Origin of the sequence: Sanguibacter biliveldensis, assembly GCF_033798665.1 — a bacterium.
Classification (GTDB): Bacteria; Actinomycetota; Actinomycetes; order Actinomycetales; family Cellulomonadaceae; genus Sanguibacter; species Sanguibacter inulinus.
Genome location: NZ_CP138359.1, coordinates 2,751,716 through 2,809,386, shown reverse-complemented (window position 1 = coordinate 2,809,386; position 57,671 = coordinate 2,751,716). Strand labels below are relative to the sequence as shown.

At 71.4% G+C, this 57,671-nt stretch carries 47 protein-coding genes and 4 tRNA genes (2 of these 51 running past the window's edge); 32 read left to right on the top strand and 19 right to left on the bottom strand.

The genetic code is table 11. The annotated features are described in order from the left end of the window. Positions 1 to 1,307, bottom strand: the start of a protein-coding gene (locus tag SANBI_RS12300) for a S8 family serine peptidase (protein WP_319155409.1). It extends 2,332 nt beyond the left edge of the window; only the first 1,307 of its 3,639 coding nucleotides appear in the window; it begins with the start codon at positions 1,305 to 1,307; the stop codon falls past the left edge of the window. Between the two features lie 509 nt (positions 1,308 to 1,816). Here SANBI_RS12300 and SANBI_RS12295 point away from each other — a divergent pair. Both SANBI_RS12295 and SANBI_RS12290 read left to right on the top strand, forming a co-directional pair. Continuing rightward, positions 1,817 to 2,134: a DUF3039 domain-containing protein gene (locus SANBI_RS12295; protein ID WP_056130788.1), complete on the top strand. Its 318-nt coding sequence runs from the start codon at positions 1,817 to 1,819 to the stop codon at positions 2,132 to 2,134. Positions 2,135 to 2,256: 122 nt separating this feature from the next. Then, entirely contained in the window at positions 2,257 to 4,077 is a 1,821-nt protein-coding gene (locus SANBI_RS12290) for a DEAD/DEAH box helicase (protein ID WP_319161301.1), read from the top strand. 114 nt (positions 4,078 to 4,191) lie between these two features. On the opposite strand, the gene SANBI_RS12285 is transcribed toward SANBI_RS12290, so the two are convergent. Next, positions 4,192 to 5,514: a nicotinate phosphoribosyltransferase gene (locus tag SANBI_RS12285; protein WP_319155408.1), complete on the bottom strand. Its 1,323-nt coding sequence runs from the start codon at positions 5,512 to 5,514 to the stop codon at positions 4,192 to 4,194. Between the two features lie 73 nt (positions 5,515 to 5,587). Here SANBI_RS12285 and clpS point away from each other — a divergent pair, with 73 nt between their 5' ends. From clpS to rdgB, 5 genes are all read left to right on the top strand, one after another. Beyond that, on the top strand, positions 5,588 to 5,881 hold the full coding sequence (gene clpS / locus SANBI_RS12280; protein WP_056129637.1) for an ATP-dependent Clp protease adapter ClpS: 294 nt from the start codon (positions 5,588 to 5,590) through the stop codon (positions 5,879 to 5,881). Between the two features lie 2 nt (positions 5,882 to 5,883). Then, positions 5,884 to 6,825 (top strand): DUF2017 family protein, encoded by a 942-nt coding sequence (locus SANBI_RS12275; protein WP_319155405.1) that lies wholly within the window; start codon positions 5,884 to 5,886, stop codon positions 6,823 to 6,825. 17 nt (positions 6,826 to 6,842) lie between these two features. Beyond that, entirely contained in the window at positions 6,843 to 7,649 is an 807-nt protein-coding gene (gene murI, locus SANBI_RS12270; RefSeq protein WP_056129646.1) for a glutamate racemase, read from the top strand. Beyond that, entirely contained in the window at positions 7,646 to 8,449 is an 804-nt protein-coding gene (locus SANBI_RS12265; protein WP_319155402.1) for an MBL fold metallo-hydrolase, read from the top strand. The genes murI and SANBI_RS12265 overlap by 4 nt, the downstream gene beginning before the upstream one ends. A 202-nt stretch (positions 8,450 to 8,651) precedes the next feature. Beyond that, the gene (rdgB, locus tag SANBI_RS12260) at positions 8,652 to 9,275 is read left to right on the top strand and encodes an RdgB/HAM1 family non-canonical purine NTP pyrophosphatase (RefSeq protein WP_319155400.1); all 624 of its coding nucleotides are present in this window, start codon (positions 8,652 to 8,654) and stop codon (positions 9,273 to 9,275) included. Here the strand turns inward: rdgB and SANBI_RS12255 are convergent. Then, complete coding sequence (locus SANBI_RS12255; protein ID WP_319155398.1) at positions 9,232 to 9,663, bottom strand: DUF3054 domain-containing protein; 432 nt, start codon at positions 9,661 to 9,663, stop codon at positions 9,232 to 9,234. The genes rdgB and SANBI_RS12255 overlap by 44 nt on opposite strands. Positions 9,664 to 9,747: 84 nt before the next feature. Between SANBI_RS12255 and SANBI_RS12250 the strand changes: the two genes are divergently transcribed. Continuing rightward, positions 9,748 to 11,394 carry an ABC-F family ATP-binding cassette domain-containing protein gene (locus SANBI_RS12250; protein WP_319155396.1) on the top strand — a complete coding sequence of 549 codons (1,647 nt, stop codon included), beginning with the start codon at positions 9,748 to 9,750 and terminating at the stop codon, positions 11,392 to 11,394. Positions 11,395 to 11,469: 75 nt separating this feature from the next. On the opposite strand, the gene SANBI_RS12245 is transcribed toward SANBI_RS12250, so the two are convergent. Next, a complete protein-coding gene (locus tag SANBI_RS12245; RefSeq protein ID WP_056129678.1) occupies positions 11,470 to 12,039 on the bottom strand; it encodes an NUDIX hydrolase family protein in 570 nt (189 codons plus the stop codon). Between the two features lie 179 nt (positions 12,040 to 12,218). On the opposite strand from SANBI_RS12245, the gene trxA reads away from it, so the two are divergent. After that, positions 12,219 to 12,599, top strand: coding sequence for a thioredoxin (trxA, locus tag SANBI_RS12240; RefSeq protein WP_056129681.1), 381 nt, complete (start codon positions 12,219 to 12,221; stop codon positions 12,597 to 12,599). Positions 12,600 to 12,829: 230 nt separating this feature from the next. On the opposite strand, the gene trmB is transcribed toward trxA, so the two are convergent. From trmB to bcp, 3 genes are all read right to left on the bottom strand, one after another. Beyond that, positions 12,830 to 13,537, bottom strand: a complete 708-nt coding sequence (trmB, locus tag SANBI_RS12235; RefSeq protein ID WP_408669762.1) for a tRNA (guanosine(46)-N7)-methyltransferase TrmB — start codon at positions 13,535 to 13,537, stop codon at positions 12,830 to 12,832. A gap of 193 nt (positions 13,538 to 13,730) precedes the next feature. After that, positions 13,731 to 13,812, bottom strand: a tRNA-Leu gene (locus SANBI_RS12230). Positions 13,813 to 13,915: 103 nt separating this feature from the next. Continuing rightward, positions 13,916 to 14,392, bottom strand: a complete 477-nt coding sequence (bcp, locus tag SANBI_RS12225) for a thioredoxin-dependent thiol peroxidase (protein ID WP_319155391.1) — start codon at positions 14,390 to 14,392, stop codon at positions 13,916 to 13,918. A 371-nt stretch (positions 14,393 to 14,763) separates the two neighbouring features. Between bcp and SANBI_RS12220 the strand changes: the two genes are divergently transcribed. The 3 genes from SANBI_RS12220 (at position 14,764) to SANBI_RS12210 (ending at position 16,406) form a co-directional block, all read left to right on the top strand. Continuing rightward, on the top strand, positions 14,764 to 15,111 hold the full coding sequence (locus SANBI_RS12220; RefSeq protein WP_319155389.1) for a hypothetical protein: 348 nt from the start codon (positions 14,764 to 14,766) through the stop codon (positions 15,109 to 15,111). A gap of 124 nt (positions 15,112 to 15,235) precedes the next feature. After that, a tRNA-Lys gene (locus tag SANBI_RS12215) sits at positions 15,236 to 15,311 on the top strand. A 183-nt stretch (positions 15,312 to 15,494) separates the two neighbouring features. Beyond that, positions 15,495 to 16,406, top strand: a complete 912-nt coding sequence (locus tag SANBI_RS12210; protein WP_319155386.1) for an ATP-grasp domain-containing protein — start codon at positions 15,495 to 15,497, stop codon at positions 16,404 to 16,406. Positions 16,407 to 16,545: 139 nt separating this feature from the next. Here SANBI_RS12210 and SANBI_RS12205 read toward each other — a convergent pair. After that, positions 16,546 to 16,621, bottom strand: a tRNA-His gene (locus SANBI_RS12205). Positions 16,622 to 16,915: 294 nt separating this feature from the next. Further along, positions 16,916 to 17,584, bottom strand: coding sequence for an oligoribonuclease (orn, locus tag SANBI_RS12200; protein WP_156382676.1), 669 nt, complete (start codon positions 17,582 to 17,584; stop codon positions 16,916 to 16,918). Between the two features lie 444 nt (positions 17,585 to 18,028). Here orn and SANBI_RS12195 point away from each other — a divergent pair, with 444 nt between their 5' ends. Continuing rightward, positions 18,029 to 18,847 carry a phosphatase PAP2 family protein gene (locus SANBI_RS12195; protein ID WP_319155383.1) on the top strand — a complete coding sequence of 273 codons (819 nt, stop codon included), beginning with the start codon at positions 18,029 to 18,031 and terminating at the stop codon, positions 18,845 to 18,847. 142 nt (positions 18,848 to 18,989) lie between these two features. Here the strand turns inward: SANBI_RS12195 and map are convergent, their stop codons facing one another. Next, positions 18,990 to 19,757, bottom strand: coding sequence for a type I methionyl aminopeptidase (gene map / locus SANBI_RS12190; protein ID WP_056129693.1), 768 nt, complete (start codon positions 19,755 to 19,757; stop codon positions 18,990 to 18,992). Between the two features lie 36 nt (positions 19,758 to 19,793). Then, a complete protein-coding gene (gene rnhA, locus SANBI_RS12185; protein WP_319155381.1) occupies positions 19,794 to 20,282 on the bottom strand; it encodes a ribonuclease HI in 489 nt (162 codons plus the stop codon). Positions 20,283 to 20,425: 143 nt separating this feature from the next. Here rnhA and SANBI_RS12180 point away from each other — a divergent pair. From SANBI_RS12180 to SANBI_RS12130, 11 genes are all read left to right on the top strand, one after another. Further along, a tRNA-Arg gene (locus tag SANBI_RS12180) sits at positions 20,426 to 20,501 on the top strand. 385 nt (positions 20,502 to 20,886) lie between these two features. Then, a complete protein-coding gene (locus tag SANBI_RS12175) occupies positions 20,887 to 21,345 on the top strand; it encodes an ATP-binding protein (protein WP_319155378.1) in 459 nt (152 codons plus the stop codon). A gap of 498 nt (positions 21,346 to 21,843) precedes the next feature. Beyond that, a complete protein-coding gene (locus tag SANBI_RS12170; protein WP_319155374.1) occupies positions 21,844 to 26,385 on the top strand; it encodes a DUF7927 domain-containing protein in 4,542 nt (1,513 codons plus the stop codon). 231 nt (positions 26,386 to 26,616) lie between these two features. Continuing rightward, complete coding sequence (locus tag SANBI_RS12165; RefSeq protein ID WP_319155370.1) at positions 26,617 to 27,534, top strand: tyrosine-protein phosphatase; 918 nt, start codon at positions 26,617 to 26,619, stop codon at positions 27,532 to 27,534. 64 nt (positions 27,535 to 27,598) lie between these two features. After that, a complete protein-coding gene (locus SANBI_RS12160; protein ID WP_319155368.1) occupies positions 27,599 to 29,254 on the top strand; it encodes a GTPase domain-containing protein in 1,656 nt (551 codons plus the stop codon). Position 29,255: 1 nt separating this feature from the next. Then, on the top strand, positions 29,256 to 30,845 hold the full coding sequence (locus tag SANBI_RS12155; RefSeq protein ID WP_319155365.1) for a GTP-binding protein: 1,590 nt from the start codon (positions 29,256 to 29,258) through the stop codon (positions 30,843 to 30,845). A gap of 233 nt (positions 30,846 to 31,078) precedes the next feature. Next, on the top strand, positions 31,079 to 31,666 hold the full coding sequence (locus SANBI_RS12150; RefSeq protein WP_319155363.1) for a single-stranded DNA-binding protein: 588 nt from the start codon (positions 31,079 to 31,081) through the stop codon (positions 31,664 to 31,666). A 177-nt stretch (positions 31,667 to 31,843) separates the two neighbouring features. After that, complete coding sequence (gene ettA, locus SANBI_RS12145; protein ID WP_056129736.1) at positions 31,844 to 33,526, top strand: energy-dependent translational throttle protein EttA; 1,683 nt, start codon at positions 31,844 to 31,846, stop codon at positions 33,524 to 33,526. A gap of 49 nt (positions 33,527 to 33,575) precedes the next feature. Continuing rightward, positions 33,576 to 36,014, top strand: coding sequence for a dynamin family protein (locus SANBI_RS12140; protein WP_319155361.1), 2,439 nt, complete (start codon positions 33,576 to 33,578; stop codon positions 36,012 to 36,014). Further along, on the top strand, positions 36,014 to 37,633 hold the full coding sequence (locus SANBI_RS12135) for a GTPase (RefSeq protein WP_319155359.1): 1,620 nt from the start codon (positions 36,014 to 36,016) through the stop codon (positions 37,631 to 37,633). Before SANBI_RS12140 ends, SANBI_RS12135 begins: the two co-directional genes overlap by 1 nt. Positions 37,634 to 37,713: 80 nt before the next feature. Further along, positions 37,714 to 38,232 (top strand): acyl-CoA thioesterase, encoded by a 519-nt coding sequence (locus tag SANBI_RS12130; protein WP_319155357.1) that lies wholly within the window; start codon positions 37,714 to 37,716, stop codon positions 38,230 to 38,232. On the opposite strand, the gene SANBI_RS12125 is transcribed toward SANBI_RS12130, so the two are convergent. From SANBI_RS12125 to SANBI_RS12115, 3 genes are all read right to left on the bottom strand, one after another. Continuing rightward, positions 38,207 to 39,202, bottom strand: coding sequence for a DNA topoisomerase IB (locus SANBI_RS12125; protein ID WP_319155355.1), 996 nt, complete (start codon positions 39,200 to 39,202; stop codon positions 38,207 to 38,209). The genes SANBI_RS12130 and SANBI_RS12125 overlap by 26 nt on opposite strands. Before the next feature lie 285 nt (positions 39,203 to 39,487). Further along, complete coding sequence (locus tag SANBI_RS12120) at positions 39,488 to 40,402, bottom strand: acyl-CoA thioesterase (RefSeq protein WP_319155352.1); 915 nt, start codon at positions 40,400 to 40,402, stop codon at positions 39,488 to 39,490. Positions 40,403 to 40,411: 9 nt separating this feature from the next. Further along, entirely contained in the window at positions 40,412 to 40,813 is a 402-nt protein-coding gene (locus SANBI_RS12115; RefSeq protein WP_319155350.1) for a globin, read from the bottom strand. 194 nt (positions 40,814 to 41,007) lie between these two features. Here SANBI_RS12115 and SANBI_RS12110 point away from each other — a divergent pair, with 194 nt between their 5' ends. Further along, on the top strand, positions 41,008 to 42,684 hold the full coding sequence (locus SANBI_RS12110) for an MFS transporter (protein ID WP_319155348.1): 1,677 nt from the start codon (positions 41,008 to 41,010) through the stop codon (positions 42,682 to 42,684). A 26-nt stretch (positions 42,685 to 42,710) separates the two neighbouring features. Here the strand turns inward: SANBI_RS12110 and SANBI_RS12105 are convergent, their stop codons facing one another. Then, a complete protein-coding gene (locus SANBI_RS12105; RefSeq protein WP_319155346.1) occupies positions 42,711 to 43,274 on the bottom strand; it encodes a GNAT family N-acetyltransferase in 564 nt (187 codons plus the stop codon). Positions 43,275 to 43,434: 160 nt separating this feature from the next. Beyond that, positions 43,435 to 45,138 (bottom strand): phosphoenolpyruvate--protein phosphotransferase, encoded by a 1,704-nt coding sequence (gene ptsP, locus SANBI_RS12100; protein WP_319155343.1) that lies wholly within the window; start codon positions 45,136 to 45,138, stop codon positions 43,435 to 43,437. 132 nt (positions 45,139 to 45,270) lie between these two features. Between ptsP and SANBI_RS12095 the strand changes: the two genes are divergently transcribed. Continuing rightward, complete coding sequence (locus tag SANBI_RS12095) at positions 45,271 to 45,501, top strand: glucose PTS transporter subunit EIIB (RefSeq protein WP_056129765.1); 231 nt, start codon at positions 45,271 to 45,273, stop codon at positions 45,499 to 45,501. Between the two features lie 14 nt (positions 45,502 to 45,515). After that, positions 45,516 to 46,028 carry a PTS sugar transporter subunit IIA gene (locus SANBI_RS12090; protein ID WP_082543827.1) on the top strand — a complete coding sequence of 171 codons (513 nt, stop codon included), beginning with the start codon at positions 45,516 to 45,518 and terminating at the stop codon, positions 46,026 to 46,028. A gap of 110 nt (positions 46,029 to 46,138) precedes the next feature. Here SANBI_RS12090 and SANBI_RS12085 read toward each other — a convergent pair whose 3' ends face one another. Continuing rightward, a complete protein-coding gene (locus SANBI_RS12085) occupies positions 46,139 to 47,089 on the bottom strand; it encodes a mechanosensitive ion channel family protein (protein ID WP_319155342.1) in 951 nt (316 codons plus the stop codon). 141 nt (positions 47,090 to 47,230) lie between these two features. Between SANBI_RS12085 and malQ the strand changes: the two genes are divergently transcribed. Continuing rightward, entirely contained in the window at positions 47,231 to 49,408 is a 2,178-nt protein-coding gene (malQ, locus tag SANBI_RS12080; protein WP_319155339.1) for a 4-alpha-glucanotransferase, read from the top strand. A gap of 165 nt (positions 49,409 to 49,573) precedes the next feature. Here the strand turns inward: malQ and pepN are convergent, their stop codons facing one another. After that, complete coding sequence (gene pepN / locus SANBI_RS12075) at positions 49,574 to 52,126, bottom strand: aminopeptidase N (protein ID WP_319155337.1); 2,553 nt, start codon at positions 52,124 to 52,126, stop codon at positions 49,574 to 49,576. Between the two features lie 399 nt (positions 52,127 to 52,525). On the opposite strand from pepN, the gene SANBI_RS12070 reads away from it, so the two are divergent. The 4 genes from SANBI_RS12070 (at position 52,526) to SANBI_RS12055 (ending at position 55,804) form a co-directional block, all read left to right on the top strand. Further along, positions 52,526 to 53,143: a mycothiol-dependent nitroreductase Rv2466c family protein gene (locus SANBI_RS12070; protein WP_319155335.1), complete on the top strand. Its 618-nt coding sequence runs from the start codon at positions 52,526 to 52,528 to the stop codon at positions 53,141 to 53,143. Beyond that, positions 53,140 to 53,724, top strand: coding sequence for a hypothetical protein (locus tag SANBI_RS12065; protein ID WP_319155331.1), 585 nt, complete (start codon positions 53,140 to 53,142; stop codon positions 53,722 to 53,724). Before SANBI_RS12070 ends, SANBI_RS12065 begins: the two co-directional genes overlap by 4 nt. Beyond that, positions 53,721 to 55,058, top strand: a complete 1,338-nt coding sequence (locus tag SANBI_RS12060; RefSeq protein ID WP_319155328.1) for an alpha-amylase family protein — start codon at positions 53,721 to 53,723, stop codon at positions 55,056 to 55,058. Before SANBI_RS12065 ends, SANBI_RS12060 begins: the two co-directional genes overlap by 4 nt. A 137-nt stretch (positions 55,059 to 55,195) precedes the next feature. Continuing rightward, the gene (locus SANBI_RS12055) at positions 55,196 to 55,804 is read left to right on the top strand and encodes a hypothetical protein (protein WP_319155326.1); all 609 of its coding nucleotides are present in this window, start codon (positions 55,196 to 55,198) and stop codon (positions 55,802 to 55,804) included. Positions 55,805 to 56,004: 200 nt separating this feature from the next. On the opposite strand, the gene SANBI_RS12050 is transcribed toward SANBI_RS12055, so the two are convergent. Continuing rightward, positions 56,005 to 57,671: the 3' portion of a M13 family metallopeptidase gene (locus SANBI_RS12050; RefSeq protein WP_056129782.1), read on the bottom strand. It continues 355 nt past the right edge of the window; 1,667 of the gene's 2,022 nt are visible here — the last part of the coding sequence; its start codon lies off the right edge, out of view — the gene reads right to left on this strand; it ends in the stop codon at positions 56,005 to 56,007.

Genomic DNA, 57,671 nt, shown 5'->3' with positions numbered 1-57,671 from the left:
GTCGCGTCGGTGACCGAGTCTTGGAGACCGCGCCCCGAGGCCGAGGCGGCCACGGCGAGCGTGCGGGCCGTGTTGCTCGGGGTCCCGGCGATGTCCGTGACGTCACCGGCGTTGCCCGAGGCGACGACGGGCAGGACGCCCTGGTCCATGAGGGCCGCGAGCATCGCGTTCTCGGGGTCGTCAGCGGCTCCGAAGTCGCTGCCGAGGGAGAGGTTGACGACGTCGATCTGCTGGCCGTCGGCGATCGCCGCGCCCACCCAGTCGATCGCCGCACCGGTGAGGTCGGTGCTGCCGCCGGCGTCACCGAAGACCTTGAGGGAGTAGAGACCTGCGTCGGGCGCGGAGCCCGGGCCGATCTCGAAGTCCGTCGACTCGTCGACGGCGGCGTAGGCGTCGGGGAGGCGGGTGCCGTCCGGCGCCTCGCCGAAGGTGAGGCCGTCACCGCCGACGCCGTAGCCTCCGGCCGTGCCTGCCACGTGCGTGCCGTGGCTGCCGCCGAGCCCGTCGATCGGGTTCTCGTCGGGAGCGGGGACCGGCTGGTAGGTGGCCGGGTCGGTCGGGTCGGCGTTGTAGGTCGGGCCCGCGAAGTCGGCGCCGCCGAGGTACTTGGTCGCGTCGTACCAGGCGGGGTCCGGTGCCGCGGTCGAGGCGAGGGCCGTCGCGTACGCGTCGGTGGTCCCTGGTCCGCCGAAGGCCGCGTGCGTGTAGTCGATCCCGGTGTCGACGACGGCGATGTTGACACCTGCGCCTGTCGTCCCGCCACCGCTCCACGCCTCGAAGGCGCTGACGAGGGCGTCGGAGTTCACGTTGGTCGGGTCGGACACCGTCGGCAGGTCCACGGTCTGCGAGCGGATCGCCGAGATCTTGACGACGTCCTCCATGGCAGCGATCGTGTCGATGCCCGAGGCGTCGAGGTTCAGTGCGACACCCGGCACCGTGTACCGGGTGACGTAGAGGACCTCGGAGTCGGCGTCGACCGCCGTGGCCTGCGCCTCGACCGTGGCGGCTGTCGCGTCGATCTCGTCGACACGCTGCTGGACCGAGCCCGCCGAGCGTGAGGTGCTCTGCACGTCGAGGGCCCCGGCTCCGGACGTCTGGACGAACACGGAGACGCGTCCGTCGCGCCCCGAGAGCGACGGAGAGACGACTGCCGGGTCGAGACCGGAGGTGTCGTCCGGTGCGGTGCCGGTGAGGGGGGTGGTGGGATCTGCGCTGGCGGCCGGGGCGACGAGCCCTGCCGCGAGGGCCAGCCCGACGGCGGCTGCGCCGAGGCTTCTGGCACCCGACGTGTGTCGGTGAACGGTCACGAATTCTCCTTGGAGGTGGGAGCTCTGTCGTCGACGACGACTGTGGCGCGCGCAGCCTCGTGGGCCGTCCGTCGGGTGACGGGCAGCAGGAGGCCGGGTGAACCGGGGGGTGAACTCGAGCGACGTTACCAACGGGTAGCAGCCGAATGTAAGAGTCTTGTGCAGAAGTTACGAGGCGTTAACACGGCAGTGTCTGCGCAGGTCAGAGGGTATTTTTGAAGGGGATCTCGCTCGTCTCGGTGATGGGGAGTTCTCCCCATTCCGTGCAGCGGGGCTTCGAGCGGTCTGGTCTTCGCGACCATTCGTCCCACGTCTGTTCAGATTCTTGTGCTATCGCTCCGACGGTGGATCGGGACGGGGAGAAGGGCTGGTCAGGGGTCGACGTGGCCGGCCGTGACGCACGACGCGCCGAGGACGCTCGTCGGCTGTCAGGGCTCCCACGTAGACTCGCCCCCATGAGCGAGCAGCCGTCGACGAGCACAGGTCCTGAGCGGATCCAGCCGGTCCAGATGTCCCAGGACCCCTTCAACGCGCCCACGGCCCCCGGTGGGCCTGGAGGCGGGACGTCGACGAGCGTCCTCGAGCACACCGAGACGCGCGAGGAGGTCGAGCCCGGCGACCACGAGCGCTTCGCGCACTACGTGCGCAAGGAGAAGATCCTCGACTCCGCGCTCAGCGGGAAGTCCGTGATCGCGCTCTGCGGCAAGGTGTGGATCCCCGGTCGCGACCCGAAGAAGTTCCCGGTGTGCCCCATCTGCAAAGAGATCTACGAGGGTCTGCGCGACCCGCAGGACGGCGACTCAGGCTCGGGTGACTCCGGCAAGTGAGTGCTGCGTCCTTCGAGCACACGAGCGAACCCTTCGACCTCAGCGCACTGAGCGCACCTGAGCCTGAGGCTGCCACGGGCGGCGAGGCGCAGGACCACGACAGCGGTCATGCCCACACCAGCCTGCCGGCGGGTGCGCCGCTCCCGCTGCCGGCGACCCCGGTCCCGCAGGCAGCGTCGTCGGCTGCGGCCTCGCACCTGTCGCCGAGCTTCCCGCGCCGCGCCCCCTGGGGCACGGCGTCGAAGCTGCGTGCCTGGCAGGCCGAGGCCCTCGAGACCTACCGTGCCCGCAGCCCGCGCGACTTCCTCGCTGTCGCGACCCCGGGCGCAGGCAAGACGACCTTCGCGCTGCGCATCGCGACCGAGCTGCTCGAGCAGGGCACGGTCCGGCGCATCACGGTGGTCGCCCCGACCGAGCACCTCAAGCACCAGTGGGCCGACGCCGCCGCCCGCGTGGGTGTCCGTCTCGACCCCAACTTCAAGAACAGCCAGGGCCGTCACGGCGCGCAGTACGACGGCGTCGCGCTCACCTACGCCCAGGTGGCGGCCAACCCCGCGCTGCACATGGCGCGCACCGAGGCGGCGCGCACGCTCGTGATCCTCGACGAGGTCCACCACGGCGGCGACGCGCTCTCGTGGGGCGAGGCCATCCGGGAGGCCTTCGAGGGCGCCACCCGCCGTCTCGCCCTCACCGGGACGCCCTTCCGCTCGGACACCGCGCCCATCCCCTTCGTGGTCTACGACCGCGGCATGGACGGCATCCGGCGCTCCTCGGCCGACTACACCTACGGCTACGGCGACGCGCTGCGCGACGGCGTCGTGCGCCCGGTCATCTTCCTCACCTACTCAGGGCAGATGCGCTGGCGGACCAAGGCCGGGGACGAGGTCAGCGCCCGTCTCGGCGAGGCGATGACCAAGGACATGACGGCCCAGGCCTGGCGCAGCGCCCTCGACCCCAACGGCGAGTGGGTGCCCTCGGTCCTCGCTGCCGCCGACAAGCGGCTCAGCGAGGTCCGTCGGGCCGTCCCCGATGCCGGTGGTCTGGTCATCGCGACCGACCAGACGGACGCACGGGCGTACGCGGGGCACCTCGCGCGGATCACCGGTCAGTCTCCCGTCGTCGTGCTCTCCGACGACGACGGCGCCAGCAAGCGCATCGACGAGTTCTCCGACGGAGACGACCGCTGGATGGTCGCAGTCCGCATGGTCTCCGAAGGCGTGGACGTGCCACGCCTGGCCGTCGGTGTCTACGCGACGTCCACGTCGACCCCGCTGTTCTTCGCCCAGGCCGTCGGCCGTTTTGTGCGAGCCCGGCGCCGCGGTGAGACGGCGTCGGTGTTCTTGCCGAGCGTCGGCCCGCTGCTCGACCTCGCGAACACCCTCGAGCTCGAGCGGGACCACGCCCTCGACAGGCCCCTCACGTCTGAGGAGCAGGGCGACATGTACAACCCGGAGGACGCCCTCATGGCGGCCGCCAACCGGGAGGAGAAGGCCTCCGACGGTCTTGCGGACCAGGGGTCCTTCGAGATGCTCGAGTCTCAGGCCTCCTTCGACAGGGTGCTCTTCGACGGCGGCGAGTTCGGCACCGGGGGAGACGTCGGCTCCGACGAGGAGCTCGACTTCCTCGGGCTGCCCGGTCTGCTCGACGCCGACCAGGTGACGACGCTGCTCAAGCAGCGTCAGGCGAGCCAGCTGAGCGGCAAGGGCAAGGCGGCGCAGCAGGCCGCCGAGCGCAGCGAGCTCGAGCACCGCCGTGCCGCAGACCTGCGCAAAGAGCTCTCACAGCTGGTGTCCGCCTGGGCCCGGCGCTCGGGCCAGCCGCACGGCTCGGTCCACAACGAGCTCAGGCGTCGCAGCGGCGGCCCCGAGGTGCCGCTCGCCTCGATCGACCAGCTGACCCAGCGGGTCGAGGTCGTGCGGGGCTGGTTCGTCGGGAAGAAGTAGCCCGGCGGTCGGCCTGCTGGAGGCGTGGCAGGCTGCGGCGCGCTGCTCGCCCCGGGCGTCGAGGCGCGACGTGCGGGAGGCGCGGGCCGCCCGGGCGCGACCCCGGCGCTCCTCTCAGTCGAGCACGAGCGAGGTCGTCGGCACGGCGACCTCGCCCGTCGACAGCCTGCGGGCTCCGCGCGGCAGCTCGTCGCGCGAGGCCTCGTGCCGTGCTGCGGCGGTGACGACACCCTCGGCGCCGGTCCACCCGGGCAGGACCTCGCCTCCCGTCACGAGGTCGACGAGCAGCGGGCGCATCGTCTCGCTCGCCGGTGCCCACGCGGCCACGGCCTCGTCCCGGCCGGTGACGACCACCTCGGCGATCGCCCGTCCGTCCTCGTCGAGCTGACGCGCGGCGGTCTTGCGGCCACCCACGCTCGTCTTCGACGTCGAGGCCTTGGCGACGGGTGCGAGGGTCCCTGAGGAGTCTTCGCGGGCGACCAGCTTGTAGACCATGCCGCAGGTCGGTGCACCGGACCCGACGACCAGCTTGGTCCCCACGCCGTAGGAGTCGACGGGGACTGCGGCGAGCGAGGCGATCGCGTACTCGTCGAGGTCCGAGGTCACGGTGATCGACGTGCCCGTGGCGCCCAGCGCGTCGAGCTGCTTGCGCACCTCGACGGCCTGCACACCGAGGTCGCCCGAGTCGAGACGGACCCCGCCGAGCCCGGTACCCGCGACCTTGACGGCGAGCTCGACGCCGCGGGTCACGTCGTAGGTGTCGACGAGCAGCGTGGTCCCGGTGCCCGACGACGCGATCTGTGCCCGGAACGCCTCTTCTTCGTCGTCGTGCAGCAGGGTGAAGGCGTGCGCCGCCGTGCCGATGGTCTTCACGCCGTAGCGGCGACCCGCCTCGAGGTTCGACGTCCCGGCGAAGCCTGCGACGACGGCTGCGCGGGCTGCTGCGACGGCGGCCTCTTCGTGCGCGCGGCGTGAGCCCATCTCGAGGCACGGACGACCGACGGCCGCACTCGTCATGCGCGAGGCTGCCGACGCGACGGCCGAGTCGTAGTTGAGGATCGACAAGATGACGGTCTCGAGCAGCACAGCCTCGGCGAAGCTGCCCTCGACGACCATCACCGGGCTCGACGGGAAGAACACCTCGCCCTCGGCGTAGCCGCGCACGTCTCCGGTGAACCTGTACGTCGAGAGGAAGTCCAGGGTGCGGGCGTCGACGACAGACTCCCGCTCGAGCCACGCGAGCTCGTCCTCGTCGAAGCGGAACTTCTCGATCGCGTCGAGCACGCGTCCTGTGCCGGCCAGCACGCCGTAGCGGCGCCAGGACGGCAGGCGCCGGGTGAAGACCTCGAAGACGCAGCGACGGTCGGCGGTCCCGTCGGCGAGCGCCCCCTGCAGCATCGTGAGCTCGTATCGGTCGGTGAGCAGCGCGGTTCCCATGGCACAACCGTAGGTCACCTGGGCGGACGCGCACCTGAGCGCGACGGTCGGGACCTGCACCTAGAGTTGACCCGTGAACGTCAAGACCATCCCCGGCCAGGAAGTGCGCCAGGACACAGGTGCCTCGGTCGGTGAGCCCTGGGTCACCCTCGTCTGGAACGACCCGGTGACCACCATGAACTACGTCGTCTACGTCTTCGAGAGCTATTTCGGCTTCTCCGAGCGCAAGGCGCACCGTCTGATGATGCAGGTGCACTCGGAGGGCAAGGCCGTCGTGTCGACGGGCGGCCGGGAGAAGGTCGAGATGGACGTCCAGGCCATGCACTCCTTCGGCCTCTGGGCCACCATGCAGCGGAGCGGGGAGTAGTCGTGCGGCCTTTTGAGATCTCGGACGAGGGCACGGCGTACGTCGCCGCGCTGTCGACCCCTGAACGCCTCGTGCTGGCCCAGGTGACCGGCGACGTGGTCGAGCTCCTCGGCGGCGAGGACACCGACGTCGACCTCGACGATGCCGACGGCGAGGCCGACGTCGACCGTGAGGACCCTGAGGACGGCGCGGAGACCGGCGCCACCCCGTTGGACCAGGGTGCCCCGGACGCTGAGAGCGACGCCGCCCCTCTCGACGTCGCCGCCCCTCTCGATGGCGCTGCGCCTCATGACGCGCCGGACGACGCGGGTGCCTCGGCTCGCACCCCGGCGACAGCCGACGACAGCCTCGGAGCCGGAGCCGGAGCCGGAGCCGGAGCCCAGGACGCCGACCCCGACGACCACCTCCGCCAGATCCTCGACGGCATCGACGCCGACGTCGTCGTCGCCCCGGCGGACCCTGCGGTGCGCAGGCTGCTGCCCGACGCCTCGGACGACCCTGAGGTCGCGCACGAGTTCCGCCGCCTGACCGACGACGACCTGCGTCAGCGCAAGGTCGACCGGCTGCTGCTCTTCGCGGACCTGCTGCTCGAGGCCTCACCGTCGGCTGACGAGGACGAGCAGCTGCCCCTGGTCGTCGGTCGGGAGGAGGGCGCCGAGATCGCCGGTGCGCTCGGCGACGTCCGCCAGGTGATCGGCTCGAGGCTCGGGCTGCAGACCGACGCCGACACCGACGCGCTGTACAGGTCCGTCTCGGCGACCTGGGACGAGGACGAGGACGACGGGCTCGAGACCGGGCAGGAGTCTGCGCGAGGCCACGCGGGTGAGGCGCTCAGCGGCCCCGAGCTGTTCCTCGGGTCGGTGTTCTTGCTGACCGGCTACCTGCAGGAGTCGTTGACCGACTGCCTGCTCGAGCACCACCGCCGGGCAGGCCGGGCGTCCTGACGGACTATCCTCGAGGGGTGAACAACGCCCCGATCGGGATCTTCGACTCCGGTGTGGGGGGCTTGACGGTCGCCCGCTCCATCCTGGACCAGCTGCCCCACGAGTCCATCCACTACATCGGCGACACCCGGAACTCGCCCTACGGGCCCAAGCCTCTCGCGACGGTCCGGGCGCTCGCCCTCGACGTCATGGACAGCCTCGTCGACGAGGGCGTGAAGATGCTGGTCATCGCGTGCAACTCGGCCTCGGCCGCGGTCTTGCGGGACGCGCGCGAGCGCTACACGGTGCGGCACGGCATCCCGGTGGTCGAGGTGATCCTGCCCGCGGCGCGACGCGCCGTCGCAGCGACCCGCACGGGTCGGGTCGGGGTGATCGGCACGCGCGCGACGATCGAGTCGCGGGCCTACGAAGACGCACTCGCCGTCGCGACAGGGATCACGGTCACCCCGCAGGCCTGCCCCGACTTCGTGTCTCTCGTCGAGTCCGGGGTGACCTCGGGCCCGGCGGTCCTCGAGGTCTCCCACAGGTACCTCGACCCGGTCCGCGAGGCCGGGGTCGACACCCTGATCCTGGGGTGCACGCACTACCCGCTGCTCACCGGCGCGATCTCCTACGTCATGGGCGACGACGTGACGTTGGTCTCAAGTGCCGAGGAGACGGCCAAGGACGTCTACCGCACGCTGGTCGCCCACGACCTCGCCAGGGACGAGAACGCGGGGCCCCCGACCCACAGGTTCCAGTCGACGGGGGACACCACGTCGTTCTCGGTCCTCGCCCGACGATTCCTCGGTCCTGAGGTAGTCATGGTGGAATCGGTCGCATGAAGCTGACGATCCTCGGGATGGCAGGTTCCTTCCCGTCGCCGGAGTCCCCGGCGTCCTCGTACCTGGTGCAGACCACGGACGCGGACGGCCGCACGTGGTCCTTGCTCATGGACCTCGGCAGCGGTGCCCTCGGTGCCCTCCAGCGTGAGGTCAACCCCTTCGAGGTGGACGCCGTCGCGATCTCGCACCTCCACCCCGACCACTTCGCAGACCTCTGCGGCTTCTACGTGTACCTCAAGTACCACCCGGTGTGCGGTTCGGAGCGGGGGACCGGGCGTCCTGCGACCCCCGTCTACGCGCCGGCCGTGGCTGAGCAGCGGCTCGCCGAGGCCTACGGTCTCGAGGCGCACGAGTCCATGAGCGGTCAGCTCGACTTCCACGCGTGGGAGCCGGGCACCACGACGACGGTCGGCCCCTTCGAGATCGAGCCCGTCGCGGTCGACCACCCGATCCCGGCCTACGGCGTGCGGGTGACCGGACCGAGCTCGATGCGCCCGGGGGAGCGTGCCACCCTCGCCTACACGGGAGACACCGACTCGTGCGACGGTCTCGTCGAGCTGGCGCGGTCGGTCGACCTGCTGCTCGCCGAGGCGGCCTTCGTCGAGGGACGCGACAGCGTCCGCGGCGTCCACCTCACCGGGCTCCGAGCCGGCGAGGCCGCCACCCAGGCCGGCGCCGCACGCCTCCTGCTCACCCACATCCCCTCGTGGAACGACCCCGAGGTCACGGTCGCCGAGGCGAGGTCCAGCTTCAGCGGACCCGTCGAGGTCGTCACACCCGGGGCGAGCTACCTGGTCTGAGCGCCTGAGCGCCTGAGCGCCTGAGCGCCTGAGCGCCTGGGCGCTCGGGCGTCTTGCGGCCAGCGCCGGAGCTCCACGTCCCCGCGCACAGCCCGCTCGACCGCCGGACCGCCCGAGCTCGTCGGCCGAGCAGGAGCCCCGTCGACCTGCACACCAACCCGCAGCCCGTCCCGCCTCACCCTCGTCCCCAGGGAGCACCGCCGTGTCCGACCCACGTCTCGTCCTCGCCACGCACAACGACCACAAGGTCGGTGAGCTGCGCGCGATCCTGCTCGCCGCCGGGACTGTGCCCGGTCTGCTGCCCGACGAGGTCGTCGGGGCGGCCCGCTTCACGGACGTCCAGCCTGTCGAAGACGGTGTGACCTTCGAGGCCAACGCGCTCATCAAGGCCCGTGCCCTCGCCGCCGAGTCGGGGCTGCCCTCCGTCGCCGACGACTCGGGCCTCGCTGTCGACGTCCTCGGCGGTGCCCCCGGCATCTTCTCGGCGCGCTGGGCCGGCCGTCATGGTGACGACCGTGCCAACCTCGACCTGCTGCTCGCCCAGCTGGGAGACATCGCTCCCGAGCACAGGCGCGCACGGTTCGTCTGCGCGGCAGCGCTCGTGACGCCCGAGGGTGTCGAGCACGTGGTCCGCGGCGAGCTGGTCGGGACGCTGCTCACGGTCCCGCGTGGTGACGGTGGTTTTGGCTACGACCCGATCCTGCAGCCCGAGGGCTACGACAGGTCCTGCGCCGAGCTCAGCCCCGAGGAGAAGAACGCCATCAGCCACCGCGGCCAGGCGTTCAGGGCCTTGGCGCCGACGATCGCCGACGTGCTGCGCGGCTGACGAGCGCCACCACGCCGCGCCACCCGAGCAGGGTGACAGCCAGGAATCCGAGAGCGACCAGCGGGAAGGCTCCCGAGACGCCCTGACCTGTCGCGAGGCGCAGCAGCATGCCGCCTGCCCATGCGGCTCCTGCGACGACGAGGCCCGCCGGGGCGAGGTCCGAGACACCCGCGAGCCGGGCGCTCGCCGAACCCTGCGCTGTGCCTCGTCCTGACAGCGCCGGCACGAGCGCGACGAGCGCCCAGCCGAGCGCCGCCCCGGCGAGGAAGGGCCAGGCCGTCGTGAGCAGGCCGACAAGACCGCCCTGCTCGTCGTGCGAGGAGCGGCCACCTGCGGCGAAGACCACGACGCACAGCACGTCGGCCGCCGCAGCGACCGCGAGGGGCACGCGAGCCCCTCGCGTGGGACGGGTCACGGGGCCGTTCTCGGAATTGAGCACAGAGGAACGGTACCCGCGACGTATCGTGGCCGGGTGCATCTCGTCTCCGACAACCTCTCGTTCGGCTATCCCGGCAGACCTGTCCTCTCTGACGTCTCCCTGCGGGTGAGCGCGCGGCAGCGACTCGCGGTGGTGGGTGAGAACGGCTCGGGCAAGACGACCCTGCTCAGGCTGCTCGCAGGCGAGTTCGACCCGAGCGGCGGCGAGGTCCGGCGCGTCGGGACCGTCGCTGTCGTGGCGCAGGAGCTCGTCGTCCTCCCGGGGCAGACCGTCGGTGACCTCGTGGACGAGGCGCTCGCCGACGTCCGTCGCACGGCCGACGAGCTCGACCGAGCGAGCGCCGAGTTCGACCACGAGGGTGCCCAGCTCGGCGAGCTCGCCGAGATCATGGCCCGCGTCGAGCACCTGGCGGCGTGGGACGCCGAACGTCGAGCCGACGTCGCGCTCACCCGTCTGGGTGCCTGCCGCGACCTGACCAGACCTCTCGAGACCCTGTCGGTCGGCGAGCGCTTCAGGGTTCGGCTGGCCTGCCGGCTCGCGGGACGTGCCGACCTGCTGCTGCTCGACGAGCCGACCAACCACCTCGACCGGGAGGGCATCGCCTTCCTCACCCGCGAGCTCGTCGAGTGGGGTGGCGGGGTCGTCATCGTGACCCACGACAGGCAGCTGCTCGACGACGTCGCGACAGCGATCCTCGACCTCGACCCGTCGATCGACGGTCGCCCGGTCCTCTACGGTCAGCCCGGGTACCTGTCGTACAGGTTCGCCAAGAACCAGGCGCTGCACAGGTGGCGCCAGCGCTACAGGGCCGAGCGCAAGCGCGCCGCGCAGCTCGCCGAGCGCCTGGACCAGTCCTACGAGGGTCTCTCCGACGAGTGGCGCCCGCCCAAGGGCTCGAACAAGCACCGGCGGGGCACCCGGGCACGGATCCACGTCAAGGCCGCCGACAGGCTGGTCGAGAAGCTCGAGGCCGAGGCCGTCGAGATCCCGCCGCCCCCGCCGACCCTGCACTTCCCCGACCTGCCCTCGATGGAGCCCACCTGGGGTGCGGGCGACCCCGTCGTCGAGGTGCGCAACCCACGGGTCGACGGCGGCGACGGCAGGCCGCCGCGTCTTGACCTGCCTGGGCAGCGGGTCGTCGTCCCCGCCGCCGGGCGCCTGCTGGTGACGGGGGCGAACGGTGCCGGCAAGTCCACGCTGCTCGGAGCGCTCGCCGGGACGGTCCCGCTCGACCGCGGCTACCGCACGGCACTGTCGAGGGCACGACTCGGGATCGTCTCGCAGGAGGGTGTTCACCGCACCGGCTCACCGACCGAGGACGGTCACGTGCCGACGGGCTTCGACGAGTACGCGGCCCTCGCCCTCGACCTGCTCGCGACGGGCGCGCTCGACCCCAGCTACGTCGTCCCTGTCGCGATGCTCGGCGTGCTGTCGGAGGAGGACCTGGACCGGCCCGTCTCCGAGCTGTCCGTCGGCCAGCGCCGCCGCTTCGACCTGGCGTGTGCGCTGCTCGCCGCACCGCACGTGCTGCTCCTCGACGAGCCGACCAACCACCTGTCGATCGACCTCGTCGACGACCTCACCCAGGCGCTGCGCAGCACCTCGGCGGCCGTGGTCGTCGCGACCCACGACCGCCGCATGCAGGACGACCTGCACGACTGGCCCCGCCTCGACCTATGACGGCGCCGGTGGCGCTGTCCCTGACGTCGTAGCCCGCAGAGGACCGTGTGCCGATCAGGGTCTGCGGGGTGAGTCCTAGGAGAGGCGTCCGACGTGCGCCATGGCCTGCTTGAGCAGGACGCCCTGGCCGCCGTACATCTCGGCCTGGACCTCTTCGCTGCACGCCTGCTCCGGGGTGAGCCAGGCGAGGTCGAGGGCGTGCTGCTGAGGCTGGCAGTCGCCGTTGACCGGGACGACGTAGGCCATCGACACGGCGTGCTGACGGGCGTCGTAGTACGCGGTCACGCCGGGGGTCGGGAAGTACTCGGCGACGGTGAAGGGCTGCGGCGACGGAGGGATCTGCGGGAGGGCGACGGGGCCGAGGTCTTTCTCGATGTGCCGCAGCAGGGCGTCGCGGAGCCGCTCGTGGTAGAGCACGCGGCCCGAGACGAGCGCGCGGGTCATCGCACCGGTGCGGGACACGCGGAGCAGCAGCCCCACGGCGACCACGTCGCCGGAGTCGTCGACACGCACGGGGACGGCGTCGACGTAGACCAGGGGCAGGTGCGCGCGGGCGCCCGTCAGGTCCTGCTCGCTCAGCCATCCGGCCGGCGTCGAGTCCTCGGGTTCGAACGGGTCGTGGGGGAAGTCCGCGGTGTCAGTCACCCAGCAGTTGTACCCCGCGACCTCGGCCCAGAGCCAGCGGGCGCACGGCTCCGAGTCCACGATCGTCTGAGGGCGAACAGCGGTCCCAGGTGCTCGGTGGTGGGCTCTCGACGCGCGCGGGGAATAGATCGCCCCCCACTATTGTCCTAAGAGGCATACCGACCGGTGGAAGGAACCCCATGGCAACCCAGGAACTCACGCAGGAATCGTTCGAGCAGACCATCAAGGACAACGACATCGTCCTGGTGGACTTCTGGGCATCCTGGTGCGGCCCGTGCCGCCAGTTCGCCCCAGTCTTCGAGGCCTCCTCCGAGACCAACACGGACATCGTGCACGGCAAGATCGACACCGAGGCTCAGCAGAGCCTCGCGGCCGCTGCGAACATCACGTCGATCCCGACGCTGATGGCCTTCCGTGAGGGCGTCCTCGTCTTCTCGCAGCCCGGAGCGCTCCCCGCGCCGGCTCTCGCGCAGGTCGTCGACGCCGTGAAGGCGCTCGACATGGACGAGGTCCGCTCGCAGATCGCCGCGCAGGGCGCAGGCGGCGGCACCGCAGTCTGAGCACACGGGTCTGACGACCTCAGCACGACCCGACCCACCGCTGTGCGCGGTGAGCCGGCAGACCACGACCGGTCCAGGAGATCCTGGGCCGGTCGTCGTGCGTCTGGACGAGGTCGCACCGGCCCGCGCCGCTGGCCTCAGGGGGCTGCCGAGGTGCGCGAGGCCAGGGAAGCCAGCGAGGCCAGCGAGGCCAGGGAGGCCAGGGAGGCCAGCGGGGTGAAGCCGTGGGCTCAGCCTCGGCGGACCGCGGTGATGTCGACGATCTCCCGGCCCTTCTCGGTGCCCTTGCGCTCGAAGCTCGTCACCGGACGCCCTGCGAAGCGGGGAGCGTCGAGGTCGACGTCGAAGTGCTCGGACGCTCCCAGCACCTCACGCATCTGCCGGGCGTAGTCCGCCCAGTCTGTCGCGAGGCGCCAGACGCCACCCGGGCGCAGCGCGCGAGCCACGAGGTCGGCGAAGCCTGGGGTGACCAGACGGCGCTTGGTGTGCTTGGCCTTGTGCCAGGGGTCGGGGAAGAACAGCCAGAGCTCGTCGACGCTCCCCGGGGCGATCGTCGACCCGAGCAGCACGGCCGCGTCGACCTGCATGAGGCGGACGTTCGTCGAACCCGTGGTCCGCAGTCGCTGGAGGGTCTGCGCGACGCCGGGCCTGTACACCTCGACCGCGAGAAAGCTGGTCTCGGGGGACTCGACGGCGGCGTGCGCGACAGCCTCGCCCTGCCCAGACCCGACCTCGACGACGAGCCGGCCCGTGCGCCCGAAGACGGCCTCGGGGTCGAGCACGAATCCGGGGTCGACAGACGTCCGTCCGACGGCGCGGGGCGGCTCGACCACGAAGCGCGGTGCGAGCTCGTCCCAGGTCCGCTGCTGGCGGTCTTTGAGGCGACCGCTGCGCTGGACGAAGGACACCGTGCGAGCCCTGTACCGGCCGCTCGGCATCTGGTGCTCGGGGTCGACCTCGGTCTCGCCGACGTGCTCGGAGGAGGCCGCAGCGGACCGGGGAGCCCTTTCAGGCGCAGAGGTCCCGGCGACGTCAGGGACGTCCGCCCCGGGGCTCAGAGCCGCGTCGTCGTGCGCAGCGGCTGCGTCGTCTGCCAGAGGTCGGGGGGAGGTCATGCGAAAAGTCTGCCAGTGCGCGAGAGGGGACTCGAACCCCTACGTCCGAAGACACCAGGACCTAAACCTGGCGCGGCTGCCAATTACGCCACTCGCGCTCGCCGTGCAGTCTACGCGGCTGCTGGTCGGTGACCGTGCCGCAGACCGTCGTGCTCGGCCGACGGCGTGGCTGGTCGGCAGACCAGCCACGCCGGACGGAGGTCAGGCCGCGTCGATGCCGAGGTCGCGGCGCAGCTTGGCGACGTGGCCGGTCGCGCGCACGTTGTACTGCGCCAGCTCGATGCGCCCCTCGGCGTCGATGACGAAGGTCGACCGGATGATGCCGGTGACGACCTTGCCGTAGAGCTTCTTCTCGCCGTAGGCGCCGAAGGCCGTCGCGACAGACTTGTCCTCGTCGGAGGCCAGCGGGAAGGTCAGGTGCTCCGACGTCACGAAGCTCTCCAGCTTGGCGACAGGGTCGGGGGAGATCCCGACGACTGTGAACCCGGCACCCTGGAGCGAGGCGAGAGAGTCGCGGAAGTCGCAGGCCTGGGTGGTGCATCCCGGGGTGCTCGCAGCGGGGTAGAAGTAGACGATCGCCCGCTTGCCGGCGAGGTCGGCCGACGAGATCGTGCCGCCGCCCGCGACGGGCAGCGAGAACTCGGGGGCGAGGTCCGTGGGGGAGAGGCGGGTCGTCATGGGGCTCCTCGTGTCTGTGGGAGACGGTGCTGTGGTGAAGGCTGGTGAGAGCTGGTGTGCAGGAGGTGCTGGGCGGCTCGTGCACCCAGGTCGCTGCTCGCACTGCCCGTGCGAGAGCGCACCGTGCCGCGCCGCCCGCGGCTCAGACTACGCGTCGCGACCGACCTCGACCGTGAGGCGAGGAGGTGTGCTGCGCGGCACGTCGGGTGCACGCGAGTCGTCCAGGCGAGATCCAGGAAGGGCGTGGATGATGGAGGGGGCCGCACCTGTGCGGCCCCCTCACCACATGGGCACATCTCTCCATTGTGGTCCGGCTCACTCCTGGTGTTGAGTGGGCTGATGGGGAACTCCACGTGGGGAAGGTGGCTGTGATGCTGACGAGCCGTTCTCGATCGACCGAGGTGGACTCCGGCCAGGGTGCAGCGCTCCCGCGTCGTGTCCCGGGTGCCAGCCAGCGCGAGACCGAGGCTGTCGCGCCCGTCGTCGCCTCGGCGGTCTCTCCCGACCTGCGCGAGCGCCCCGCGGCAGACCTCGACGTCGACGACCCTGCGTCGCCCGAGCTCGACCTCTCAGGGCTCCCCGGCCTCCCGGACGTCAGCAGCCTCCTCGCGCGTCTCGTCGACGAGCGGATCCCCATGGCCCTGCTCATCGACCTCGTGAACCCGGCCGCCCCGGTGGTCGACGACGAGGTGGACAGAGCACCTTCTGACGTGGGGTAGAGTTATCACCGAAGTCGAGCGGTGAACATCAACCAAGGGCTCTGGTCCTTGGTTTTTCACTGCGCAGACATCAAGCAGATCCGATTGGCGCTCCGGCGTCAGAGGCTGCTAAAGTTTTCACCGCGCGCCATTAGCTCAATTGGCAGAGCAGCTGACTCTTAATCAGCGGGTTCCTGGTTCGAGTCCAGGATGGCGCACCACAGAAGGCCCGGGATCATCACGATCCCGGGCCTTCGTCGTTCTCGGAGGTCGCCCCGAGGAGGAGTGACGGGTCGTCGCCGGAGACGAGAGGCCCGACCTCAGGTCCGGGCTCTCGCTGTGAGTCGCGACTCTTCTGCACGCGCCCCTGCGCCCTCGTGCGCCGCGCTCGCTATCCTGGGCTGGTGCCGACAACCCGTGTAGCTCTCGCGACCTGTTCCGTCCTCCCTGACCTTGACCCTGACGACACCCCGCTGCTGGGTGCGCTCGCGGAGCGCGGCATCGACGCCGTCGCCGCGGTCTGGGACGATGCCGAGGTCGACTGGGACTCCTTCGACCTCGTCGTGGTCCGCTCCACCTGGGACTACTCCCAGCGCCAGGACGAGTTCATCGAGTGGGCTCGCAAGGTCCCGCGCCTGGCTAACGACGCCGAGGTGCTCGCCTGGAACACCGACAAGTACTACCTCAAGACCATGGGCGAGATGGGCATCCCGATCGTCCGCACGCTGTGGCTCGACCCCGACCGTCACCTGACCTCCCAGGCGATCCACACCCGCCTGCCCGCGCACGGTGACTACGTCATCAAGCCGACCGTCAGCGCTGGAGCCCGCGACACCGCGCGCTACCAGGAGAACACCGCCGAGGCACGCGGCCAGGCGATCCTGCACGCCCGCGAGCTGCTCCGCTCGGGTCGTCACGTCATGGTCCAGCCGTACCAGAACCAGGTCGACGTCGCGGGGGAGACCGGTCTGATCTTCGTGGGCGGGGAGTTCTCGCACGCCGTCCGCAAGAACGCGATGCTCTCGCGGGGTCACCGCCCGACCCAGGGGCTGTACCAGGAAGAGATCATGCGTGCGACGGAGGCCACCGAGCCTCAGCTCGCGCTCGCCCACCGTGCCCTCGAGGCCGCCCGTGAGGTGCTCGGGGACGCTGCGGCAGACATGCTCTACGCCCGCATCGACATGCTGCCCGGAGACGACGGCGAGCCGGTCCTGCTCGAGCTCGAGTTCACCGAGCCGTCGCTGTTCCTCGCGAAGTCGCCCGGAGCCCTCGAGCGCTTCGCCGACGCGATCGCGGCGCGCGCGACGAGGTCCTGACGCAGGAGCCTCCTCCGCGGACGCAGGACGCGCCGGCAGCCCTCTCAAGGGGTGCCGGCGCGTTCGTCGTCTCCGGGGAGCGTAGGGCGCTCTCCTGGAGACGACGAAGGCCCCCCGCTTCCGCGAGGGGCCTTCTGCATGGGGTGAGTAACGGGACTTGAACCCGCGACCCCCTGGACCACAACCAGGTGCTCTGCCAGCTGAGCTATACCCACCATGCGACTGCATCCGGTCCGTCTCCGGGCCGAACGAGATCACGTGGTCCGGCGTACCGAACCGTTGAGAATCCTACCTGGTGTTTCAGGTGCTCGGCGACACGGTGTCGGCCCGGACGACGAGCAGGGCTGCTGCACCCCCGGACAGGGCATCCGGAACCGCGAGATCTTGCGGTTCTGCCTGGGGGCATGTGACGCAGGTCAAACTCCCGCCAGCCCGTCGGGACCTTTCAGGGCCTCTCGGTGCAGGTCGGCGGCAGGTCGGCGGCATCCGGGCGACGGGCCACCCGCAGGTCAGCGGCCTCCGGCGGTGCCGAAGGCCTCGGGGACGGAGAGAGTGCCCGAGACGGAGTCCTGGGCGATGCTCGTGGCGAGCGCACGGGCGGTGGCCGTGTCCGGGCCGGGCTGGGGGACGAAGAGTGCCGACCTGTAGTAGCGCAGCTCGTCGATGCTCTCCAGGATGTCCGCGAGGGCGCGGTGCCCGCCGTTCTTGGTGGGCGAGGCGAAGTACACGCGCGGGTACCAGCGTCGGGCGAGCTCTTTGATCGAGGAGACGTCGATGATCCTGTAGTGCAGGTGGGCGACGAGGTCCTGCATGTCGCGGTCGAGGAACATCTTGTCGGTCCCGACCGAGTTGCCGGCCAGGGGAGCCTTGCCGGGCTCCGGGACGAAGCCGCGCAGATAGTCCAGCACCTGCGCCTCGGCGTCGGCCAGGGTGGTGCCGCCCGCGAGCTCGTCGATGAGCCCGGAGCTCGTGTGCATGTCGCGCACGAAGTCGTTCATCTGCTCGAGCGCCTCGTCGGGCGGCCGGACGATGACGTCGATCCCGTCACCCAGGACGTTCAGCTCGGAGTCGGTGACCACTGCGGCGACCTCGACGAGGGCGTCGGCGCCCAGGTCCAGGCCTGTCATCTCGCAGTCGATCCAGACGATGCGGTCGTTCTTGCTCTGTGTTCGTGCCACGGGCTCAGCCTACGGCGTGCACGAGAGAGCCCCGTCGCCGGGAGGGTGCTGACCCCGGCGACGGGGCTCGGTGGCGGCGCTCACGCGTCGCGGTGGAGGAGGTGTGCGATCCGAGCCCAGAACCGGGCTGCGAGAGACCGGGTGTGCGGGGCTCGGCGGGCTCGTGCGATCTCTTGCACGAGCCGGTGGCGTTCGAGCTCGAAGAGCGCGAGGTCGCCGTGAGGGTTGAGGGGGTGCATGGTGTGGTGCTCCGTGACTGTCAGGTGTGCGGGCTCAGGTGTCGACTCCTGAGGTCCCATGACGTCACCGCGGTGTGGCACGAGCCAACCACCTGGCTGCTCTGCCGCGCACCCTTATTTCCGCTGCAGACCTCCCGCAGACACCTCGCGTACCGCCCGCACACCTCCCGCTGCCGAGCCGTCGGGGCGAGGGTAGTGTCGGCTGATGCCCTCACGAGAGACCGCCCGTCGCGTCCCAGCGCTCCTGCCCGGGCTGCTGCTCGTGATCCTCGGCGCGTCGGGCTTCGCGGTCCTGCTCGACGCCGTCCTCGAGCGTGACGACCTGGCAGGCCTCGACCAGCCCGCGCTCGAGTGGCTGGCGGACCACAGGACAGGCTGGCTCACCACGGTGTTCACGACGATCACCACGGTCTTCGGCCCCTACGTCCTGCCGGTGGTCGTCGCCGTCGGCTGCGCGATCTGGGGCTGGCGGACGCACCGCTGGCGCGACCCGGTGATGCTCGTCGGCGCGATGGTCCTCTCGACGATCGTCTCGACCGTGGTCAAGGCGCTCGTGGCTCGTCCTCGGCCCGCGGGAGAGCTCCAGACCGTGCCGGGCGTGGAGTCCTCCTTCTCCTTCCCGTCCGGCCACACGACCGGCGCGGCGACCCTCGTCCTCGTCGGCGGGTACCTGCTGTGGCGCGAGGCGCGCACCCGGAGCGCCTTCGTCGAGTGGACCGTCGTGAGCGTCGTGGTGGTGCTGGTGGTCGCGGCGAGCCGGCTGTACCTCGGCTACCACTTCATCACCGACGTGCTCGCGGGGGTGTGCCTGGCGGTCGTCACCCTCGGGGTGGTCGTCGGGATCGACCGCTGGCGCGGTGCGTCGGTCGGCGCGACCCACGGCGAGGAGATCACGCTCGCGGCGCGTGAGGAGGACGCCAGGCTCGGTCCCGGAGCCGCTGGTCCCACCGCGGCGAGCCCCACCCCTCCCGCCAGGCAGGTGCCGCAGAACCCCAGGACAGCAGACGACCCCTCCGACCGCTGACGGTCGGAGGGGTCGAGAGGTGCAGAGCGCTGACAGCGCGACGAGGCTCCCGGACGTCCCTCGGCGGGCCGAGGAGCGACAGCGCCTGAGGGCTGACAGCGCAGCACCTCAGGGTTCGAAGACTCGGGGCGTGTCTCTCTCCTCAGAGAGCAGTGAGGATCATCGGCCCGTCGTCGGTGATCGCGATGGTGTGCTCCCAGTGGGCGGCGCGTGCGCCGCGCGGCGAGCGCAGCGTCCAGCCGTCGTCGTCCTGCACGTAGTCCCCGTGACCGTCGGCGATGAACATCGGCTCGATCGCGATGACGAGCCCGGGCGTCAGCTTGAGCCCCTTGCCGCGACGACCCTCGTTGGGGACGAAGGGGTCCATGTGCATCTCGGTGCCGATGCCGTGCCCGCCGTGGTCCTCGAGGTTTCCGAAGCGTGCCTTGCGGGCGACCCTGGACACGGCGTGACCGATGTCACCGATCGTGCTGCCCACCTGTGCTGCGGCGATGCCGGCGTCGAGCGCGGCCTTGGTGACGTCGACGAGACGCTGGTCCTCGGCGCGTGGCGTCCCGACGATGAAGCTGCGGGCTGAGTCGCCGCACCAGCCGTCCAGGACGGCCCCGAAGTCGATGCTCACGAGGTCGCCGTCTTGGAGGGCGTAGTCCGTCGGGATGCCGTGCACGATCGCGTCGTTGACGGATGCGCAGATGACCCCGGGGAAGGGGACGGGGGCCCAGTCGGGGTGGTAGTCGAGGAAGGGCGAGGTCGCGCCGGCGTCGGCGAGGACGCGCGCGGCGACGCTGTCGATCTCCTTGAGCGTCACGCCGACCGCTGCGGCGTCCTGCATGGCCTGGAGTGCGCGGGCGACCACGCGGCCGGCCTCACGCATCTTGACGATCTGGGCGGGGGTCTTCATCTCGATCACGTCCCGAGCCTACTGCCCGGGGGTGGTGCGAGGGCGTCAGCCGCGGGCGCGGACCTCGTCGACGCCGCGGTTCGCGAGCTCGTCGGCCTTCTCGTTGCCGACGTCGCCCGAGTGCCCCTTGACCCACGTCCACGTGATGGTGTGCCGTGCGACCTGCTCGTCTAGGGCCTGCCAGAGGTCGACGTTCTTGACGGGCTTCTTGTCACCGGTGCGCCAGCCGTTGCGCTTCCAGCCTGCGATCCACTTCGACATGCCGTTCATCACGTAGGTCGAGTCGACGTGCAGGTTGACCACGCACGGCCTCTTGAGAGCACGGAGCGCCTCGATGACGGCCGTCAGCTCCATCCGGTTGTTGGTGGTGACGGCCTCGCCGCCGAAGAGCTCGCGCTCGTGCCCGCCGGCCTTGAGCCACGCGCCCCAGCCGCCGACGCCCGGGTTGCCCTTGCACGCGCCGTCGGTCCAGATCTCGACGGTGTCGTCCTGCTCGGCGGGCGGGTCGGTCGGTGCGGGGGAGAGCTGCGTCATGCACACATCCTCTCAGGGCGGGGGTGTGGTCGAGGCCCCGGCCGGGGCCGTCCACCTGTCCTGAGCGGACCTGTCGGCGTCGTGCAGCGACCGCGCGCGCTCGCCACGTGCTCGACGCCGCAGGTCTCGCATAGGATCGACGTGCCTCCGTAGCTCAGTGGATAGAGCAAGAGCCTTCTAATCTCTAGGTCGCAGGTTCGAGTCCTGTCGGGGGCACCAGGTCGTCGGGTGGGTCAGGTTCGGCCGTCCGTCGCCAGCCGTGCGTGAGCTCGACTCCCCGGCTGTGCACAGGTACCCGGCGTGCGCGGGTGACGATCTCGTCGGACGATGTCTCCAGGTGACCGACCGCGGAGGTCGCCTAGCTCACGAGGACGGACGCGCAGACCCCGCCGACGACGGCGGGGCGAGCGCGAGGCGATCTCGGCGAGAGCCGAGGTCTTCGTGCGCGGTGCCACGCCTCGTGCCGACGAGACACCGCCAGCCGACCCGCTCGGGCCCTCGAGCGGGTTCCGCCCTCGGCCCACGTCCACGCCTGCGCGCCGCCCCGAGGTCCTGTCCGGGGGCTCCACGCGACGCGCAGGGTTCGTCAGACCCTGGAGAGTGCATGCCGTCGATCCCGCTCGCCCCGCTGCCGCAGCACCTGGAGACCGTCCAGACCTGGACGCTCGACTCGGTCTCAGAGCTCGGCAGGCTCCGGCGAGAGCTGTCGGAGGCGCTCCTCGAGTCCCACCCTGAGCACGCGGCCGCGCACGGCGAGCTGACGGAGGGCATGGTCCTGGTCTGCAGCGAGCTCGCGACGAACGCGATCAAGCACGGTCGTCCGCCGACGGTCGTCAGGCTGCTGAGCGACGGCGTCTACGTCCTCGACGTGATGGACCACGACCCTGTCAGCATCCCGGCCATCGCTCGCGGGCGAGGTGCTGGGGAGGGGGGCTTCGGGCTGGTCCTCACCGACATGCTCGCGGCCCGGGTCGGCTGGTACGCAGGGGACGAGACCAAGCACATCTGGGCGTCGTTCCCGCTCGACGAGCGGCCCGACGGCGGCTCCGACGTGGACTCCTGACGGGCCGGAATCCGCTCCGAGAGGCAGTCGCTCTCACCCTCTCGTCGCCCTCGCCCTCGCCCTCGCCCTCGCCCTCGTCTGAGACCGCAAGACCGCAAGACCGCAAGACCGCAAGACGCCCACGACCGCGGCCTGCGTGGCAGGGACGGTCGCCGACTCGACGCGGCCTCCCGCACGCTCTGTGACGCTCCGCGGACGTCCGGGTGACCCCAGACCTTCGCGTGACCCCGACCGGGGTGAGCCACGGGTGGTCCTGGGGTGAGTCTTGATCGGGACGCGGGTGGTTCGTCCGGCGAGCGGGGTGAGGCCAGCGGCCTGCAGCGGGTGACGACCGGGGTGGTCGACGGGCGAGCGCCAGGTCACGGGCCGGACCGAGCGGGTGCAATCCGGGTGAGGGGCGGGGTGGTTGAGCGATCTCCCCGCTGGTCGACGGTCTCCCGGGCCTAGCGTCGGCGACAGGCAAGACGTCTCGGAGTCACTGTCGCTGGAAGGTCGATCATGAAGAGAAGAGCAGGAAGTCTGGCCGGGGGAGGACTACGGTCCCTCGCCGGCAGAGCACGCTTCGCCGTCGTCGTGGTCCCGTCGCTCGTGCTCGGGGGTGTGGTGAGCGGCGCTGCTCTCCCCCCGGCACCTGCGGCGGCGTCCGAAGAGCTCGTCGAGACCGCTCGCACCGCCGCGAGCGCTCCGAGCCCTGACGACCTCGCATCGGTCGACCCCGCGCAGACGACGGTGCCTGACCCGGCTCCTGTCGTCGAGCCGGAGCCTGTGCCGCCGGTCGTGGAGGAACCCGCACCTCCAGACCCCGTCGACCCCGCACCGCCGGCTGTCGAGCCCGCACCGGTCGACCCGGTGCCTGTCGGACCGGCAGCCCCCGGACCTACCACGCCTGAGCCGACGGTCCCCGACCCGGCGACCGACGAGCCCGCGACACCGACGTCCCCGGCTCCTGCGCCACAGTCCCGCTCGGCTGCCCCGCAGCCCGGCGTCACAGACGCCGCGGCAGCGGCCGACGACGAGGTCGTCCCTGCCGTGGTGCCCGACCCCGCGACCACCCAGTCGGTCGTGACCGTCAAGGTCGGCGGCATCCGCACGACCCTGACCCAGGTGTCCCCGCTCGCCGGCGTGACGCTCCAGCTCTTCGACGGTGGGACCGCTGGGGCGACGACCCCGAGGCTCGAGCCGTGGGCGACCTGCGTCTCTGACGCGACCGGCGACTGCAGCTTTGTCGTCCCCGAGACCGGTGACGGCGGCGTGAACCGCGACGCCAGGTTCTGGGTCAAGCAGGCCGGCGCCGCACCGAGCGGCTACTTCGCGAACGCGACACTGGCTGTCGGCGGCGACACGACGTCGCAGACCTACCAGTTCCGCACAGGCCTCCAGCTCCGCGGCGGCACCACCTACACCTCGACCACCGACTTCATGGTGAGCTCGGGACGCGGGTTCACGGCCTCGGGCGGCATCTGGCAGAGCTCGCTCGCCGACCCGGGCCTCCCGGCCCAGTGCGGGCTGCGTGTCGCGCTGGTCGTCGACCTCTCCGGGTCCGTCGGCCGGTACATCACCGAGATGCGCGGCGCAGCCTCGACCTTCGTCGACTCGCTCACGGGGACGCCGAGCTCGGTCGCCCTCTTCACCTTCGCCGACAACGCCCCGGCGGCGACAGGCGCGAACCTCGGGCTGACCCCGGTCTCGACCCCGGCCGGTGCGCAGACCGTCAAGAACCGCATCGCGAGCTACACCGCAGGTTTTGACACCAACTGGGACCGTGGCCTCTACCAGGTGGCGGCCTCGTCGACGGCCTTCGACGTCGCGGTGGTCCTCACCGACGGGAACCCCACGGTCTACGCAGCCCACGAGGGCCCGGGTGACCTCACCCGCTTCCGCGAGGTCGAGAACGGCATCTTCTCCGCCAACGCCGTCAAGGCCGAGGGCACCCGGGTCATCGCCGTCGGTGTCGGCGACGGGCTCGGCGGCGCCCCCGACAACCTGCGCGCGATCTCCGGTCCTGCCGCCGGGTCGGACTACTACCAGACCGACGACTACGCCGAGGCGGGCGAGGCCCTGCGCGACCTCGCGCTCGGCACGTGCAACGGGTCGGTGAGCGTCGTCAAGCAGGTCGTCCCGTCCTCCACCACGGGCGAGACCGTCACCGGGGCCACCCCCTCGGGCGGCTGGACCTTCGAGGCGAGCACCTCGAGCCCCGGCGTCACACCGTCCGAGCAGTCGGGCACCACGGTCTCCGGGACGGGCGCCGTGAACTTCCCGCTCCAGTACGCGGGTGGGTCGTCGACCGCGACTGTCTCCGTGACCGAGCAGCAGAAGGACGGCTTCACCCTCGTCACCCAGGCCTCGAAGCGGGCCGTGTGCACGGACATCGCCACGGGCGACCCTGTCGAGGTCACCAACCACCCCGACGACGCACTCGGCTTCAGCGTCGACGCACCGGCGACGGCCGCGATCACCTGCACCGTCTACAACAGGGCACCGCAGCCGCAGGCGAGCCTGACCGTCGACAAGGAGTGGGTGGTCAACGGGACCACCTACACCGAGGGCAACCAGCCGATCGGCCTCGCCGCCCAGCTCACGGTCGCCCAGACCCCGCAGCCCTGGTCCTCCCCGCGCGACGGCTTCGTCGAGGGGGCGCAGGTCGAGGTCGCCGAGACCACCGCGATCACCGGTCGCGACCTCTGCGAGGTCACCGGCTCGCGGATCACCGAGCGGGACGGCCAGACGGTCGACCTCCCCGTCCCGTCGACGATCACCCTCGAGGCCGGAGACGGCAACCGCCTCACGGTCACCAACACCGTCACCTGCGAGGCCGAGCTCACGCTCGTCAAGCAGGTGGCCGGCGGACCGGCCCAGCCCACCGACTGGGCCCTAGACGCCGTCGCACCGGACGGGTCCCTCCCCGGCCCGTCCGGTGCGACGGGAACCCCCGGCGCGACAGCCCTGGTCACCCCGGGCGTGCGCTACCCGCTCGTGGAGTCCGGAGACGGACGCTACGTGCAGACGATCCGGCCCGGCGCCGTGCTCGTCCCACCCTCGACAGGGTCGTGGCAGTGCGAGCAGGTGACCGCAGACGGCACAGTGGTCCCAGGCTTCAACGACGGGATCAACGGCGGTGTCACCGTCCCGCTCGGGTTCCGGGTCCGGTGCACCTCGGTGAACCAGTCGGCGACGCTCACCCTGGTCAAGGAGGTCGTCAACGACGACACCGGGACCGCCGAGCCCGCCGACTGGACGCTCACAGCGACCCCCACGGGCGACGTCCCGGAGGACGTCGTGGCTGAGAGCGTCACCGGCTCGACCGAAGGCGTGACGGTCCAGGTCCGACCCGGGACCGTCTACGACCTCACCGAGTCCGGACCCGAGGGGTACGCGCTCGCCTCCCTCGAGTGCAGCACAGGCCCCGGGGCCACCTTCGTCCCCGCGACCTCGGTCAGCCTGGCCGCGCTCGACTCGGTGACCTGCGTCTTCGTCAACGACGACGTCCCCCCGCCGCCCTCGTGGCTGCTGTCCAAGACGAGCGACCCCGCCGACGGCACCGTCGTCACCGAGGGCCAGACCGTCACCTACACCCTGCACGCCGTCAACGACGGGCAGGTCGACGTCCTCGGAGCCACAGCGGTCGACGACCTCACCGACGTGCTCGACGACGCGACGCTCGTCGAGCCCCTCGACCCGAGCCTCGCCCTCGACGCCGAGACCGGGCTGCTCACCTGGCAGCTCCCCGACCTCGTCGTCGGAGCCGCAGAGGCGACCGTGCAGTACGCGGTCGTGGTCTCCGAGGTCGAGACCGCGGGGACGCTCCACAACGTGGTGACCGCCGGTACTCCCGGTGGGCGCTGCCCGGCCGAGCTGCCGCCCGTGGGACGTGAGCTCGCCGCCGCGACCTTCCTGGCGGGAGCCGTCCAGGCCCTCGTCGAGAACGGCTGCGAGACAGACCACCCGACGGGGGAGGTCGACCTGTCGGTCGCCAAGACCCACGCCGCGGTCGTCGACGACGCCGTCGACTCCGGCTCGGGCCAGCGCCTCGACTACACGGTCGAGGTCACGAACGTCGGCGTCGACCCCGCCGCCGACGTGGTCGTCACCGACCCGCTGCCGGACTCGGTCGACTACGTCGAGGGCACTCTGGTCGCCCCCGCGGGCTGGACGGCGCAGATCGTCGACGGGCTGCTCACAGCCACCTCCGACGGCGACCTCGCCGCCGGGGAGGTCGCGACCTTCACCTACGCGGTCCTGGTCGGCGACGTCCCGCGGGCCGTCCCGGGCGGCGCCCACGACGACATCGTCAACACAGCCTGCGTCTCCTCGGCAGGGCTCGACGCCGACCTCGCAGACAACTGCGCGACCGACACGGTCCCCGTGAAGTCCGTGGCCGTCACGGCGCTCGCGGTCTGCGTGGACGACACCCCGTACGTCTCGTACGAGGTCACGCCGTCGAACGTCGTGGGAGACCCTGTCGTCGCCCTGCTCTGGTGGACCGCAGCGGCCTACGAGGCCCGGGACGTGACGATCGCTGCCGCCGACACCGCAGCGCTCCTCGCCGACGGCGCCTCGCAGGTCGACCGGGTCACGCTGCCCGACGGCTGGGTCCAGGGCGACACCATCACGGGTGAACAGCTGTGGCCCGGTGCCGCTGTCGACGCCGACGGTGATCCCGTCGCCTGGCCCGGCTGGACGCAGAGGGCAGACGGCACATGGTTCCTCGACCCTGCAGCCCCGTTCTACGAGCTGCGCGGCGAGACCGTCGTGGAGGTCCGGGTGAACCCGTCGACAGGGTCCGCCCTCCTCTACCCGCCGGCGACCCCGGACTGCGACGCCAACCCACCGGTCGTCGACCCGCCCACGGTGGCCCCGGCGTCCGGCGCGGTGCCCCGCGGTGGTCGAGGTGTCGTCTCCTCTCCGTCGTACCTGCCTCGTACCGGGGCCGAGATCGGCGCGGCGGCCCTGCTGGGTACCGGTCTGCTCGCCCTGGGGGCGATGCTCGTCGGGAGCCGCCGCAGGCGTGACGGGCTGACGCGGGACGGAAGGCTGTAGCGGCAGGCGGCGTGCCGGAGCGGTGAGGGTCGGGCTGCGGACGCAGCCTGACCACCGTGGCGGGGCCCCACGAGCACCCGGGGCCCCGCCACCGGTGCGCGCCCGGACGTCGAGGTCCAGCCCCGTGGTCGTCGGCCCTCACGGCTCGCGAGCGGCACTCACCGCTCGCGAGCGCTCGGAGCGTGCCAGGGTGGTCTCAGGAGGACCGACCGGCCGACGAGAGGCAGACGCATGGACCAGGCAGCACAGGCGAGCGCGACCCCGACCGCAGGAACCGTGACGCACGACCACCCGGTCCTCGACCTCGCAGGGACGTGGAACGCCCGTGACGTCGGTCGTCCTCCCGCACCTTGCGAACCTGGGGGGAGCAGCGCCAGCAGCTCTGCGGGTGATGCAGGACCAGGGCCGGTGCTGCGCGCCGGGGTGCTGCTCCGCTCGGCCTCGCTCAGCACTCTCGCTCCCGAGGGTGTCGCGACGCTCGAGCGCCTCGGTGTCTCTGCGGTCCTGGACCTGCGAGGCGACCACGAGGTCGAGCGCGACGGGGCCGACGTCCTGCCCGCCGGGACACGCCAGGTCCGGCTGCCCTTCGGCGACCTCGGCCGCTCGCACGCCGAGCCCGAGGGCGCCGGGGCCCAGGGCGCCCCGGCCGACCCGCGGGAGATGCTCGCGCGCCTCGCGAGCAGCGACGACCCCGCTGCGGCAGGGGAGAACCTCATGCACCGCCTCTACGCAGGCTTCGCCGAAGATCCTGCCGCGCTCGAGGCTGTCGCGGGAGCCTTCGAGGCCCTCGCCTCGGAGCCCGGAGCCGTCCTGGTGCACTGCTCGGCCGGCAAGGACCGCACGGGCTGGGTCGTCGCCGTCGTCCAGCTGCTCTGCGGGGTCTCGCGGGACGACGTGCTCGAGGAGTACCTGAGGTCGGCGTCGTCCGCCCCGACGCTCGCGGCCACGCTCCCGGACGTCCCCGGGGTGCCCCCGGAGTTCTGGTCAGCGTTCACGACAGTCCGCCCCTCGTACCTCCGGACCGCCCTCGACGCCGTCGAGGACACCTACGGCTCCCTCGAGGCGTACGCCGAGGCGGCAGGCGTCACCCCGGACGTCCTGGACGCTGTACGGGCACGCCTCGTCCAGCATGCCGGCCAGACCGGGTGAGATCCGCAGGCCTCACCCGGCGCGCGCGTTTGGCCTGACCACCGTTGCGGGCGAGAATCGTCGGGTGAGCATCAGCAGCGGTCGTCAGTCCCAGGGGTCGGCAGGTCCGTCGTCGCAGCCGTCTGGGTCGAGCGCCGACGTCACCGAGCCGCACGTCACGGTCTTCGACGTGGTGACAGACCTGCGCCGTGACGTCGCCGCGGTCGAGCTCCCGCTGTCGATCGAGGGATCAGACGTGGCGGCGGGTCAACGCTCGCGTCTCGTCGACCAGCTCGACGACCACCTGCTCCCACGGCTCAAAGAGCTCTCCAGCCCGGCCGTCGTGGTCATCGCCGGCTCGACAGGGGCCGGCAAGTCGACCCTGCTCAACTCCTTGCTCCACGAAGAGGTCTCCGAGGCGTCGGTGATCCGCCCGACCACCCGCGAGCCCGTCGTCGTCTACAACCCGCAGGACGCCGAGGTCATCGAGGGCACCCCGCTCGTGGGCGCCGTGCGGTCCGTCGCCAACGTGAACGTCCCGCGGGGTATCGCCCTGCTCGACGCACCGGACCTCGACTCCGTCCTCGACGAGAACCGCGAGACGGCCAGCCGGCTCCTCGAGGGCGCTGACCTCTGGCTCTTCGTCACCACGGCGGCCCGCTACGGTGACGCCCTGCCCTGGCGGACCCTCGAAGGCGCCGTCGAGCGCGGTGCGACAGTCGCGATGGTGCTCAACCGCGCGCCCAAGGCCTCGCTCACCACAGTCCGTGGCGACCTCCTCAACAGGCTGCGAGAGCACCGGATGGAGAGCGCACCGCTGTTCGTGGTCCCTGACGCCGGTCCCCACGAAGGACTGCTCGACGCGTCGTCGGTCGCCCCGATCGAACGCTGGCTGCGCACGCTAGGCGGCGCCGACAGGGCCCGCTCTGTCATCCTGCGCACGCTGCGCGGCTCGCTCGCGGCGCTCCCGCCGTGGGTCGACGAGCTCAGCGGCCACGTCGAGGCCCAGCACGCCGCCGCCGTCCGGCTGCGCCGGGCCGCCGACGCCGCCCTGCCGCCCGTCGCGCAGGCGACCCGCCTCGTCGTCGAGTCCGGTCGCCTCTCGCTCGGCGCTGTCGAGACCCGGTGGTCGCAGCTCACGGCTCCCGCCAGGCTCGACAAGGCGATCTCGCGCTCGGGCCTCGCCCGTGGCTCGGCCCGCCGCGGCCGTTCGCGCGACGAGCACCTCGAAGCCCTCACCGAGACGGTCCGTGAGGCTGCCACGGCGATCCTCACGGTCGCCACGGCTGACGCCCGCGCCGCCCTGCGCGAGGCGCTCGAGCCGCTCCCGGGTGGTGCAGGTCTGGTCCCCGAGGTCACGGAGGCCCAGGACGACGCGTCCGCGCTCGAGGCCGTCGACGCCTGGGTCGCCGCAGCACGCGCCGACATCGAGCGGATCGACGAGTCCGAGGGCAAGCAGAACGCCGCGGCGGTCCGCGCCTTCGGGCGAGACGGCCTCACCGCCCTGCTGCTCGCCTCGGCGGTCGGGCTGGCCGCCGCCGAGGACCTGCTGGGACGCCTGCTCGGCAACGCCGGACGTGACCTCAGCCCTGAGGTGACGAGCAGGCTCGCAGACGCCGCCGAGGCCGCGGTGCTAGCGCAGGGTGTCCCCGTCCAGACCGCGCTCGACCACCCCGCGCTGGCCGACGACGCGGCGATCGGCCTGCGGGTCCGCCTCGCAGAGCTCGCCCAGCTGACCTGACATGACCACTCCACAGGAGCGCACCGTGACCCCGTCCGACACCCGCCCCGCCCGCCGCACGGCCGAGACCGCGTCGACGGACGGAGCGCGCTACTCCGAGCACGTCGCCAACCTGCGGCACGCCCTCGAGGTCGCCGGAGACAGGCTCGACCCGCAGGTCGCCGCCCATGCACGCTCAGTCCTCGCCGGGGCCGACGAGCGGCTCGCCCTCGGCGTCGACCACACGATCGTCGCGCTCGCCGGGGGCACAGGCTCGGGAAAGTCGAGCACCTTCAACGCGATCTCCAGGCTCTCCTTCGCCGATGTCGGGGTGCGCCGCCCCACGACGGCCCGGGTGACGGCCTGCGCCTGGAGCGACGACGCGACCCCGCTGCTCGACTGGCTCGAGGTGGACACCGAGCGCCGCATCAGCCGCGGCACCGAGCTCGACGGGGCGGAAGAGGAGTCCCTCGCGGGGCTGATCCTCCTCGACCTGCCGGACCACGACTCGATCGCCTCCGCGCACCGGGAGATCGTCGACAGGATCCTGCCTCTCGTCGACCTGCTCATCTGGGTCGTCGACCCGCAGAAGTACGCCGACGAGGCGCTGCACGCCGGGTACCTGCAGTCCTTCGTCGGCGCCGAGGCGTCGATGATCGTGGTGCTCAACCAGATCGACACCGTCGCGGCTGCTGGCCGTGACGCCCTCGTCGCCGACGTCTCGCGTCTTCTCCGCGAAGACGGTCTGGTCGGGGTCGACGTGCGTGCGGTGTCTGCGCGCACCGGTGAGGGGATCGACGAGCTCCGGGAGACCTTGCGCGAGGCTGTCAGCCGCCGCAGCGTCGCGGCGCGCCGTCTCGCCGACGAGCTCGACCGAGAAGGCCGCCGGATCGCCGAGGAGGTCCCCGCGTCCGTCCTCGAGCAGGTCGCTCCGCTGGTGCCGGGCGAGGTCGACCGCGTCGCCGTCGCGGTCGGCGTGCAGGCTGTCGTCGACGACGTCCGCGCGAGCGTCCGCTCGGGCCGGACCGCGGCCCGGGCGCCGGAGTTCCGCAGCCCGCAGGAGTCTGCTGTCCGGGTGATCCGCAGCCGGTGGGTCAGCAAGGTGGCCGACGGCATGAAGCCTGCCTGGGCCCAGTCTCTCGACGAGGCCGTCCCGGAGCAGGACGCGATCTCCGCGGCGCTGCTCGGGGCCCTCGAGGCCGTCCCTGTCGACGCCTCGCCGTCCGCGAGGGCGAAGAGCCTGCGCAAGGCCGCGTGGTGGGTCCTCGGCGCAGCCGTGGTGCTCGCGGTCGCCGCGATCCTCGTGGTCGCGGGGGTCGTCGACGTGGAGGCTGCCTTCGGTGCGGTGGCAGGGGCTGCGGCAGGCGCCGCAGTCCTCGTGGCTGTCGTCCTGCTGGTCGTCGGGTCACGGACTCGCGCGGCTGCGGCCGACGAGCGCGCGGAGAAGGTCAAGACCGCAGCACTCGACGCGTTGCGGTCGACTGTCGAGACCACGCTCGCACGACCGGCGCAGACAGTGCTCGACGAGCACCGCACAGTGCGCGAGTCGGCGCTCTCGGTCCGGGACAGCGGGTCGGCTGCGTCCGCCGGGACGGGCCCTGCGCAGCGCTAGGTCCTCGTCGAGATCTTCTCGTCAGGCCGTCGTGGAGCGGTGCTCCACGGGCCTGGACGCTCGAGGACCGGTGCCCTCGTCGGTGCCTGCTCTGAGGTCTTGGCTCGTCCCCAGTGGCGTCTGGACAGCCGTCGTCCACAGCGCCCCGCAGACTCCTCGTCGAGCGCAACCAGGTCGCGAGATGCTCGGTCCTCTCGACGTCCGACCAGGACGTCCGCGGTCGTGGAGGACCTATGAGCATCGACAGCAAGATCACCGTCTCCGGCTGGGTCGGGACCCAGCCACGCCACGTCGTCACGCAGAACGGCACGTCGTTCACAGTGTTCCGTCTCGGCAGCACGAAGCGCTACTTCGACAGGTCCCAGGAGAGCTGGGTCGACGGCGCGACGACCTGGTTCACGGTCAAGACGTGGCGCAGCGCTGCTGTCAACGTCGCCGAGTCCTTGCGCAGGTCTGACCCGGTGGTCGTCCACGGTGCCCTGTCGACCGAGGTGTGGGAGTCGCCCGACGGACCTCGGACGACGCTGGTGATCGAGGCTGACGCGCTCGGCCCGGACCTCACCCGGGGTCAGGCCACGTTCCGGCACACGGTCCACCAGGCCGGGGGAGAGGCCGTCCACCCGACCGGCGCCGAGGTGAGCACCTCGACGCCGTCCGGCGGCTCACCGCTCGACCCTCTCCTCACCGCACCTCTCGACCCTCTCGACGCAGCACCCCTCGACTCGTCCGCCGAGGACCCGTGGTTGGTCGACGGGAGCCGTGCGCAGGTCGACAGGTCGGCGTCGGAGCCCTCCGAGACGGTCCCGGCCGTGAGCGCGTAGGCTGGGGGGTCGAGCATCCCGCCGGGTCGCTCGGCCCCGTGGTCTCCTCTCGACCTCGCACCAGTCGTGCGTCGTCGGCAGGGCTGCGGTCGTGCGGCGAGCGGCGGGCATCCCCTAGAACTGCGCGCGAGCGAACCCGCTCCTGCGCCCGACGAGCATGAGGCGGACAGAGAGCCAGTGGCTGAGTTCATCTACTCCATGTACAAGACGCGCAAGGCGCACGGCGACAAGGTCATCCTCGATGACGTGACGCTGAACTTCCTCCCCGGAGCGAAGATCGGGGTCGTCGGCCCCAACGGTGCCGGCAAGTCGACCATCCTCAAGATCATGGCGGGGCTCGAGCAGCCCTCCAACGGCGAGGCACGCCTGTCTCCAGGCTTCTCCGTCGGCATCCTCCTGCAGGAGCCGCCGCTCAACGAGGAGAAGACCGTCCTGGGCAACGTCGAAGAGGGCGTCGCAGAGATCAAGGGCAAGCTGGACCGCTTCAACGAGATCTCGGCCCTCATGGCTGAGCCCGACGCGGACTTCGACACCCTGCTCGCCGAGATGGGAGAGCTCCAGGAGGCGCTCGACCACGCCGACGCGTGGGACCTCGACGCGCAGCTCGAGCAGGCGATGGACGCGTTGCGGTGCCCGCCGCCGGACGCCGACGTCAAGGTCCTCTCCGGTGGTGAGCGCCGCCGCGTGGCGCTCTGCAAGCTCCTCCTCGAGAAGCCCGACCTGCTGCTCCTCGACGAGCCCACCAACCACCTCGACGCCGAGTCGGTCCTCTGGCTCGAGCAGCACCTGTCCTCCTACGCCGGCGCGATCCTCGCCGTCACCCACGACAGGTACTTCCTCGACCACGTCGCGGAGTGGATCTGCGAGGTCGACCGCGGACGCCTGTACCCCTACGAGGGCAACTACTCGACCTACCTCGAGAAGAAGGGCGAGCGCCTCAAGGTCCAGGGCAAGAAGGACCTCAAGCTCGCCAAGCGTCTTGCCGACGAGCTCGAGTGGGTCCGGATGAACGCCAAGGGCCGTCAGACCAAGTCGAAGGCTCGTCTGGCGCGCTACGAAGAGATGGCCGCCGAGGCAGACCGCACCCGCAAGCTGGACTTCGAAGAGATCCAGATCCCGCCGGGCCCGCGTCTGGGCAGCGTGGTCATCGAGGCCAACGACCTCAACAAGGGCTTCGACGGTCGCACCCTCATCGACGGGCTCTCCTTCACGCTGCCGCGCAACGGCATCGTGGGGGTCATCGGCCCGAACGGTGTGGGTAAGACGACGCTCTTCAAGACGATCGTCGGCCTCGAGCCCCTCGACGGTGGCGAGCTGAAGATCGGTGAGACGGTCTCGATCTCCTACGTCGACCAGTCGCGTGGTGGCATCGACCCGAAGAAGTCGCTCTGGGAGGTCGTCTCCGACGGCAACGACTACATCAAGGTCGGCAACGTCGAGATGCCGTCGCGGGCCTACGTGGCCGCCTTCGGCTTCAAGGGCCCGGACCAGCAGAAGGCCGCAGGCGTGCTCTCCGGTGGAGAGCGCAACCGTCTGAACCTGGCGCTCACCCTCAAGCAGGGCGGGAACCTCCTGCTGCTCGACGAGCCCACCAACGACCTCGACGTCGAGACCCTCGGCTCGCTCGAGAACGCTCTGCTGGAGTTCCCGGGCTGCGCCGTCGTGGTCTCTCACGACCGCTGGTTCCTCGACAGGGTCGCGACCCACATCCTCGCCTACGAGGGCACCGAGGAGAACCCCGCGTCCTGGTACTGGTTCGAGGGGAACTTCGCCTCGTACGAGGAGAACAAGGTCGCGCGCCTCGGTGACGACGCCGCACGTCCGCACCGCGTCACGCACCGCAAGCTCACCCGCGACTGATCTGTCTGCCACGGGTGTGGACCAGGGGAAACTCCGGCAGACTGCATCCATGACAGACGGATCGCCGCACGCGCACCAGGTCGACGACGACGATCGCGTCGTCGTCGACCTGGTGTCGTCTCTGACGGACCTGCGGTCCGCGATCCACAGGGCGGGGTTCCCGCTCGAGACGGTCACCGCTCCGAGGGCACGGGCTGAGCGGACCAAGGCCCTCGACCAGCTCGACGACTATCTGCTCCCGCGGCTCAGGTCGCAGGACGCACCGATGCTCGTCGTCGTCGGCGGGTCGACAGGCGCCGGCAAGTCGACGCTCGTCAACTCGATCCTCGGAGAGCGGGTCACCGCACCCGGAGCGCTGCGCCCGACGACCCGGTCGCCGGTCCTCGTCCACCACCCGCTCGACACGGAGTGGTTCACGAGCGACCGGATCTTCCCTCACCTCGCTCGCGAGACGGGCGGGACCCCGTCCAGCGTGCCGCCCCCACCCCCGCACGGCGCGTCGGGGCCCGGTCGCAGCCCGGACCGTCGCCAGCACGGTGACGACAGGCCCTCGCGCTCTCTGCGCCTGGTCCCGTCCGAGGCGCTGCCGCGCGGTCTCGCGATCCTCGACGCCCCCGACGTCGACTCGGTCGTCGCCGGCAACCGAGAGCTCGCCGCTCAGCTGCTGGCCGCGGCCGACCTCTGGCTCTTCGTCACCACGGCCGCCCGCTACGCCGACGCCGTCCCGTGGGAGCTCCTCGACGAGGGTGCCTCCCGACGCGCGCAGGTCGCGATCGTCGTCGACAGGATCGACCCCGGGGCGGAGGTCGTCGCCGACCACCTCCGCGAGATGCTCGCCGCGCGCGGGCTCGGTCACGCCCCGGTCTTCGTGATCCGGGAGACGTCCCTCGTGGACGGTCTGCTCCCCGTCAGCCTCGTCGCGCCGGTGTCGCGCTGGCTGACTGCTGTCGGGAGCGACGCGACAGCCCGCGACGCCGTCGTGGCCGCGACCCGGGACGGGGTCGTGGACGACCTCGTGGGCCGGGCGCTCGTGCTCGCCGACGCCGCCGACGCCCAGGACGCCGTGGCCTCTGCCCTGCGGCGGACCGTCGAGCGCGCCTACGACGAGGCGGCGCGCGAGATCAGCACATCGACCTCCGACGGGTCCATGCTGCGTGGTGAGGTGCTCTCACGCTGGCAGGACTTCGTCGGGACCGGTGAGTTCATGCGCGGGGTCGAAGAGCGGATCGGCCGCGTCCGTGACGCTGTCAGCGGGTTCTTCCGCGGCCGCCCAGGGAGCGCGCCCAAGGTGGCGGTCGCGATCAGCAGCAACCTCGAGGCGATCGTCTTCGACGCCGCGGACCGAGCGGCAGAACGGTCCTACTCGGCGTGGCAGGACGACACCGCCGGTGCCGCGCTGGGCCCCTCTCTCGACCTCTCGAGGGCCTCGGGCACTCTGCGCCAGGACCTCGCGGAGCAGGTCCGCGGCTGGCAGGGTGACGTGCTCGCCCTCGTGTCCGAGCGCGGCGCCTCCAAGCGCGGACGGGCACGGGTCCTGGCCGTCGGGGTCAACGGGATCGGCGCAGCACTCATGATCGTGGTCTTCGCCTCGACCGGAGGGCTCACGGGCGCCGAGGTCGGGATCGCGGGCGGGTCGGTGCTCCTCGCCCAGCGTCTCCTCGAAGGTGTGTTCGGGGACGATGCCGTGCGTGCGCTCGCGCGCGACGCGCACGGGCTGCTCACCCGACGCGTCCGTGTGCTCCTCGACGCCGAGGCTGCGCGGTTCACCTCACGGATCGACGAGGCCTTCGGTGGCGGGGAGCGCGGCACGCCGGCCGGACAGGGCGGGATGTCCCACGGTGCTGGCCAGGCGTCAGGGTCTACCACCCGCCCGGGGAGCGACACCGCGACGGACCCGGCCAGCTCGACACAGGGCCCAGGTCGAGGTGCGGGCCCGGAGCTGAGGGCCAGGGCGTACGCCGTCCAGCGTGCCGCTGCCCAGGGATGGGCCGGTCGGGCGACCCCGTCGTTGCACCCGACGACGGTGCCGCTCGACGGAGCCGTCACGGGCGATTACGTCGGCGGCGCGAGCGCCGGCGCAGGTGGGACGCTCGAGGCGGACGAGCGGGTGCGGGTCGGACGTCTGCGGGGGGCCGACCTCGAGATCGTCGAGAGCCCGTACGCTGCTCCGGTGCCACCACCACCGCTGCCTCCCGCACGTCGCGGCATGCTCAGCAGGTTCTGGCACCGTCGGGCGGACCGTCAGGACGCCGGGCAGCCCTCGGTCCCGCCGGCTCCGAGCGGCTGGCCGGCGGCAGGCTCACAGGCCAGCGGTCCGACCGTCGTCGAGACCCGCTCGGGCGACGTCGACCGCACAGACGCGTCCCGACGGGACGACACTCTCCGAGCACCAGCACCAGCACCAGCACCAGCACCAGCACCAGCACCAGCACCAGCACCAGCACCAGCACCAGCACCAGCACCAGACGACCGGGAAGGTCCGCGCTGATGCGGGCTCTCGCTACCTCTGGCCGCCGCCGGAGCGAGGCGCTGACCCTGCGGGTCCAGGCACTCGAGAGTGCTCTCGAGGCCGGGCGCGGATGGCTCGACGGGCCCACGGTCGAGCGGGGTGAGCAGGTCGCCGCGCACGCCCGTGCGAGGCTGGACCAGTCGGTCGACCACACCGTCGTCGCGCTGGCAGGCTCGACGGGCTCGGGGAAGTCCTCCATCTTCAACGTGCTCGCCGGTCACGACCTGGCGACCCCGGGGGTCCGCCGGCCGACCACCTCGCGGGCGATGGCGGCAGTCTGGGAGGCAGACCCGCAGGGGGCGCAGGCGGCGTCCCGGCTGCTCGACTGGCTCGACGTCCCGTTGCGGACCTTCCTCGAGCCCGGAGCCGACAACCAGGGTCTGGTCCTCCTCGACCTGCCAGACCACGACTCCGTGGTCGTCGAGCACCGGGTGCGCTCCGACCTCCTCGTGGACCGTGCCGACCTGCTCGTCTGGGTGGTCGACCCGCAGAAGTACGCCGACGCCGTCCTCCACGAGCAGTACCTGCGCCCACTTGCCGGTCATGCCGGCGTCGTCGTCCTGGTGCTCAACCAGATCGACAGGCTCTCGCACGTCGACCAGCTCCAGTGCCTGGCGGACCTGCGCCGTCTCGCAGCCCAGGACGGGCTCGGGTCGTGCCCCGTCATCGGTCTCTCTGCTGTCACCGGACAAGGCGTGGGGGAGCTGCGCTCGCTCGTTGCCTCGGCCGCAGCCGCCCGCGAGGCCGCGACCTCTCGACTGCTCGCCGACGTGCGGGCTGCTGCCGAGCGTGTCTCGCAGGAGTGCGGCCCCGCGCGCGAGGTGCGCAACCGGGCCGCAGCCCGAGGCGAGCTGACGACGGCGCTGCTGCACGCGGCACGGGCCGACGTGGTGGTCGACGCGGTCCGCGCGTCGTCCTTGCTGCGCGCCCGGGCTGCCACGGGGTGGCCGTTGACACGGTGGGTCGGACGGTTGCGCTCTGACCCTCTGCGGCGGCTCAACCTGCTGCGCCGTGACGTGCGGACCGAGCTGAGTCGCACGTCTCTGCCGCCCATGGACGCGGCGATGGCTGCCAAGACCCACACAGCCGTCCGGGAGTACGTCGACGGTGCCTCGGCCGGAGCACCGGCCCCGTGGGTGCTGGCCACGCGCGCACTCGTCCGGGACGACGGGCTGCCCGACGCCCTCGACCAGGCTGTCGCACGGACCGAGCTCGACGGGGAGCGGCGTCCCCGCTGGTGGTCGGTCGCGTCGGCCGTGCAGTGGGCCGCGGTGGCCGTGCTGCTCGTCGGGGTGCTCTGGCTCGCGGGCCTTGCGGTGCTGTCCTTCATCCAGCTGCCCGTGGCGAGCTCGCCGGACATCGAGGGATACCCCATCCCGACGCTGCTGGTGGTCGTCGGCCTGCTCCTCGGCGTGATCCTCGCCCTCATCGCACGGCTGCTGTCCTACATCGGCGCGAACAGGGCGGCCAGGCGCGCAGAACGGCGGCTCCGGGTCCAGGTCTCGGCGGTCGCGAGCCTGTCGGTCGTCGAGCCTGTCGAAGCCCAGCGGCACCTCCTGGACGAGTGCCGAGCGGCCGCGGCCCTCGCGGCCCGCTGACCGGACCAGCGTCCGGCCGGGAGGCGGCCTGTGCTGGGCAGCGTCACGAGGTCCCACCCGAGGTGTGCTGAACTTGTCGGGTGACTCGTCTCTTCGTCCCCGTCCAGCTCAGGTGGTCCGACCTCGACGCCTACGGCCACGTCAACAACGTCGAGATGTTCCGCATCCTCGAAGAGGCGCGGATCACGGCCTTCTGGGCCCATCCCGCAGAAGAGGCGTCACCGGCCGCCGCGCACGACGCCTGGCCGACAGCCGTCCTCGACTCCGGTCCCGGTGCCTCCTCCCACACCTTCGTGGCCCGTCAGGAGATCGAGTACCTGCGGCCTCTCGGCTTCGCCAGGCGACCTGTGCGGGTCGAGATGTGGATCGGGCACATGGGCGGCGCGAGCCTCGACGTCTGCTACGAGGTGCACGACGACTCGAGCCCGACCGAGCGATCGGGCCCGGGGTCGACCGCACGACCCGTCGCACGGGCCGTCACCACGATCGTCCTCGTCTCGGCCGAGACGGGTTCACCGCGCCGCATCGCCCCTCACGAGCGCGCTGCGTGGGAGCCCTTCGTCGGGGAGCCCGTCAGCTTCCGTCGCCGAGGAGCCTGATCACCGCAGCCTCGGCGGCCGAGCGGGTGCTGCACGGCGGGATGGTCGAGCCACGCTCCCACAGGTCGAACAGACGCGGGTCGATGTAGGACGCGCGGGCGACCGTCGGGGTGTTCCCGAGCTCACCGGCGACCGTGCGCACCACGCCGGTGACGACAGTCCTGCGCTTGCGGTCGGACGAGGGCGCGGGCCCGGCCGCCTCGAGCAGCTGGGCCGCGAGGACGGTGGCGTGCCAGGTCCTGAACACCTTCGCGCTCGCGTCGGAGCCGAGGCGCTCCTTGACGTAGCCGGAGACGTCGGCCGAGGAGACTGTGTGCCACGTCGCGGGGCTGCCGGGCTTGCGCCAGGCGACCAACCTGTCGGAGGGGTCCCGACGACGCAGGAAGGTCCGGACGGCCGCGTGGACGTCGGGGTCGTCGATCGTGATGTCCTGGTCCTTGCCGGACTTCGCCGGGAACTGGAACCTCACCGTCCCGTCGCGTCGGGCGGTGACATGAGAGCGCAGCAGGGTCGAGACGCCGTGGCTGTCGTTCTTCGCGGCATAGGACTCGCCGCCGAGGCGGAAGAGCCCGACGTCGAGCAGCCTGAAGACGACAGCGAGGGCCTTGTCCCGCGGCATGCCGGGCAGCTGGAGGTCGCGGGTCACCCGCCCTCGAGCACCCGGCAGCCTCGACCCGACCTCGAGGGCATGGTCGTGCTTGGCCCGGTCGCGGCGCTCGCGCCACTGCGGGTGGTAGATGTACTGGCCGCGCCCGGCGGCGTCGACCCCGTAGGCCTGCACGTGCCCGTTGGGGTACGGGCAGATCCACACCTGCTCCCAGGCTGGCGGGACGACGAGGTCACGGCAGCGCTCGAGCACCTCGGGATCCTCGACGCGCTGACCCGAGGAGTCGACATAGCTGAAGCCGCTCCCGCTGCGCCGGCGGGAGATGCCGGGCTGGGAGACGGTGACACGGCGGAGGCGAGGCATGGGACGATTCTGACCCCGCGCGAGCGGCGCAGCATCCTGAAGCCTGTGCAGAGCCAGAGCCAGAGCCAGAGCCAGAGCCAGAACCAGAGCAAGAGCCTGTGCAGAACCACAACCAGAGCCAGAGCGGGTTCCCGCCCAGAACCACAACCAGAGCCAGAGCGGGTTCCTGCCCAGAACCACAACCAGAGCCAGAGCGGGTTCCCGCCCAGAACCAGTTCAGAGCCCGGGCCAGAGCGGGACCCGGCGCAAGAGCCAGCGCGAGACCCGGCCCCAGCGCCGCGCAGCCTACGGCACGCGGACCATGCCCTCCTGGGCCACGCTCGCGACGAGCACACCTTCCTGCGTGAACACCTCGGCCGTCCCGAGCCCTCGGCCGCCCTGCGCCGACGGGGACCCCTGGACGAACAGCAACCACTCGTCGACGTGCACGTCGCGGTGCCACCACATGGCGTGGTCCAGGCTCGCGACGCTCAGGCCCGGGGTCATCCAGCTGTTGCCACCCTTGCGCAGGACGGGCTCGAGCATGATCTGGTCGCACGCGTACATGAGGAGTGCGCGGTGCATCAGCTGGTCGGCCGGGACCTCTCCGCGGGCCCGCATCCACACGCACTGGCGGTCGGTCTGCTCGCCGCGCGGGCCGAGGTACAGGGAGCCTTCGACGTGACGGACGTCGAAGGCGCTCTGCCGCGACCAGAAGTCTGCGACAGGGTGGTCGATGGCGCCCAGCTCCTCCTGAGCGGAGCGGACCTCGTCGGGGGCGGGGACGTCAGGCATGGCCGAGGAGTGCTCGACGCCCTCCTGGAGCTCCTGGAAGGAGGCGATCATCGAGAGGATCGCGCTGCCGCTCTGGTACGCGTGCGTCCGGCGGGCGCTGAAGGAGCGGCCGTCCCGCAGGCGCTCGACGGCGAAGTCCACGGGCTGCTGGATGTCTCCGGCCCGCAGGAAGTATCCGTGCAGCGAGTGGGGGAGACGACCGCGGTCCACGGTCGCCCCGGCGGCGAGGAGTGCCTGGGCGAGGACCTGACCTCCGTAGACACGACCGTTGGGCTGGTGCACGCTCGCGCCGGAGTAGACGTCTTCTCCGGTCTCGGCCCCGAGGTACTGCAGGTCGAGGACGGACAGCAGATGAGCGAGCGGGTCGTGCGGGGCCGTCTGGTCGGGCGAGACGGTCTGCACTGTGGCCTCGGTCTGGTCGGTCACGCGGGACTCCTACTCGTCGAAGGTGTTGATGAGTGAGTGGGCAGCCCGGTCGAGGTAGTCCCACAGGGTGGCGCGGTGCAGCGGCGGGAGGTCGAGAGAGTCGACGGCCCTGCGCATGTGCAGCAACCAGTGGTCACGAGCCTCCGGGTTGACCTTGAAGGGCGCGTGCCGCATCCGCAGCCGCGGGTGCCCGCGGGTGTCGGAGTAGGTCGTCGGACCGCCCCAGTACTGCTCGAGGAACAGCGTCATGCGTTCCTTGGCGGGCCCGAGGTCTGCCTCGGGGTACATGGGACGCAAGATCTCGTCCTCGGCCACGCCCTCGTAGAAGGCGTCGACCAGCCTGACGAAGGTCTCGTGGCCGCCGACCTGGTCGTAGAAGACGTCGGTCTGTCCGGGGGTCTGGTCGCTCACCCAGCCATCATCGCAAAGTTCCCGTCCGGCTCGCGCACGCTCACCCGGGTCGAGCGGCCCGGGACCGTCGTGATCGGGCAGGCCCGCACGCCACCCTGTGACCCACGTCACGAGATGCTTGCCAGCGGACCCCCTGTGCTCCTACGTTCGAGCCAGGAGACCGCGTGCGCGTCCTCCCTGATCGGAGGGTCCAGATGAGCGCCTCACCGTCCCAGACCACGCACACGACGCAGGCCGCACCGTGGCTGCCGCTGCTCGTCGTCGTCCTCACCCAGATCCAGGCGTCCTTCGCCGTCAACGCGCTCACGGTGTCGATGGAGGGGATCACCACAGACCTGAGCACCCCCGCGACGTCGGTCGGCACGGCGATCACCGCCGGGACCTTCGCGATGGCCGCCTTCATCCTGCTCGGCGCCAAGGTCGGTGCCAGGTACGGGTCGCGCACGGTCTTCCAGGTGGCCGTCGCGATCCACGCGCTCGCGATGGCAGGCGTCGCGCTCAGCCAGAGCCCCGCGATGCTCTTCGTCGCCCAGGCGTCCTCGGGCGCTGTCATCGCCCTCATCGCCCCGGCCCTCACGGTGTTCATCGCGACCAGCTATCACGGTCCGCAGCAGGCCAAGGCGATCGGCCTGCTGGCCGCCGCGATCCCGGCGGCCGGGGTCCTCGCGCTGCTCGTCGCGGGGACCTTCGCGACGACCATCGGCTGGCGGTACTCCTTCGCGCTCATGGTGGCCCTCGGCGCCGTGAACCTCGCGCTGAGCTTCCGCCTCAAGCCTGTTCCCCCGCAGCCCGGGCTGTCGATCGACTGGGTCGGAGCCGGGATCGCCGCCGCCGCGATCATCGCGCTGAGCTTCGGATTCAGCGGTCTGGGCTCGTGGGGCGTCGTCCTCGCCACCCCGCAGGCCCCCGTCGAGGTCCTCGGCCTCTCGCCCGCCTTCGTGCTCGTCATCGTGGGGGCTGTGCTCGGGCAGGTCTTCTTCCGCTGGGTGCGCCGACGCCAGGACGCCAGGCAGTCGCGGATCTTCGACCTGCGGGTCCTCGCGACGGGCTCGGAGAAGGCCGTCACGGCATGCATGGCCATCATGCTGTTCGTCGGGACAGCCGCGAACTTCCTCATCCCGCTCTACATCCAGGTGGTGCAGGGGCGCTCCAGCATCCAGACGTCGTTCTCGATCATCCCGTACACGTTGTCGATCTTCCTCGCCAGCACCTTCGTCGCGTACCTCTACGCGCAGTACTCGCCGAGCCTGCTGGCCCGCTGCGGCTTCGTCGTCGTCGCCCTCGCCCTCGTGCTGCTCGCCTTCACCATCAAGAACGACTGGGGCCAGGTGCTCGTCGTGCTCGGTCTGGTCCTGCTGGGCCTGGGGCAGGGGGCGATCGTCGCCCTGGTGTTCAACACCCTGCTGTCCTCGGCGCCGCGCGAGCTCGCCGGTGACGTCGGGGCGTGGCGAGGGCTGGTGCACAACCTGTCGGGGAGCGTCGGCATCGCTGTCGCGAGCGCCTTCGCGGTCGGTGTGCTCGCCTCGACCGTGGCGAGCGCCGCCGCCCAGCACCCCGAGATCCCACCCGGCCTCGTCGCGCAGGTCGACCTGGACGACGTGAACTTCCTCAGCAACGCCCAGGTCGCCGAGATCCTGGCGCGCACGACAGCCAACCCCGTCGAGCTGGCCGCGGCGATCGAGGTCAACAGCGAGGCACGGCTGCGAGCACTCCAGATCTCGCTGCTCGCGCTCGCGGGCATCGCGACGCTCGCGATCGTCCCGGCCGGACGGATGCCCAAGGTCCGTCCGGGGGACCTCCCCGAGGTCCTCGAGCCCGACGACCCTGACGCGATCGACGACGAGACGGCCGCGAGCCCGGAGCGTGGCTGAGAGGGTCTCTCGGTCGCACCTCGGTCTCAGAGCTCGAGGGTCATGAACACGCTGTGCGGGTCGTCCACGTAGCTCCCGAAGGGCGGGCACTCCACGAAGCCGGCTGCGGCGTAGAACCGGCGGGCTGGAGCGAAGAACTCCATGCTGCCGGTCTCGAGGGAGATCCGGCGGACCCCTCGGCTGCGCGCGTCCTCGACGAGGTGCGCGAGCATCTGGGAGGCGATCCCCTCGCCGCGACGGGCCGGGTCGGTGCGCATGCTCTTGAGCTCGGCGTGGGAACTCTCCGGTGCACGGTGCCCGTCGTGGCCGCTGCCGCGTCGGCTGCTGCGGTCGCCGCGCTCTTCGTCCTCGTCGTCGCCCTCGCGCTCGTCGGCGCTCTCGGCTGGGAGGTCGGCGAGGGCGCCGGTCCCGACGAGGACACCGTCGAGGCGCGCGACCCAGACCCGGACGCCCTGCCGCGACAGGCCGTCGAGGTCGAGGGCGTGCTGGCTCTCGGGAGGGGCGGTCGGTGCCATGTCGGCCAGGTGCGCGGCCAGGAACGTGTGCAGGTGCGGGTCGGCCAGGTCGGCGCGGGAGATCTCGAGAGTCACCGGGACATGGTGCCGCCCGAAGATGACGGGAGTGTTTCGCGAGGGCCAGGCCAGGGACCACAGCGGCACAGCCCCGGAGAACCAGATGGCAGAGCCGCAGAACCCGAGAGGACGAGAGCGTCTGAGGGTCAGAGACTCACAGACTCAGACCCCCTGAGACTCACAACCCCAGCTGGTCCAGCACCGACAGCCGCGACCGTACCCGTGCCTTCGCGTCCTGCGCGGTCTCGGCCGACGTGGCCAGCAGCGCGAGCTCGCGACACTCCTCGACCGTCACCTCGGCGAGCACGGCGGCGACGTCGGGGATCGCACGTGCGGTCATGGACAACGACGTGATGCCGAGCCCGACGAGCACGACGGCGAGGACAGGGTTCGACGCGGCCTCCCCGCAGACCCCGACGGGCCGCCCCTGCTGCGCGCCACCGGCGCAGGTGGCGGCCACGAGCTGGAGCACTGCGGGCTGCCACGGGTCCGACAGCTCGGCGAGGGACCCGAGCAGCCTGTCGGCGGCCATCGTGTACTGCGTGAGGTCGTTGGTGCCGATCGACGCAAAGCTGGCCCGCGCGAGGATCGGACCGGCGAGCAGCGCGGCGGAGGGCACCTCGATCATCACGCCCGGGACGTCGAGCCCGTGGGCTGTGCACGCGGCGACGAACTGCTCGGTCTCGGTGACCGTCGAGACCATCGGGGCCATCACCCACACCTGCGCGGTCTCTGCGGCGGCAGCCCGGGCGATCGCCTCGAGCTGCTGGTCGAGCAGCTCGGGGGAGCGCAGCGCGGTCCGAAGCCCGCGGACGCCGAGCGCGGGGTTCTCCTCGTCGTCGGACGTGAGGAAGGCGAGCGGTTTGTCCGCCCCGGAGTCGAGGGTGCGGATGACGACCTTGCGACCGGCGAAGGCGCTGAACACGCGCCTGTACGCGATCACCTGCTCGTCGACGGTCGGCGGCTGCTCACGGTCGAGGAAGCAGAACTCGGAGCGGAACAACCCGACACCCTCGGCCCCGGCGCGGGCGGCCGGCTCGGCGTCGGAGGGGTCTCCGATGTTCGCGAGCAGCTGGACCCTGTGCCCGTCCTTCGTCCGACCCTCGCCGTCGAAGGTGCGGGACCTCGCGGCGACGGCGCGCACCGTCGCGAGCTCGTCGTCCGTCGGGTCGGCGACCACGATGCCCGTCGAGCCGTTGACGAGCGCGAAGTGCCCGTCGCGGAGGAGGTCGTGAGCACCCTGGGCGGCGACCACCGCCGGGATGCCCTTGGCGTTGGCGACGATCGCGGTGTGCGACGTCGGTCCAGCGCCGTCGGTGACGATCGCGACGACCTGGGCAGGGTCGAGAGAGGCTGTGACCGACGGGGCGAGGTCGAGCGCCACGAGCACGAAGGGCGTGTCGCAGCTCGGCAGGCCGGGCTTGGGCCGTCCGGTCAGATGGGCGACCAGCCTGTCGCGGATGTCGTGCACGTCGCTGACCCGCTCGGCGAAGTACCCGCCGAGCGCCTCGAACTGCTCGGCGACGTCGGACGCGGCCTCCCACACGGCGCGCTCGGGGACCAGGTAGTCGTCGAGGACCCGGCGCTGGGCGTCGGCGACGAGCGTGGGGTCCGCGGCGATCGCGGCCGTGGCCTCGAGGATGCCGCGGGCCTCGCCCGTGGCCCGAGCGGCGTCGGCGTCGAGGTCGGCGGTGACCTGGTCGCTCGCCTCCTGGATCGCCGCGGCACGGGCGTGGTGGTCTTCCCGCGGCGAGAGCCTGAGCCCGGGGGAGGGCTCGGCGATCGGCAGGGGCATGTGCACCACGGGGCCGGCCACCAGGCCGGCGCAGACTCCGATCCCCGAGACCGTCCTCGTCGACGGGCGGGGTGCAGTGGTGTCCATCCGTACCTCCTGATCAGCGCAGTCTCCAGGCAGTCTCGCAGTAAAAACGCGTCGAGGCGACTACTCTTGGACCAGAGTCGATGAGCACGGCCGGCATCGATCCGCAGACCACGATCTATCAGGAGTTCTTTCATGAGCAAGGCACAGCAGATCCTCGCCGCACTGGGCGGACAGGCCAACGTCGTCGACCTGGAGCCGTGCATCACGCGACTGCGTGTCGAGGTCGCGAACCCTGACCTCATCAGCGAGACCGACCTCAAGGCGACAGGCGCCTTCGGCGTCGTGCGCTCGGGCCGCATCGTCCAGGTCATCGTCGGCCCGGAGGCCGACAACCTGGCCGCCGAGCTCGACGGCCTCCGCTGACCGGAGCGTCAGAAGTGGACCTCGGGGACGCCGCAGCCGTGACCGACCAGCCAGCACCCGCCCCGGTGCGGTTGGTCGCACCCGTGTCGGGTGAGGTCGTCGCGCTGGCGGACGTCCCCGACCAGGTCTTCGCAGAAGAGATCGTCGGGCCCGGTCTGGCCATCGAGCCGCGCTCGGCCACGGGAGGCACGGACACCGTCGTCCAGGCTCCCGTCGACGGGACGATCGGCTCGCTCTACCCGCACGCCTTCGCCATCGAGACCGACGACGAGCGCACGGTCCTCGTCCATCTCGGCATCGATACCGTGACGCTGCGCGGCGAGGGCTTCGAGCTGCACGTCGCCTCGGGCGACCAGGTCACCGCCGGGCAGCACCTCATCACCTGGGACCCTGACGCCGTCGCGGCTGCGGGGATGTCCACGGTGTGCGTCGTCATCGCCCTGCAGGGCGACCCCGCAGACGTCGACAGGGTCGCCGAGCCGGGCCAGCAGGTCAGCCGCGGCGACGAGATCGCCCGCTGGCGCTGAGCAGACGACCGCGCACCACCCCGTCCTGACTGTGCGCGGAGCCTCGTGACCGCGACGCAGGGATTCCCCGCAGTCCGCACCTGGGCGCGGTGGCCGGGCGACCGGGCCGCTCACTCGGCTGCGAGGGCCAGACCTGCCTCGGACAGCTCCGTGCGCACGGCCTCGCGCAGCGCGCGGGCGACGTCCCACTGCATCGACGGGTTGGTCCGCACCTCGATGTTGAGGGTCACGCCCGCAGCGCTGAGCGTCTCGATGCCCACCACACGGGGTGTCTCCTGCAGATAGGTGCTGAGCACAGGGTCGGCGGTCAGGCGGGCGCCGGCCCGGGTGAGGGCGGCGCGCGCCTGCTCGAGGTCGGCGTCGACGGCCAGCCCGACCTCGACTGTCGCCCGGGCCCATCCCTGGGTGCGGTTGCCGACGCGCAGGATCTCGCCGTTGCGCACGTACCAGAGCGTGCCCGAGGAGTCGCGGACCTTGGTGATGCGCAGCGCGACGGCCTCGACGGTCCCGGAGACGTCCCCGACGGTGATCGTGTCGCCGACCCCGTACTGGTCCTCGAAGAGCATGAACATGCCCGACAAGAAGTCCTTCACCAGGCTCTGCGCCCCGAAGCCGAGGGCCACGCCGGCGACCCCGGCCGACGCCACGAGCGGCATGATGTTGACGCCGACCTCGTCGAGCATCATCAGGACGACGATGGCCCCGACCACGAGGGTCGCCGTCGAGCGCAGCACAGACCCGATCGTGCGGGCGCGCTGCGCCCGCCGGGCCGCCGCGAGCGGGTTGGTCTGCAGCACCGCCGTGCCGACGCCTGTCGCGGCGAGGTTGCGCAGTCCCCGCCGGTCCATGAGCGAACCGCTCGCCAGGTGGTCGGTGACGGACTTGATCATCCGGCGCAGCAGGACGAGCACGACCAGGCCGACGAGCGCTGTGAGCACCAGGCGCAACGGTGTCCCGACGAACCAGTCGCCCCACGAGCTCAGGCTCGAGGCGTCGAAGGGCTCGGTGCCTGCCGCGGCGCTGACGGTGCCGAAGGTGGAGAAGGTGGAGAAGAGAACCATGACCTCCACGCTACCCAGACCCTGGCGCGCGCGTCGTCCTGTCCCGTGGACGTACGCCCACGAGCATCTGCGACAGCGTGCACTGCGCCACACCGCCCGCGCTGTGATGCCCAACCCGCGAGTCTCTGGCAGGATTCACACGTGGACCCCACTGAGCGCGCGACCCTCTCACCTGCACTTGTCGACCTCGCCGAGGCTCACGGGATCTCCCCCGACCACTGGGGATTCCACGGCGAGAAGAAGAGCGCACCCGCCTCGACCCTCGTCGCGATCCTCGGGGCGCTGGGAGTCGACGCGACGTCGCCCGAGAACATCGACGTGGCCCTGGCGACAGTCGTCGACGACGAGTGGCGCCGGATGCTCCCGCCGACCGTCGTGACCCGACGTGGCGTGGCTTTCAGGGTGCCTGTGCACGTGACCGACGGCGTGGACGTCGAGGTCTGGGCCGAGCTCGAGGACGGCACGCACGTGGCCCTGTCGCAGGTCGACGACTACGTCGAGCCACGGACCGTGGACGGCCGGACCATCGGCCGGGCGACCTTCGAGCTCCCGGCCGACCTCCCGCTCGGCTGGCACGAGCTCCGTGCCCGCACCCGCGACGGCCAGTCCCGCGCCGTGCTCGCGGTGACACCCGACAGGCTCGAGCTGCCCGAGCACCTCGCGGACGGCCAGCACTGGGGCCTCATGGCCCAGTTCTACTCGGTCCGCTCTCGGCAGTCGTGGGGCATCGGCGACTTCGCAGACCTCGCCGACATCGCATGGATCGGTGGCCAGCAGCTCGGCGCCGACTTCTTGCTGGTCAACCCCGTCGCCGCCGCAGAGCCGACGACCCCCATGACGCCGTCGCCCTACCTGCCGGTGAGCCGACGCTTCGTCAACCCCATCTACCTGCGGGTCGAAGACATCCGCGAGACCGCCTATCTCTCGGCCGCCGACAGGTCGCTGGTCGAGTGGGCCGCAGACGACGTCCGCGAGCTGAGCACAGACCCGGGCCCGATCGACCGCGACGCGGTCTGGGACGCGAAGAAGAGCGCGCTCCGTGTCGTCTTCGAGGCGCCGCGCTCGGCCGCGCGTCAGAAGGCCTTCGTGGACTTCTGCCTGTCGCAGGGCAGCGGGCTCGAGAGCTTTGCCACGTGGTGCGCCTTCACCGACCACCTCGGCTCGGGCGAGTGGCCCGAGGAGTACCGCACCCCGGGGTCCGAGGCCGTCGCGCGTCTGCGCGAAGAGCTCTCCGACGAGGTCGACTTCTACTCGTGGCTCCAGTGGGTCGCCGACGTCCAGCTCGAGCAGGCCCAGCGGGCTGCGCGCGAGAGCGGCATGGGGATCGGCATCATGCACGACCTCGCCGTCGGCGTGCACCCCGAGGGCGCCGACGCCTGGGCCCTGGCCTCGGTGATGGCACGCGGCATGGAGGTCGGGGCGCCGCCGGACATGTACAACCAGCAGGGGCAGAACTGGTCGCAGCCGCCGTGGCACCCGCGCGAGCTCGCCCGTGCCGGGTATGCGCCGTACCGCGACCTCATCCGGACCGTGTTCCGCCACGCGGGCGCGCTGCGCATCGACCATGTCATCGGTCTGTTCAGGCTCTGGTGGATCCCCGCCGGCGCCCCGGCCGACGAGGGCGCCTACGTCCGCTACGACCACGAGGCGCTCATCGGGATCCTCTGCCTCGAGGCGCACCGCGCGGGTGGCGTGGTCATCGGCGAAGACCTCGGCGTCGTCGAGCCCTGGGTCCGCGGCTACCTCAACGACCGTGGCGTGCTCAGCACCTCGGTCCTGTGGTTCGAGAAGGACGAGGACGGACGGCCGTTGGCTCCTGAGGCCTACCGTCCGCTCTCGCTGACGACTGTCACGACCCACGACCTCCCGCCGACCGCCGGATACCTGGCCGGGGAGCACGTCGAGCTGCGCGAGCGGCTCGGGCTCCTCACCGAGCCCGTGCACCAGGTGCGCCAGGAGGCCCGCAAGGAGCGCGAGCAGATGGTGCTCGCGCTGGCCAGCCGCGGGCTCGTCGGTGACGAGCCGTCGGAGCGCGAGCTCGTCGAGGCTCTCCACAGGTACATCCGTCAGACCCCGGCCGCGCTGCTCGGCGTCTCCCTCGCCGACGCCGTGGGGGAGCGCCGTGCGCAGAACCAGCCGGGCACCGACCAGGAGTACCCGAACTGGAAGGTCCCGCTCGGAGACTCCAGCGGCAGCGTGGTGCTCGTGGACGACCTGGCGCACAACGCGCGTCTGCGTTCGCTCGCCGCGGTGATGAACGAGGGGACCGGGCGGAGCCAGGGCGAGGGCCCAGAGGGCTCTGACCGCTCAGCCGGCTGACACCAGCACCACCAGCCGAGGAGCCCCAGCCGACGACAGACTGTCGACGACCCTTCGGACGACGACCCTGCGGATGCTGATTCTGCGCATGACAGAGGCCCGCCCTGGTGCACGAGCACCAGGGCGGGCCTCTGTGTCCGCGGGGCTGGTCAGCCTCGCGAGGCGTCAGCGAGCCGCGTCGACGGCCTGGGCGCGCAGCGCGCGCTCGACCCCGGCGAGCGACTCGTCCACGAGACGACGCAGCGCGGGAGCGGCGTCGGGGTGCGCTGCGAGCCACGCCTGGGTCGCGTCGCGCAGGCGCTCGTCGGCGAGGGCTGCCGGGTAGAGCCCCTCGACGAGCGTCTCGGCGATGTGGTAGCTGCGGCTCTCCCACAGCCCCTCGATCGCTGCGAAGTACGGCTCGACGACCGATGCGAGGACCTCGGGGTCGTTCACGTGGCCGAAGCCGATCGTGGTCGACCGGACGATCGCGTTCGGCGCGGTGTCGGACTCGACGAGGGAGTCGAAGGCGGCACGCTTGCCCTCGACCGTCGGGATCGTGGCGCGGGCCCGCGCGGCCGACTGCTGACCGTTCGAGGTGTTGTCCTCGGCGAGCGTCGCGTCGATCTCGTCGGCCGTGGCAGCCCCGGAGAGGACCAGCCCGTCGAGGATCTCCCAGCGCAGGTCGGTGTCGATCGTCAGACCGTCGAGGGTGACCGATCCGTCGAGGAGCCCCCGCAGCGTCGTCGTGTGGGCTGCCGAGCTGGCGACGGCCGCGAAGTACTTGACGAACTGGAACTGGGCGTCCGACCCGGCCTCGGCGGCCTGCGCGAGGATCCACAGCCTGTTGCCGACGGTCTCGACCGTCTGCGGACGGGTCGCGGGTGCGACGTAGCTGCGCGCGGCGAGCGCGAGCTGGGCGAGGGTCGTGCGGATGGTCGTCGACTCGGTCTCGGTCGCGATGTTGCCGAGCACGAGGTCCACGTAGTCGCTCGCAGGGGTCTCGCCGTCGCGGGTCGCGTCCCAGACGGAGCCCCAGACGAGGGAGCGTGCGAGCGGGTCCTGGATCTTCGCGAGGTGCGCGATCGCGACGGCCAACGAGGCCTCGTCGAGGCGGATCTTCGCGTAGGCGAGGTCGTCGTCGTTGAGGAGGACGAGGTCGGGGCGGGCGCGGCCGACGAGCTCGGGCACCTCGGTGCGCTCGCCGTCGACGTCGAGCTCGACACGGTGGGTGCGCACGAGCGCGCCCGAGGCGTCGGTGTCGTAGTACCCGATCGCGAGGCGGTGCGGGCGGATCGTCGGGTAGTCGGCCGGGGCGGACTGCAGGACGGCGAAGGACGTGACGACGCCCGCGTCGTCCACGGTGATCTCGGGACGCAGCGTGTTGACGCCCGCGGTCTCGAGCCACAGCGCGGACCACGAGCCGAGCTCACGGCCGCTCGTGGTCTCGAGCTCGGTGAGGAGGTCGACGAGCTCGGTGTTGCCGTACTCGTGCTTGGCGAAGTACTTCGCGACACCGGCCATGAAGGCATCGATGCCGACCCAGGCGACGAGCTGCTTGAGGACGGAGCCGCCCTTGGCGTACGTGATGCCGTCGAAGTTCACCTGGACGTCTTCGAGGTCGTTGATGGTCGCCACGATCGGGTGCGTCGAGGGCAGCTGGTCCTGGCGGTAGGCCCAGGACTTCTCCATCGCGGCGAAGGTGGTCCACGCCTCGGTCCACTCGGTGGCCTCGGCGGTCGCGAGGGTCGAGGCCCACTCCGCGAAGGACTCGTTGAGCCACAGGTCGTTCCACCACTTCATGGTGACGAGGTCGCCGAACCACATGTGCGCGAGCTCGTGGAGGATCGTGACGACCCGGCGCTCCTTGATCGCGTCGGTCACCTTCGACCTGAACACGTAGGTCTCGGTGAAGGTCACGCAGCCGGCGTTCTCCATGGCCCCGGCGTTGAACTCGGGGACGAACAGCTGGTCGTACTTGGGGAACGGGTAGGGGTACTGGAACTTCTCCTCGTAGAAGGCGAAGCCCTGGCGCGTCTTCTCGAACACGTAGTCCGCGTCCATGTGCTCGGCGAGCGAGGCCCTGCAGAACACGCCGAGCGGGATGACCCGGCCGTCGCTGCTGGTGAGCTCGGAGCGCTGGACCACGTAGGGACCGGCGACGATCGCGGTGATGTACGTCGAGATCCGCTGGGTCGGCTCGAAGGACCACGTGGAGGTGCCCTCGCCGGCCGGGACGGGCTCGGGCGTGGGGGAGTTGGAGACGACCTCCCACGCCGAGGGCGCGGTGACCGTGAACTGGAAGGTGGCCTTGAGGTCCGGCTGCTCGAAGGCCGCGTAGACGCGGCGGGCGTCGGGGACCTCGAACTGCGTGTAGAGGTAGACCTCGCCGTCGACGGGGTCGACGAAGCGGTGCAGGCCCTCACCCGAGTTCGTGTACGCGGCGTCGGCGACCACGCGCAGCGTGTTCTCCGCGGCGAGCCCGTCGAGCTGGATCCGGGAGTCGGCGAAGACGGCCGCGGGGTCGAGGCTCTGCCCGTTGAGGGTGACCTCGTGGACCGTCGGGGCGACCAGGTCGATGAAGGTGGCCGAGCCGGCCTGCGCGGTGAACCGGACCTCGGTGGTCGACCGGAAGGTCTCGGGACCGGTCGTGAGGTCCAGGTCGATCACGTACGAGTCGACCGCGACGATGCCGGCGCGGGTGGTCGCTTCGACGCGGGTCAGGTTCTGTCCGGGCACGGACGCCTCCTCGGGGGATGCGGTGCCGGCAGGCTGCGGAGGGGCTGGTGAGCGCGCCGAGGCAGGTCCGGGCACCTGGTGGGTGGGCCTGATGCGGCCAAGGACGATCATGTCACGCCGGGGGCCCGCGCCGCAGGCGACAGACGCGTCAGGTGTCGGTACCGTCGAGAGCCAGACCTGGGTACGGTCAGGTGGGAATCGACGGGTCGTCGCAGGCGTTGTCACTGGTCGACGAGCCGTGGGTCCTGCTCCTGCCGGACCCGCCGGCCGCCGTCACGGGGGACGCCGCACGATGTCAGCAGACCTCGCCCGCAGCAGCGTCCCGAGCCAGGCAGCACGCACGACCCCAGCCCGTAGGCGGCACCGGCCACGGTGCCCACCCCGACCAACCGGAGCGACATGACCGAGCAGACGACCACCCAGACCGCCGACTTCTGGTTCGACCCGCTGTGCCCGTGGGCGTGGATGACGTCTCGCTGGATCGGCGAGGTCGAGAAGGTCCGCGACATCACCGTCCGGTGGCACGTGATGAGCCTGTCGGTCCTCAACGAGGGGCGGGACCTGCCCGAGAAGTACGCCGAGCTCATGTCCAAGGGCTGGGGCCCCGTGCGCGTGGTCACCGCGGCGCGCATCGAGCACGGCGAGCAGTTCGTCAAGCCGCTCTACGACGCGATCGGCACGCGCCTGCACCCGGGTGCTCGTGAAGACTTCGAGGCCGTGATCCGCGAGGCGCTCGACGAGGTCGGGCTGCCGGCGTCGCTCGCCGAGGCCGCCACGTCGGACCGCTACGACACCGAGCTCCGTGCCTCCCACAAGGAGGGCATCGACAGGGTCGGCGAAGACGTCGGCACGCCGGTGGTCGCCTTCGGCGACGTCGCGTTCTTCGGTCCTGTCGTGACCCCGGCGCCGAAGGGCGAGGCCGCCGGTCGCCTGTGGGACGGCTGCGTGCTCGTCGCCGGGACGCCGGGCTTCTTCGAGCTCAAGCGCACCCGGACGCAGGGACCGGTCTTCGATTGAGCCCCGCAGTCCACCTCGGTCTCCCGGCTCCCCGCGCCTCCCTGGGCGGGGGCGGCCGGGCCTCTGCGCGTCTGCGCGAGGTCCCGGCAGCCCCGTGGTCGACCCTCGCGAGCGACGCGCCCGACCTGGCCGCAGCGGTCGCCGGGCGCTTCGCCGCGAGCGAGAGGCACGTCCTGGCGACCATGACCGTGAGCGGTGCACCCCGCGTCAGCGGGTCCGCCGTGCAGATCCGCCACGGCGAGCTGCTCGTCCCGGTCGTCCTGCGCTCGCCCAAGGGCGCTGACCTCGCCGGTGACCCGCGCTGCGTCATCCACTCCAACCCCGGGGACGGGTCGATGGTCGGAGACGTGAAGATCACCGGCAGGGTCACGGGGCTGGTCGGGGATGACGGCGAGCTGCGCCCGCACGGGCGTGACGCTGTCGACGTCCTCGTGCTCCTCGAGTCGCTCCAGCTGTCGGTCCGGGACCAGGAGTCCGGCGAGATCACGGTGACCCGGTGGGTCGCGCCCGAGGTGCCGCCTCTCGACGGCCCAGCGGTCCGGGCGGCCGCACCTGCGGACGCGGCCGAGGACCTGCGATGACCCGCCCTCCGGACTGGGTCGAGCACGCGATCTTCTGGCACGTGTACCCGCTCGGTGCCGTCGGCGCGGAGCCCACGGCTGCTGAGGCGGGCGAGGTCGTCCAGCACAGGCTCGACAGGCTCGTGCCGTGGCTCGACCACGCCGTCGTCCTCGGTGCCTCGGGGATCCTGCTCGGCCCGGTCTTCGCGTCCTCGACGCACGGCTACGACACCGTCGACCACTTCCGGGTCGACCCACGCCTGGGTGACGAGGCCGACCTCGTGGCGCTCGTCGACGCGGCCCACGCACGCGGTCTCAGGGTCGTGCTCGACGGGGTGTTCAACCACGTCGGGCAAGACTTCGCGAGGTTCCAGGACGCGCTGGTGAGCGGGCCCGGCTCGGAGTCGGCAGCCTGGTTCAGGCTCCGCTGGCCCGACGACGGCGGTGCTCCGACGCACGACGACTTCGAGGGGCACTCGGCCCTCGTCGCCCTCGACCACTCGAACCCGGCCGTCGCCGAGCACGTCGTCGAGGTGATGGGCTACTGGGGCGACCGCGGTGTCGACGGCTGGCGGCTCGACGCCGCGTACGCCGTGCCCCCGGCCTTCTGGGCTCCCGTGCTCACCGAGGTGCGCAGGCGCCACCCCGGCACCTACGTGCTGGGCGAGGTGATCCACGGCGACTACCCGGCTGTGGTCGCCGAGTCCGGCATGGACTCGGTCACGCAGTACGAGCTGTGGAAGGCGGTCTGGAGCTCGCTCAACGACCGCAACGCCTACGAGCTCGACCACGCGCTGCGCCGCCACTCCGGCTTCGCCGAGACCTTCGCCCCGGCGACCTTCGTGGGAAACCACGACACGACGAGGATCGCCAGCCGCCTCGACGACCCCCGGCACCTGGCGCACGCGCTGGTCGTCCTGTTCACCGTCGCCGGGACCCCGACGGTCTACGCGGGCGACGAGCTGGGGCTCGAAGGCGTCAAGGAAGACCGAGCAGGGGGCGACGACGCCGTCCGCCCTGAGCTCGCGGCCTCTGCGCCGAGCGACGCCGAGCTCGATGCGAACCCTGCCTTCGCGCTGCACCGTGAGCTCGTCGGGATCCGCCGGCGGCACCCGTGGTTGCACAGGGCCCAGACCGAGGTGCGCGTGATCTCCGACACGGTGATGACCTACGTGTCGTCGTCGGGAGAGGACGCCCTCGAGATCGCGTTGAGCACCGACGACGCCCCTGTCGAGATCGTGCTCGATGCGCCGGCGACCTGGCTGGCAGGCGCGGGTGACCTGGCCTCTGACGGGGTCACGCTGCGTCTCGAGCCCCACGGGTGGGCCTGCCTGGAGCGCCTCGCACGAGCCTGATCTGTGCTCGTCGGGGCGGCCCCCGGGGTCCTGCGCTGCGGGCTCCGGGGGCGGGACATCTCCAGGGTGACGTGACATGCTGCCCTGTGCGGGGACGGTCCGTCGCTCCCGCAGACCACACGTGAGGAGACCATCGAATGGCAGGAACCACGCCGACCTCCGCCCCGCGGAGCACCCCGGGGAAGCGCAGGCTGTCACCCTGGCTCGTCGTGTTCATCGCGTTCGACGTCCTGCTCGTCGCGGGGGCCGCCTGGCTCATCCTGGGCGGGTCGTCCGGCTCGGACGCCGACGACGGCGCCTCGTCGGCGCCCACGTCGGAAGCCTCTGCAGGCGCCACCGACGCCCCTGCGGACCCGGCCGAGCCGGACCCGTCGCCCACCCTCGAGATCGACCCCGCCGAGGCGACAGTCATCGCGTCCCCGACGGGCAACATCACCTGCTCGATCGTCCCCGAGGGCGTGCGCTGCGGCATCGCCTCCCTCGCGGCCGAGCCCGCACCCGTCGCCGGGTGCGAGGGCACTGTCGGTCACGTCGTCGAGCTCACCTCGGCCGGTGTCTCGACCCCGTGCGTCCCTGATGCAGAGAAGCCCACCGAGGCAGGTCCCGACGTCGCCGTGCTCGACTACGGTGCGACGAGCGAGGTCAACAACTTCGTCTGCGAGAGCACCGAGTCCGGGATGCGCTGCACGGACTCCACGACTGGGGACGGCTTCGTGCTGGCCCGCGCAGGCGTCTCGGGGGCCTGACCCCAGGGACCCGCGTCTCAGGGGCTGACCCCCAGGGCCCCGCGCCGGACGCACGCAAGCACGCACGCAGCACCAGGAGAGCCCCCACCACGACCCGTCTCGACGGGCTGTGGTGGGGGCTCTCCCCGTGCTGCTGCTGCGGCTGGTGCTCGTGCTGCTGGTGCGGCGCACCGCTGCGAGGCGCACCGCTGCGCTTCAGATCACCAGATGCGGACGCGGTCCTCGGGGGCGAGGTACAGCGCGTCGCCAGGCTGCACGTTGTAGGTCGTGTGGAACTCGTCGAGGTTGCTCACGACGCCGTTGCAGCGGAACTCCGCGGGGGAGTGCGGGTCGGTCGCGAGGCGCTGGATCATCGCCTCGTCGCGCATCGTCGTCTGCCACACCTGCGCCCAGGACAAGAACACCCTCTCGGCACCCGAGAGCCCGTCGACGACAGGCGCGCCGGACAGCTCGGTCCCGAGGGAGATCTCGTAGGCCTTGAGCGCGATGGACAGCCCGCCGAGGTCGCCGATGTTCTCACCGATGGTCAACGCCCCGTTGACTGTGCGGTCGGCGTCGAGCTGGGCGGGGTGGAAGGCGTCGTACTGCTCGACGAGAGCAGCGGTGCGCTTCTCGAACTCGGCACGGTCAGAGCCGGTCCACCAGTCCTCGAGGCGGCCCGAGCCGTCGTACTTGGACCCCTGGTCGTCGAAGCCGTGGCCGATCTCGTGACCGATCACCGCGCCGATGCCGCCGTAGTTGGCGGCGTCCTCGGCCTCGGGGTCGAAGAACGGCGGACGCAGGATCGCGGCCGGGAAGACGATCTCGTTCATCGACGGGTTGTAGTACGCGTTGACCGTCTGCGGGGTCATGTGCCACTCGTCCCGGTCGATCGGCTTCCCGATCTTGGCGAGCTCGCGGTCGAGGTCGACAGCGTTGGAGCGCCGGACGTTGCCGACGAGGTCGGCAGGGTCGACGACGAGCGCCGAGTAGTCGCGCCAGCGGACGGGGTAGCCGACCTTCGGGGTGAAGGCCGAGAGCTTGGCCAGAGCCTTCGCCTTGGTCTCCTGGCCCATCCAGTCGAGCTGGGTGATCGACTGGCGGTACGCCTCGATGAGGTTCGCGACGAGCACGTCCATACGGCTCTTGTGCGTCGGCGGGAAGTGCCTGTCGACGTAGACCTTGCCGACGGCCTCACCGAGGGCGCCCTCGACGAGGGACACGCCGCGCTTCCACCGCTCGCGGACCTCCTGGGCTCCGGAGAGCGTCCGGCCGTAGAAGTCGAAGTTCGCCTCGACGAGCTCGTCGGTCAGGTAGGGGGCGCGGGCGCTGACGAGGTGGTAGACGATCCACGCCTTCCAGTCCTCGACGGGCTCGGTGGCCCACAGCCCGGCGAAGCCCGTGAAGAAGTCGGGTTCGCGCACGACGACCTGGTCGAGCGAACCCTCCGGGGCCCCCACGGCGAGGGCCCAGGCGCGCCAGTCGAACCCGGGTGCGGACTCGGCGAGGGCGGCGAGCGTGGTGGGGTTGTACGTGAGCTCGGAGTCGCGGTCGCGGACCACGTCCCAGTGGTGGCCGGCGAGCTTCGTCTCGAGGGCGAGCACGGTGTCGGCGGCGGTGGGCGCAGCGTCGGCGGTGTACGCGCCCGAGAGCGCGAGCATGCGCGCGACGTGGCTGCGGTAGGCCTCGCGGGTCTCGGCGTACTTCTCCTCGCGGTAGTACGACTCGTCCGGGAGGCCGAGGCCCGCCTGGTACAGGTACACGACGTACTTCTCGGGGTCCTTGGCGTCGTTGTCGACCCAGAACCCGAAGGCCCCGGCGCCGCCCGTGCGCTGGAGCGCACCCAGGGTCCCGGTCAGCTCGGGCTGGCTGGTCGCGCCGCGGACGA

Excerpts from the sequence above, each read along its gene's own strand:
- SANBI_RS12150 (WP_319155363.1), top strand. The coding sequence starts at position 31,079 with ATGAGCATCGACAGCAAGATCACCGTCTCCGGCTGGGTCGGGACCCAG.
- SANBI_RS12155 (WP_319155365.1), top strand. The coding sequence starts at position 29,256 with ATGACCACTCCACAGGAGCGCACCGTGACCCCGTCCGACACCCGCCCC.
- SANBI_RS12165 (WP_319155370.1), top strand. The coding sequence starts at position 26,617 with ATGGACCAGGCAGCACAGGCGAGCGCGACCCCGACCGCAGGAACCGTG.
- SANBI_RS12195 (WP_319155383.1), top strand. The coding sequence starts at position 18,029 with ATGCCCTCACGAGAGACCGCCCGTCGCGTCCCAGCGCTCCTGCCCGGG.
- SANBI_RS12285 (WP_319155408.1), bottom strand. The coding sequence starts at position 5,514 with ATGGGAACCGCGCTGCTCACCGACCGATACGAGCTCACGATGCTGCAG.
- rnhA (WP_319155381.1), bottom strand. The coding sequence starts at position 20,282 with ATGACGCAGCTCTCCCCCGCACCGACCGACCCGCCCGCCGAGCAGGAC.
- SANBI_RS12095 (WP_056129765.1), top strand. The coding sequence starts at position 45,271 with ATGAGCAAGGCACAGCAGATCCTCGCCGCACTGGGCGGACAGGCCAAC.
- SANBI_RS12085 (WP_319155342.1), bottom strand. The coding sequence starts at position 47,089 with ATGGTTCTCTTCTCCACCTTCTCCACCTTCGGCACCGTCAGCGCCGCG.
- SANBI_RS12135 (WP_319155359.1), top strand. The coding sequence starts at position 36,014 with ATGCGGGCTCTCGCTACCTCTGGCCGCCGCCGGAGCGAGGCGCTGACC.
- ptsP (WP_319155343.1), bottom strand. The coding sequence starts at position 45,138 with ATGGACACCACTGCACCCCGCCCGTCGACGAGGACGGTCTCGGGGATC.
- bcp (WP_319155391.1), bottom strand. The coding sequence starts at position 14,392 with ATGACGACCCGCCTCTCCCCCACGGACCTCGCCCCCGAGTTCTCGCTG.
- SANBI_RS12265 (WP_319155402.1), top strand. The coding sequence starts at position 7,646 with ATGAAGCTGACGATCCTCGGGATGGCAGGTTCCTTCCCGTCGCCGGAG.
- SANBI_RS12220 (WP_319155389.1), top strand. The coding sequence starts at position 14,764 with ATGCTGACGAGCCGTTCTCGATCGACCGAGGTGGACTCCGGCCAGGGT.
- trxA (WP_056129681.1), top strand. The coding sequence starts at position 12,219 with ATGGCAACCCAGGAACTCACGCAGGAATCGTTCGAGCAGACCATCAAG.
- SANBI_RS12170 (WP_319155374.1), top strand. The coding sequence starts at position 21,844 with ATGAAGAGAAGAGCAGGAAGTCTGGCCGGGGGAGGACTACGGTCCCTC.
- SANBI_RS12060 (WP_319155328.1), top strand. The coding sequence starts at position 53,721 with ATGACCCGCCCTCCGGACTGGGTCGAGCACGCGATCTTCTGGCACGTG.
- SANBI_RS12055 (WP_319155326.1), top strand. The coding sequence starts at position 55,196 with ATGGCAGGAACCACGCCGACCTCCGCCCCGCGGAGCACCCCGGGGAAG.
- SANBI_RS12110 (WP_319155348.1), top strand. The coding sequence starts at position 41,008 with ATGAGCGCCTCACCGTCCCAGACCACGCACACGACGCAGGCCGCACCG.
- SANBI_RS12140 (WP_319155361.1), top strand. The coding sequence starts at position 33,576 with ATGACAGACGGATCGCCGCACGCGCACCAGGTCGACGACGACGATCGC.
- SANBI_RS12175 (WP_319155378.1), top strand. The coding sequence starts at position 20,887 with ATGCCGTCGATCCCGCTCGCCCCGCTGCCGCAGCACCTGGAGACCGTC.
- SANBI_RS12125 (WP_319155355.1), bottom strand. The coding sequence starts at position 39,202 with ATGCCTCGCCTCCGCCGTGTCACCGTCTCCCAGCCCGGCATCTCCCGC.
- SANBI_RS12295 (WP_056130788.1), top strand. The coding sequence starts at position 1,817 with ATGTCCCAGGACCCCTTCAACGCGCCCACGGCCCCCGGTGGGCCTGGA.
- SANBI_RS12070 (WP_319155335.1), top strand. The coding sequence starts at position 52,526 with ATGACCGAGCAGACGACCACCCAGACCGCCGACTTCTGGTTCGACCCG.
- trmB (WP_408669762.1), bottom strand. The coding sequence starts at position 13,537 with ATGCCGAGCGGCCGGTACAGGGCTCGCACGGTGTCCTTCGTCCAGCGC.